The organism is Flavobacterium sp. P3_A6, assembly GCF_056403035.1.
This window is the reverse complement of the sequence record NZ_JBFUGG010000025.1, coordinates 1-57,671: the sequence shown is the minus strand read 5'-3', so window position 1 is coordinate 57,671 and position 57,671 is coordinate 1. Positions and strand designations below refer to the sequence as shown.

At 34.1% G+C, this 57,671-nt stretch carries 51 protein-coding genes (1 of these 51 running past the window's edge); 21 read left to right on the top strand and 30 right to left on the bottom strand.

Translation table 11 applies throughout. The features are described 5' to 3' along the window. The 3 genes from rny to AC1DVP_RS18600 form a co-directional block, all read right to left on the bottom strand. Nucleotides 1–1,188 carry the 5' portion of a ribonuclease Y gene (gene rny / locus AC1DVP_RS18610; RefSeq protein ID WP_477184979.1) on the bottom strand. The gene continues 375 nt to the left of window position 1, outside the view, so 1,188 of the gene's 1,563 nt are visible here — the first part of the coding sequence; its start codon is at nucleotides 1,186–1,188; the stop codon falls past the left edge of the window. Between the two features lie 207 nt (nucleotides 1,189–1,395). Continuing rightward, a complete protein-coding gene (locus AC1DVP_RS18605; RefSeq protein ID WP_477184978.1) occupies nucleotides 1,396–1,689 on the bottom strand; it encodes a cell division protein ZapA in 294 nt (97 codons plus the stop codon). Between the two features lie 10 nt (nucleotides 1,690–1,699). Then, a complete protein-coding gene (locus AC1DVP_RS18600) occupies nucleotides 1,700–1,990 on the bottom strand; it encodes a hypothetical protein (protein WP_477184977.1) in 291 nt (96 codons plus the stop codon). Between the two features lie 481 nt (nucleotides 1,991–2,471). On the opposite strand from AC1DVP_RS18600, the gene AC1DVP_RS18595 reads away from it, so the two are divergent. From AC1DVP_RS18595 to AC1DVP_RS18580, 4 genes are all read left to right on the top strand, one after another. Next, the gene (locus AC1DVP_RS18595; protein ID WP_477184976.1) at nucleotides 2,472–4,166 is read left to right on the top strand and encodes a M23 family metallopeptidase; all 1,695 of its coding nucleotides are present in this window, start codon (nucleotides 2,472–2,474) and stop codon (nucleotides 4,164–4,166) included. A gap of 54 nt (nucleotides 4,167–4,220) precedes the next feature. Next, nucleotides 4,221–6,641, top strand: a complete 2,421-nt coding sequence (locus tag AC1DVP_RS18590) for a TonB-dependent receptor (RefSeq protein ID WP_477184975.1) — start codon at nucleotides 4,221–4,223, stop codon at nucleotides 6,639–6,641. A 308-nt stretch (nucleotides 6,642–6,949) separates the two neighbouring features. Then, entirely contained in the window at nucleotides 6,950–7,672 is a 723-nt protein-coding gene (locus AC1DVP_RS18585; protein WP_477184974.1) for a hypothetical protein, read from the top strand. Nucleotides 7,673–7,776: 104 nt separating this feature from the next. Continuing rightward, nucleotides 7,777–8,313 carry a hypothetical protein gene (locus AC1DVP_RS18580; protein WP_477184973.1) on the top strand — a complete coding sequence of 179 codons (537 nt, stop codon included), beginning with the start codon at nucleotides 7,777–7,779 and terminating at the stop codon, nucleotides 8,311–8,313. A 195-nt stretch (nucleotides 8,314–8,508) separates the two neighbouring features. Here AC1DVP_RS18580 and AC1DVP_RS18575 read toward each other — a convergent pair whose 3' ends face one another. The 5 genes from AC1DVP_RS18575 to AC1DVP_RS18555 form a co-directional block, all read right to left on the bottom strand. After that, entirely contained in the window at nucleotides 8,509–9,210 is a 702-nt protein-coding gene (locus AC1DVP_RS18575) for a hypothetical protein (protein ID WP_477184972.1), read from the bottom strand. 67 nt (nucleotides 9,211–9,277) lie between these two features. Further along, on the bottom strand, nucleotides 9,278–11,104 hold the full coding sequence (locus AC1DVP_RS18570) for an ABC transporter ATP-binding protein (RefSeq protein WP_477184971.1): 1,827 nt from the start codon (nucleotides 11,102–11,104) through the stop codon (nucleotides 9,278–9,280). An 80-nt stretch (nucleotides 11,105–11,184) separates the two neighbouring features. Continuing rightward, nucleotides 11,185–12,912 carry a phospho-sugar mutase gene (locus AC1DVP_RS18565; RefSeq protein ID WP_477184970.1) on the bottom strand — a complete coding sequence of 576 codons (1,728 nt, stop codon included), beginning with the start codon at nucleotides 12,910–12,912 and terminating at the stop codon, nucleotides 11,185–11,187. Between the two features lie 261 nt (nucleotides 12,913–13,173). Further along, nucleotides 13,174–14,130: a glycosyltransferase family 2 protein gene (locus tag AC1DVP_RS18560; protein WP_477184969.1), complete on the bottom strand. Its 957-nt coding sequence runs from the start codon at nucleotides 14,128–14,130 to the stop codon at nucleotides 13,174–13,176. 3 nt (nucleotides 14,131–14,133) lie between these two features. Beyond that, nucleotides 14,134–14,676: a DUF4199 domain-containing protein gene (locus AC1DVP_RS18555; protein WP_477184968.1), complete on the bottom strand. Its 543-nt coding sequence runs from the start codon at nucleotides 14,674–14,676 to the stop codon at nucleotides 14,134–14,136. Between the two features lie 237 nt (nucleotides 14,677–14,913). On the opposite strand from AC1DVP_RS18555, the gene AC1DVP_RS18550 reads away from it, so the two are divergent. The 3 genes from AC1DVP_RS18550 (at nucleotide 14,914) to AC1DVP_RS18540 (ending at nucleotide 18,376) form a co-directional block, all read left to right on the top strand. After that, nucleotides 14,914–15,165, top strand: a complete 252-nt coding sequence (locus tag AC1DVP_RS18550) for a type B 50S ribosomal protein L31 (protein WP_116797397.1) — start codon at nucleotides 14,914–14,916, stop codon at nucleotides 15,163–15,165. 171 nt (nucleotides 15,166–15,336) lie between these two features. Next, nucleotides 15,337–16,509 (top strand): GlmU family protein, encoded by a 1,173-nt coding sequence (locus AC1DVP_RS18545; protein ID WP_477184967.1) that lies wholly within the window; start codon nucleotides 15,337–15,339, stop codon nucleotides 16,507–16,509. A gap of 232 nt (nucleotides 16,510–16,741) precedes the next feature. After that, nucleotides 16,742–18,376: an ABC-F family ATP-binding cassette domain-containing protein gene (locus AC1DVP_RS18540; RefSeq protein ID WP_477184966.1), complete on the top strand. Its 1,635-nt coding sequence runs from the start codon at nucleotides 16,742–16,744 to the stop codon at nucleotides 18,374–18,376. A 75-nt stretch (nucleotides 18,377–18,451) separates the two neighbouring features. Here the strand turns inward: AC1DVP_RS18540 and AC1DVP_RS18535 are convergent, their stop codons facing one another. After that, entirely contained in the window at nucleotides 18,452–18,754 is a 303-nt protein-coding gene (locus AC1DVP_RS18535; RefSeq protein WP_477184965.1) for a GNAT family N-acetyltransferase, read from the bottom strand. 301 nt (nucleotides 18,755–19,055) lie between these two features. Here AC1DVP_RS18535 and AC1DVP_RS18530 point away from each other — a divergent pair, with 301 nt between their 5' ends. Further along, the gene (locus AC1DVP_RS18530) at nucleotides 19,056–19,721 is read left to right on the top strand and encodes an alpha/beta hydrolase (RefSeq protein WP_477184964.1); all 666 of its coding nucleotides are present in this window, start codon (nucleotides 19,056–19,058) and stop codon (nucleotides 19,719–19,721) included. Nucleotides 19,722–19,748: 27 nt separating this feature from the next. Here the strand turns inward: AC1DVP_RS18530 and AC1DVP_RS18525 are convergent, their stop codons facing one another. Next, nucleotides 19,749–20,444 carry a TlpA family protein disulfide reductase gene (locus tag AC1DVP_RS18525; RefSeq protein WP_477184963.1) on the bottom strand — a complete coding sequence of 232 codons (696 nt, stop codon included), beginning with the start codon at nucleotides 20,442–20,444 and terminating at the stop codon, nucleotides 19,749–19,751. 161 nt (nucleotides 20,445–20,605) lie between these two features. Next, the gene (locus AC1DVP_RS18520) at nucleotides 20,606–21,121 is read right to left on the bottom strand and encodes a DUF2892 domain-containing protein (protein WP_315256553.1); all 516 of its coding nucleotides are present in this window, start codon (nucleotides 21,119–21,121) and stop codon (nucleotides 20,606–20,608) included. A 166-nt stretch (nucleotides 21,122–21,287) separates the two neighbouring features. Here AC1DVP_RS18520 and rpmH point away from each other — a divergent pair, with 166 nt between their 5' ends. Both rpmH and carB read left to right on the top strand, forming a co-directional pair. Then, a complete protein-coding gene (gene rpmH / locus AC1DVP_RS18515) occupies nucleotides 21,288–21,449 on the top strand; it encodes a 50S ribosomal protein L34 (RefSeq protein ID WP_008464848.1) in 162 nt (53 codons plus the stop codon). A 152-nt stretch (nucleotides 21,450–21,601) separates the two neighbouring features. Next, nucleotides 21,602–24,457, top strand: a complete 2,856-nt coding sequence (carB, locus tag AC1DVP_RS18510) for a carbamoyl-phosphate synthase large subunit (protein WP_477184962.1) — start codon at nucleotides 21,602–21,604, stop codon at nucleotides 24,455–24,457. 75 nt (nucleotides 24,458–24,532) lie between these two features. On the opposite strand, the gene yiaA is transcribed toward carB, so the two are convergent. Further along, entirely contained in the window at nucleotides 24,533–24,928 is a 396-nt protein-coding gene (yiaA, locus tag AC1DVP_RS18505) for an inner membrane protein YiaA (protein WP_477184961.1), read from the bottom strand. A gap of 13 nt (nucleotides 24,929–24,941) precedes the next feature. Further along, a complete protein-coding gene (locus AC1DVP_RS18500) occupies nucleotides 24,942–25,616 on the bottom strand; it encodes a TIGR02117 family protein (protein WP_477184960.1) in 675 nt (224 codons plus the stop codon). Nucleotides 25,617–26,212: 596 nt separating this feature from the next. Between AC1DVP_RS18500 and AC1DVP_RS18495 the strand changes: the two genes are divergently transcribed. The 5 genes from AC1DVP_RS18495 to guaB all read left to right on the top strand — a co-directional run bounded on the left by AC1DVP_RS18495 (nucleotide 26,213) and on the right by guaB (nucleotide 31,865). Then, entirely contained in the window at nucleotides 26,213–27,232 is a 1,020-nt protein-coding gene (locus AC1DVP_RS18495; RefSeq protein ID WP_477184959.1) for a quinone-dependent dihydroorotate dehydrogenase, read from the top strand. Between the two features lie 57 nt (nucleotides 27,233–27,289). After that, nucleotides 27,290–28,153, top strand: coding sequence for a hydroxymethylglutaryl-CoA lyase (locus tag AC1DVP_RS18490; RefSeq protein WP_477184958.1), 864 nt, complete (start codon nucleotides 27,290–27,292; stop codon nucleotides 28,151–28,153). Between the two features lie 117 nt (nucleotides 28,154–28,270). Continuing rightward, nucleotides 28,271–28,822 (top strand): hypothetical protein, encoded by a 552-nt coding sequence (locus AC1DVP_RS18485; protein ID WP_477184957.1) that lies wholly within the window; start codon nucleotides 28,271–28,273, stop codon nucleotides 28,820–28,822. Next, nucleotides 28,819–30,222 carry a DUF5723 family protein gene (locus AC1DVP_RS18480; RefSeq protein ID WP_477184956.1) on the top strand — a complete coding sequence of 468 codons (1,404 nt, stop codon included), beginning with the start codon at nucleotides 28,819–28,821 and terminating at the stop codon, nucleotides 30,220–30,222. Before AC1DVP_RS18485 ends, AC1DVP_RS18480 begins: the two co-directional genes overlap by 4 nt. A 170-nt stretch (nucleotides 30,223–30,392) precedes the next feature. Continuing rightward, nucleotides 30,393–31,865, top strand: a complete 1,473-nt coding sequence (gene guaB / locus AC1DVP_RS18475) for an IMP dehydrogenase (protein ID WP_477184955.1) — start codon at nucleotides 30,393–30,395, stop codon at nucleotides 31,863–31,865. 335 nt (nucleotides 31,866–32,200) lie between these two features. Here the strand turns inward: guaB and AC1DVP_RS18470 are convergent, their stop codons facing one another. The 12 genes from AC1DVP_RS18470 to purB all read right to left on the bottom strand — a co-directional run bounded on the left by AC1DVP_RS18470 (nucleotide 32,201) and on the right by purB (nucleotide 45,091). Beyond that, on the bottom strand, nucleotides 32,201–32,953 hold the full coding sequence (locus AC1DVP_RS18470) for an SDR family oxidoreductase (protein ID WP_477184954.1): 753 nt from the start codon (nucleotides 32,951–32,953) through the stop codon (nucleotides 32,201–32,203). Nucleotides 32,954–33,020: 67 nt separating this feature from the next. Further along, complete coding sequence (locus AC1DVP_RS18465; protein ID WP_477184953.1) at nucleotides 33,021–33,872, bottom strand: bifunctional helix-turn-helix domain-containing protein/methylated-DNA--[protein]-cysteine S-methyltransferase; 852 nt, start codon at nucleotides 33,870–33,872, stop codon at nucleotides 33,021–33,023. A gap of 74 nt (nucleotides 33,873–33,946) precedes the next feature. Further along, nucleotides 33,947–34,126: a hypothetical protein gene (locus tag AC1DVP_RS18460; protein WP_477184952.1), complete on the bottom strand. Its 180-nt coding sequence runs from the start codon at nucleotides 34,124–34,126 to the stop codon at nucleotides 33,947–33,949. A 70-nt stretch (nucleotides 34,127–34,196) separates the two neighbouring features. Continuing rightward, entirely contained in the window at nucleotides 34,197–34,787 is a 591-nt protein-coding gene (locus AC1DVP_RS18455) for an HD domain-containing protein (RefSeq protein ID WP_477184951.1), read from the bottom strand. Between the two features lie 63 nt (nucleotides 34,788–34,850). Beyond that, nucleotides 34,851–35,297, bottom strand: coding sequence for a VOC family protein (locus tag AC1DVP_RS18450; protein WP_477184950.1), 447 nt, complete (start codon nucleotides 35,295–35,297; stop codon nucleotides 34,851–34,853). Nucleotides 35,298–35,559: 262 nt separating this feature from the next. Beyond that, nucleotides 35,560–36,732 carry an FAD-dependent monooxygenase gene (locus tag AC1DVP_RS18445; protein ID WP_477184949.1) on the bottom strand — a complete coding sequence of 391 codons (1,173 nt, stop codon included), beginning with the start codon at nucleotides 36,730–36,732 and terminating at the stop codon, nucleotides 35,560–35,562. 255 nt (nucleotides 36,733–36,987) lie between these two features. Further along, a complete protein-coding gene (locus AC1DVP_RS18440) occupies nucleotides 36,988–37,473 on the bottom strand; it encodes a hypothetical protein (RefSeq protein WP_477184948.1) in 486 nt (161 codons plus the stop codon). Between the two features lie 326 nt (nucleotides 37,474–37,799). Then, complete coding sequence (locus tag AC1DVP_RS18435) at nucleotides 37,800–38,513, bottom strand: DUF4241 domain-containing protein (RefSeq protein WP_477184947.1); 714 nt, start codon at nucleotides 38,511–38,513, stop codon at nucleotides 37,800–37,802. Between the two features lie 347 nt (nucleotides 38,514–38,860). After that, the gene (locus AC1DVP_RS18430) at nucleotides 38,861–40,051 is read right to left on the bottom strand and encodes a serine hydrolase domain-containing protein (protein ID WP_477184946.1); all 1,191 of its coding nucleotides are present in this window, start codon (nucleotides 40,049–40,051) and stop codon (nucleotides 38,861–38,863) included. 391 nt (nucleotides 40,052–40,442) lie between these two features. Continuing rightward, nucleotides 40,443–42,674 carry a cation:proton antiporter domain-containing protein gene (locus tag AC1DVP_RS18425; protein ID WP_477184945.1) on the bottom strand — a complete coding sequence of 744 codons (2,232 nt, stop codon included), beginning with the start codon at nucleotides 42,672–42,674 and terminating at the stop codon, nucleotides 40,443–40,445. A 252-nt stretch (nucleotides 42,675–42,926) separates the two neighbouring features. Then, on the bottom strand, nucleotides 42,927–43,706 hold the full coding sequence (locus AC1DVP_RS18420) for a polysaccharide deacetylase family protein (RefSeq protein ID WP_477184944.1): 780 nt from the start codon (nucleotides 43,704–43,706) through the stop codon (nucleotides 42,927–42,929). Between the two features lie 38 nt (nucleotides 43,707–43,744). Beyond that, nucleotides 43,745–45,091, bottom strand: a complete 1,347-nt coding sequence (gene purB / locus AC1DVP_RS18415; protein WP_477184943.1) for an adenylosuccinate lyase — start codon at nucleotides 45,089–45,091, stop codon at nucleotides 43,745–43,747. 189 nt (nucleotides 45,092–45,280) lie between these two features. On the opposite strand from purB, the gene AC1DVP_RS18410 reads away from it, so the two are divergent. Together AC1DVP_RS18410 and AC1DVP_RS18405 are read left to right on the top strand one after the other, a co-directional pair. Continuing rightward, complete coding sequence (locus tag AC1DVP_RS18410) at nucleotides 45,281–46,576, top strand: cryptochrome/photolyase family protein (protein WP_477184942.1); 1,296 nt, start codon at nucleotides 45,281–45,283, stop codon at nucleotides 46,574–46,576. A gap of 252 nt (nucleotides 46,577–46,828) precedes the next feature. Continuing rightward, nucleotides 46,829–47,740 carry a TIGR01777 family oxidoreductase gene (locus AC1DVP_RS18405; protein WP_477184941.1) on the top strand — a complete coding sequence of 304 codons (912 nt, stop codon included), beginning with the start codon at nucleotides 46,829–46,831 and terminating at the stop codon, nucleotides 47,738–47,740. Nucleotides 47,741–47,751: 11 nt separating this feature from the next. Here the strand turns inward: AC1DVP_RS18405 and AC1DVP_RS18400 are convergent, their stop codons facing one another. The 3 genes from AC1DVP_RS18400 to AC1DVP_RS18390 all read right to left on the bottom strand — a co-directional run bounded on the left by AC1DVP_RS18400 (nucleotide 47,752) and on the right by AC1DVP_RS18390 (nucleotide 50,558). Further along, nucleotides 47,752–48,291, bottom strand: coding sequence for a YceI family protein (locus tag AC1DVP_RS18400; RefSeq protein ID WP_477184940.1), 540 nt, complete (start codon nucleotides 48,289–48,291; stop codon nucleotides 47,752–47,754). Between the two features lie 270 nt (nucleotides 48,292–48,561). After that, complete coding sequence (locus tag AC1DVP_RS18395; protein ID WP_477184939.1) at nucleotides 48,562–49,110, bottom strand: acyl-CoA thioesterase; 549 nt, start codon at nucleotides 49,108–49,110, stop codon at nucleotides 48,562–48,564. 77 nt (nucleotides 49,111–49,187) lie between these two features. Further along, the gene (locus AC1DVP_RS18390; protein WP_477184938.1) at nucleotides 49,188–50,558 is read right to left on the bottom strand and encodes a DNA recombination protein RmuC; all 1,371 of its coding nucleotides are present in this window, start codon (nucleotides 50,556–50,558) and stop codon (nucleotides 49,188–49,190) included. A 187-nt stretch (nucleotides 50,559–50,745) separates the two neighbouring features. Here AC1DVP_RS18390 and AC1DVP_RS18385 point away from each other — a divergent pair, with 187 nt between their 5' ends. From AC1DVP_RS18385 to AC1DVP_RS18370, 4 genes are all read left to right on the top strand, one after another. Beyond that, nucleotides 50,746–51,609 carry a protease complex subunit PrcB family protein gene (locus AC1DVP_RS18385; RefSeq protein WP_477184937.1) on the top strand — a complete coding sequence of 288 codons (864 nt, stop codon included), beginning with the start codon at nucleotides 50,746–50,748 and terminating at the stop codon, nucleotides 51,607–51,609. A gap of 116 nt (nucleotides 51,610–51,725) precedes the next feature. Further along, a complete protein-coding gene (locus AC1DVP_RS18380; RefSeq protein WP_477184936.1) occupies nucleotides 51,726–52,049 on the top strand; it encodes a hypothetical protein in 324 nt (107 codons plus the stop codon). A 21-nt stretch (nucleotides 52,050–52,070) separates the two neighbouring features. Then, nucleotides 52,071–52,616, top strand: a complete 546-nt coding sequence (locus AC1DVP_RS18375; protein ID WP_477184935.1) for an RNA polymerase sigma factor — start codon at nucleotides 52,071–52,073, stop codon at nucleotides 52,614–52,616. Nucleotides 52,617–52,678: 62 nt separating this feature from the next. After that, nucleotides 52,679–54,286, top strand: coding sequence for a hypothetical protein (locus AC1DVP_RS18370; protein ID WP_477184934.1), 1,608 nt, complete (start codon nucleotides 52,679–52,681; stop codon nucleotides 54,284–54,286). Nucleotides 54,287–54,696: 410 nt separating this feature from the next. Here AC1DVP_RS18370 and AC1DVP_RS18365 read toward each other — a convergent pair whose 3' ends face one another. Together AC1DVP_RS18365 and AC1DVP_RS18360 are read right to left on the bottom strand one after the other, a co-directional pair. Next, on the bottom strand, nucleotides 54,697–55,530 hold the full coding sequence (locus AC1DVP_RS18365; RefSeq protein ID WP_477184933.1) for an outer membrane beta-barrel protein: 834 nt from the start codon (nucleotides 55,528–55,530) through the stop codon (nucleotides 54,697–54,699). A gap of 166 nt (nucleotides 55,531–55,696) precedes the next feature. Beyond that, on the bottom strand, nucleotides 55,697–57,671 hold a 1,975-nt coding region (locus AC1DVP_RS18360), incomplete at its 5' end, for an MBG domain-containing protein (RefSeq protein WP_477184932.1).

Below are 57,671 nucleotides of genomic sequence, written 5' to 3'. Positions count from 1 at the left end.
TTTTTCACCATACTTCTCCGCCCACTGCATTCCTAATAAAGCGTGTGGCAAATCACTTTCTGCATCTGGCACTTTACCAATATCGTGAAGCAATCCAGCTCTTTTGGCAAGCTTAACATTCAATCCTAATTCGGCAGCCATAATACCGCAAAGTTTAGAAACTTCACGTGAGTGCTGTAATAAATTTTGTCCGTAAGAAGAACGGTATTTCATTCTGCCGACAACTTTTATCAATTCTGGATGTAATCCGTGGATTCCTAAATCAATAACGGTACGTTTTCCTACTTCAATGATTTCGTCATCGATTTGTTTAGTTGTTTTGGCAACTACTTCTTCGATTCGTGCTGGGTGAATACGTCCGTCTGTAACTAATTTGTGTAATGCCAAACGGGCAATTTCTCTACGTACAGGATCAAAACAGGAAAGAATAATCGCTTCCGGAGTATCGTCCACAATAATTTCAACTCCAGTAGCAGCTTCAAGCGCTCTGATGTTTCTACCTTCACGTCCAATGATTCTGCCTTTTACATCATCTGATTCGATGTTGAAAACAGAAACGCAGTTTTCTACAGCTTCTTCAGTTCCAACTCTTTGAATGGTATTAATAATGATTTTTTTAGCCTCTTGTTGTGCGGTTAATTTTGCTTCTTCAATAGTGTCTTGGATATGTGACATTGCCTTGCTTTTCGCTTCAGCTTTTAAGCCTTCAACCAGTTGTTCTTTAGCTTCATCAGCCGATAATCCGGAGATAACTTCCAGCTGCTGTAATTGGCTTTTGTGCAGTTTGTCAACCTCTTGCTGTTTTTTCTCTAAATTTTCAATTTTAGAAGTGTATTCTGCAGTTTTTGCTTCAAAATCATCGTTTACTTTTTTCGCTTTTGATAATTCATTTGAAATTTGTGATTCTTTGTCACGAACTCTTTTTTCTACTTCAGCTACTTTCTTGTCTCTGGCTAGAATTACTTGTTCGTGCTCCGCTTTTAATTCAATGAATTTTTCTTTTGCTTGAAGAATTTTATCTTTTTTAATGTTCTCTGCTTCAAGATTGGCATCTTTTAGTATAGATGTGGCTTCTTTTTTAGCACTTTTAATCAAATTAGAGATATTGCTTTTTTCGATGATTTTGGCAATGCCAAATCCTAGTGCAATACCTGTAATTCCTGAAATAATTATTGTTATGATGTCCATGTTTGTTAAAAATTTATATATAAAAAAAGCCTACATCAGAAGTTGTATAAACTCGAAAAGACAAGTTTTGAGCTAACTCACTGTTCAAGTTTCCTCGCCGAAGCGTGGCATGCTTTAGTAGTGATGATTTGCTCATTCTAAATTGTTAGTGTTGAGTTTACCAATATGAACTAATGTAGGCAGTATCTTAGTCTTTGTAAAGAACGTTTAATTTTCGAGATATTCGTCTAAAAGCAAATTGATTTTGTTTAATCTTTCAATGGTTTCGTCGCCATTTATAGCATTGTCAATCTGTTTTTGTTCTGCTTGAGAAGCAAATTGTAAAGCGCACATGGCTAATACATCCTGTTTGTCTCTTACAGCATAATTTTCTTCAAATTGCTTAATCATTGCATCAATTTTTTTAGAAGCACTTCTCAGTCCTTCTTCCTGAGAGAAATCTACCGTTAGCGGGTAAACTCTGTCAGCAATTGATATTTTAATTTTAAGCTTTTCGTCCATGTATCTTTTATTAATCTGATAGCTGGGCTATGCAGTAATCAATTTCACGAATTATTGAATTTATTTTAAGCTTTGTATCTCTTTTATTGTCGTCACTGCCTAATAATGCATTGGCTATTTTGAGTGTTTCTAATTGTGTTTTTAGCGCTTCAATCTCTTTGGATTGATTTTGTGTTAACACAGCAGTATTTTTTAACTCTAAACGTAAATCCTGATTGTTTTTCTCTAAACTTTGTATTTTTAGAAAAAGTTTTCCAATCTTATTTTCAAGAGTATCAATTATTTCTGCAATCACACTCATTATAATTCCTATTCATTACTTAATCTTACAAAGTTAGTATTCCTTTTTATTATTACAATATTTTATTGATTTTTTTACGTTAAAATAATCAATTATCTAAAAATCAGTTTATTATGTATTGATTTGATTTTGCGTATGAAATGAGTTCGATTGTAAATGTCGCAGTTTGCAAAAAAGCCTAAATGTTTATCTTTTTAGCCCTGATCAAAACGGCATCCTTTGCTTTTTTTCTTTAAAAAAGCAAAGATATAGTGTAGAGCAGGTACCATATTGCTGAAAACGCCTTATGTTGCTGCTCCCAAAAATTAATATGCGTATTCAGATTTGTGGGTTTTGCTTGCTTTTTTTATCTTAGCAAAAATGAATTACAGGAAATGTGCATAAATGCAAGTTGATTGTGAAAATCAAATATAGTTTTGTGTAAAATTATAAAATGGGAGTTAATTCCAGATAGCCGATAAAAAATGATATATAACTGCATATGAAACTTTCCTTTTTTTTGTTACTATTCTCTACTGCTCTTTTTGCTCAAGTTGAGTATCCTAAAGATTATTTTCGTTCGCCTCTTGATATTCCAGTGAAGTTGTCAGGAAATTTTGGAGAATTGAGACCTAACCATTTTCATGCCGGTTTTGATATGAAAACCCTTCAAAAAGAAGGATTGAACGTGTATGCAGTTGCAGATGGGTATGTGTCGAGGATTAAGATTTCTACTTTCGGTAACGGAAAAACGATTTATATCGATCATCCAAATGGTTTTACTTCGGTCTATGGGCATTTGCAAAGAGCCACCGATTCTATTGAAAGTTTTATAAAGCATACACATTATAGAGAGAAGTCTTTTGAAATTGAAATGTATTTTAAACCCAATCAGATGCCTGTTAAAAAAGGACAGCTGATTGCTCTTTCCGGAAATACAGGTGCATCTGAAGGACCACATTTACATTTCGAATTTAGAGATACCAAAACGGAGAAAATAATCAACCCAATGTTTTTTGGGTTTGATACTTTGATGCAGGATACCAAAAAACCAATGGTGTCTAATTTGTATGTGTACCCTTTAGATGCTAAAACTGCTGTAAATCATGCTCAACGGCGCATTCCTATTAATTTGTCTTTGCAAAAAGACGGAACTTATTTGGCAGATAAAGTGGCTGCAAATGGGAAGATTGGTTTTGGAATTACGGTTTTCGATTATGATGATGTGTCGTTTAATAAAAATGGTGTGTTCAATGTGGATTTGTCTAATAACGGAAAATCTGTTTTCGGATACCAATTCAATACTTATGCGTTTGATGAAATGCGTTATGTAAATGCGTTAATCGATTATTCATTTTATAAAAAAACAAGTCAAAGGATCCAAAAGCTATTCATGAATCCTCCTTATAATTTAAGCATTATAAAAACGGATGAATCTAACGGCATTATTACTGTGACTCCAAATTTGGCTAATGTTTGCCGTTTGGAAGTTTCAGACTTTTACGGAAACAAAACGGTAATTGCTATTCCGGTTGAATATGATTCACTTTCGGCCATAATCGAAAAAGAACCTGTTGTTTCCAATTATGTAGTGAAAGCATCTAAGGATTGTTTTTTTGAAAAAGAGAAATGTTCTGTTTTTTTTCCTGCAGGAACATTCTATAATGACTTTGATTTAAATTTTGATGTAAAAAATAATGTATTGACAGCACATGATGATACTGTTCCTGCCCATACTAATTTTACAATAACAATGGAGAATGACAGTTATGCTGATAAAAAGGATAAAGTTTTTATAGGCCGAATTTCGGGGGATGGGATAAGCTATAATTCTACTCGCGAAAAGAATAATGTTTATGAAACCAGAGTTAAAACTTTAGGGCAGTATAAACTGGTTTTGGATACGATTGCTCCGGTGATTGCCATCTCAAAATCTATTGAAGGGAAAAGATTGGATAATCAAAAGGTTCTTCAAGTTCGTATTTCGGATGGTTTGTCTGGAATACAATCCTATAATGGTTATCTGAACGGGAAATGGATTTTAATGGAATATGATAATAAAACGAATCTTTTGACTCATAATTTTAGTGACGGAATTGTTGCTGAGGGCGATAATGAATTAAAAGTTGTGGTTATTGATAATGTAGGTAATTCTGCTATCTTTGAAACTCATTTTCTAAGAAGTCAAAAACAATAAAAACAAAAAAAATTGAATATTTTTAAATCACTACGCTGTTTTATTTTTTTGCTGATGGGAATAACTTCATTTGCTCAAACAGCTTTTGTTAAAGGAGTTGTTTTGGACAAAAAAAATGTTCCTGTTGAAGGCGTAAATGTGATTTGTGCAAACAATGGCACTCAAACTAACGAAAAAGGGTTTTATCAGATTGCTATTCCATCCAATCAAAATGTTACTATCGAATTTACTCATGTTTCTTTAAAAAAAGCCAGCCTTAAAGTTTCTCTGCAAACTAATGAAGTATATGTATTTAATATGTATATGAATGATCAGGAGGAACAGATGGGGGAGGTCGTCATTAATAATAATAAAAAAACGGTTCAAGGGATTCTTACTTTTGAAGCCAAAGACATTCGGTTTATTCCTGGCGCCAATGCTGGTATCGAAAACGTTTTGAAAACATTGCCAGGCGTAAATTCCAATAATGAACTAAGCACTCAGTACAGTGTGCGAGGCGGGAATTATGACGAAAATTTGGTTTATGTCAATGATATTGAAGTGTATCGCCCTTTTTTGATACGCTCAGGACAACAGGAAGGTCTGAGTTTTGTTAATACTGATTTAGTTCAGAATATTGATTTTTCGGCTGGAGGTTTTCAGGCAAAATATGGTGATAAAATGTCTTCCGTTTTGGATATTATCTATAGAAATCCGACGAAGTTTGGAGCTGTTTTAGAAATGAGTTTTCTAGGCGGAAGTCTTGCAGTTGATTTGTCGTCTAAAGACAAGAAATGGTCTGCAATTACCGGAATCAGATATAGAAACAATAGTCTTCTTGTCAATAGCCAAGACACCCAAACGAATTATACTCCAACTTTTGCAGACATGCAAACCAATATTAATTACCAAGCCTCGGCCAAATGGCAATGGAGTTTTCTGGGGAATATTTCTCAAAATAAGTATTTATACCAACCACTTACACGTCAGACAAATTTTGGTACGGTTGATGAGCCTATGGCACTTGCTGTCTATTATCAAGGCAAAGAGAAAGATTTGTACAATACCTATTTTGGCGCAGTAAAAACTGCCTATCAGGTGAATGATTCTTTTTCTTTAAAATTTATTGGATCTGTTTTTCATACTATAGAACAGGAATATTTTGATATTTATGCGCAATATAGATTAGGTGAGGTGGATACCAATATTGGATCCGATACGTATGGCGGCATTCAGTTTTCAAGAGGAATTGGTTCTCAGCTCAATCACGCCCGTAACGATTTAGATGCTTTAATTGCTAATTTAGAAATAAAAGGCCTGAATAATTGGAAAGAAAATCAAATCGAATGGGGGGTAAAATACACTCGGGAATCAATTCGCGACCGAATTTCAGAATGGGAAGTAATAGACTCGGCGGGTTTTTCAATCCGGCCTCCAATAATATTGCCTAAAAACGATGAACCTTATCAGCCTTATGATGGATTATTAATTCCGTATCAATATGTAAAAGCCACTAATTTTGCTAATATTGACCGATTTTCGGCTTATACGCAATGGAACCGAAAAGATAATTTAGGAACAAATGAAATATGGTACAATCTAGGTGTCCGCATGCAAAGCTGGGAAGTTTCAGGAGATAATTTGAACGGAAAGCTTCAAACAGTTTTTAGTCCAAGAGCTCAATTTGCCATAAAGCCAGATTGGGAAAAAGAAATGCTTTTTAGGTTTACTGTTGGTGTTTATAATCAGCCTCCATTTTATAGAGAATTACGAGATTATGATGGAGTAGTCCAGCCCGATACCAAAGCTCAAAAATCAGTGAATGTAGTTTTAGCGAATGATTATAGTTTTAAAATGTGGCAACGCCCTTTTAAGTTAGTAACTGAAGGGTATTATAAAAAAATGACCGATGTAAATCCTTATACGGTTGATAATGTCAGAATACGTTATCTGGCCAAGAATAACGCTGTGGCCTATGCGCAGGGTTTGGATTTAAGGCTTAATGGAGAGTTTGTTCCCGGAACCGATTCATGGATTAGTTTTGGATATTTAAAAACCGAAGAGAATATTGATAACAAAGGATATATCGCCAGACCAACAGATCAACGGTTAAAGTTTGGTCTGTTGTTCCAAGATTATATGCCAAAGATTCCAAGTTTGAAATTGTATTTGAATTTGGTGTATAACACAGGGTTACCAGGAGGTTCGCCTTCTTATTCTGATCCGTATTTATATCAAAACCGACTGAATGATTACCGACGGGTTGATGTTGGTTTTTCCAAAGTTTTTATTGATCAAAGAACAGGATTAGCTGCTAAGAAGTTTTTAAAGAATTTAAAGGAATTATCATTAGGTTTTGAAATTTTTAATCTTTTTAATAATCAAAATGCCATTACCAATACTTGGGTTAGGGATGTGTATACCAAAACCGAATATGCGATTCCCAATTATATGACAACCAGAGTTTTTAATTTGAAATTGAATGCGAGGTTATAGAAAGAGTAATTTTGTCGCAGATTTCACGAATTATCACAAATTGAATCCTGTTTTTAGAATTTGATTTCACGGATTTTATCAGTTTTAAGAATTCTTGATTCAAGTCTGATGGGAAATTGACGAAGAAAATTTATGCAAATGTTTTTCGTGTAAATTGGTGTAATTAGGGTCTGATTTTTTTAAAGCAAATGGTATGAGGTTATAGTTTCTTTTTTTGGGATTATTGGAATTAATAAATCTGTTGCATATTTCCTTTCCATTTTTAAAAATGATTACATTTGAGTTTATTTTTTAATATCAGAATAATTATGAGAACATCACATTTTGTCTATATTGGAATTTCGCTTTTGCTTTTAGCGGGCTGTAAGGAAGAAACAGAAAAGCCGAAAGTGACTTACGATGCTTCAAAAACAGTGCGTGAACTTACTAAAGTCGATTCTACTCAAATAAAAATTGCCGATTTGCCTCTACAAATGCAGGGAACCAATTATTTGATTCATCCAGTAGGTGATTTGAGTGTTTATGAAAAAGGATCTAAAAATAAATATGGTTCGTCGAGTGTGAATGATTTGAGTTTTACAATATCAAATGCATCCGAGTATGAAATTACAGGTTATCTTCAGAATCTTAAATTTCAAAAAATAGGTTCTGATTCCATAAAAGCATTAACAGACAAACCTGTTTTGATTCAAACGGCGACTTACTTGAAAACGGTTTCTGATAGAATCAATAAACAGATTATGGTCTATACACTGATGGATATGGATACCAATAAAGATGGAAAACTCGATGTAAGTGATATTACAACATTGTATTTGAGTAAAATTGGCGGAGAGAAATTCACCAAAGTTTCAGTTGATTTACAAGAATTGATAGATTGGAATTTGATTGAATCTCAGAATCGCTTATACTTTAGAACTGTAGAAGATACCAATAAAAATGGAAAATTTGACAGTAAAGATGTAGTGCACTACAATTACATCAATTTGGTCGATAAAGACTGGAAAGTAGAGAGCTATAATCCTATTTAATTGGGTTTTATCTCTTTCAGTATAGTATTATAAAAGAAAAAGTTGGGCATGAGTTGTGCCAACATACAAATTGGTTGAAATAACACCGAAAAACGACAAATTTAATGACCGTAAAGTATAAGAACACACCCGAAAATAAAAAAGAAGTCTATTTTTTTTTAGGTCTTTTGTCAACTCTTTTTGCCAAAATGGAAGCAGATTTGCTCAAAATTCTTGGAAAATTAATTACATCTGATTTTGTATTAGCTAATACGCTATTTGAAAGAAATACACTTGCGCAAAATATCGAAATGCTAAAAAAATTAACTGATTTAAAGCAATACGAAGAGAAAACAATTAAAGGCTTAACAGACAAAATATCTAATATTAAAAAAACTAGAAATTTATTCATTCACGGTGTTTGGAGTGAACCAATTGAAAAAGATAATGATATAATAATAACTTGCCGGGAATCTAAATTAGATTATTGGGAAAATTTTGAAAATGGAATAAGAATGGGGCGTAATTGGCGTTCAAATAAAACAACTGAAATAAGACTTTCATATATAAGAAAACTTGTTGACAAAGTAGAGGAAATCATTTTGATTGAGGAACATTTATTAAAAAAGTTAGAAGATTATGATTATATAGCAAATCTATAAGTTACTGCAACCAACAGCTACTCCTATGTATTTGGGCAATAGGCTTAATCGAAAGTTAGTTTTATTTGGGATGTTTGGCAAATCTGAAAAGAGAGCTTAATTTAGTTCCAAACCCACTGTAGTGTAGTGCCAGAGATGTTAATTTTTTAAAACTCAAAAAAAATTCGTGATAATTCGTGTCACTTCCCCCAAATCCTAAATCAAAATATCGCTTTCTAAATCTGATTTTTCTATTTCAAAATCAAATCCAAGCTGCGTTACCAATTGAATTACCAAATTTTTATACCAGTTCTCGGATTTGGGATGAATGTAAATTTTCTCGATCAATTGATTAATGTCTACATTTATTTTTAAGCCATCGTTTAATTTGATATTGCTGTTGGTCACGTCTGTAATGATTCGTACCTCGCGTTCGTATTGGAAACTTTTTCGTTTGAACAAAAAAGGAAAAAACAAATCATCAAACGGAATGTACTCTTTTTTGTAATCGATATAATTGACTTCGCCAATATACTGCTTGTAATTTTTTTCGGGAACCAAAGCATTTTGAAGTCTTTTTATTGTAGACTGTATGGCCAATCCTTCACTGTTTTGGGTAAAAATCTGCCACATTGCAAACGATTCATATTCGTTGATGTGCCAACTGCTTATAGCTACTTTTTCCCGATGTGTTTTGTAGTAGTTTAAAAAATCAGGATTGTCGATGGAGAGTTTTTTGATTTCTTCAAATGTTGGTTCGCTGAAAGTACCTTCATATTGGTCTTCAAATTTATCCGAACGCGACATAAATAATTTTCGCGAAAGCAATAAATCCAAAAACTTCGACAAGTCCAGATATTTCCATACAATGGTATCTTGATCTTGCGGAAGTTTTATGTTAGGATTATTATGGTACATTGCTTTTTGGATTTAAAAATTTTAGTTTGTCAAAAATCTAAAATCAGCATTCTGAAATCTAAAATCATTATTCGAGTGATTGCATCGTTACTAATTTGTTGTATGCGCCATTCATTGCAATGAGTTCTTCGTGTTTGCCTTGCTCTACGATTTTTCCTTTTTTCATAACTACAATCAAATCTGCTTTTTGAATAGTCGAAAGACGGTGCGCAATTACAATCGATGTCCTGTTTTGCATCATATTTTCCAGAGCGACTTGTACAAATTTTTCGCTTTCGGTATCCAAAGCTGATGTTGCCTCGTCCAAAATCATAATTGGAGGGTTTTTCAAAACAGCACGAGCAATAGAAAGACGCTGTTTTTGGCCTCCGGAAAGTTTGTTACCGCTGTCTCCAATATTAGTATAAATTCCAAGAGGTAAATCTTGGACGAATTCATAAGCATTGGCAATTTTCAAAGCTTCTATAATTTCGTCATCGGTTGCATCCAATTTTCCTAATGAAATATTCGCTTTTATGGTATCGTTAAATAAAATGCTGTCTTGGGTTACCAATCCCATCAAACCTCGGAGAGACTGCAGATTCAAGTCTTTTATGGCAATTCCGTCAATTGAAATTGTTCCTTCATGAACATCATAAAAACGGGTCAATAAATTGGCAATGGTGCTTTTTCCGCTTCCTGACTGTCCTACAAGGGCAACAGTTTGACCTTTTTTTACAGTAAGAGAAAAGTCTTTTAGGACGTTTTCATCCTCATATTTAAAATTGATATTTTGAATCGCAATTTCCGAATTGAAAGAGGTTTTTTCAATTGCATCATCTTTGCTGGTTATCGGATTTTCCTGATCTAAAATCTCTAAAACACGTTCTGCAGCTGCGTTTCCTCTTTTTACTCCGTATGAAGCTTTAGAAATGGCTTTTGCAGGAGTTAGAATATTGTAAGCTAATCCCATATAGGCAATAAACGCAGCGCCTTCAAGCGTTTTGTCGATCAAAACCATTTGGCCTCCGTACCAAAGCAATATGGCAATTACAGTAATCCCCATAAATTCACTGGCAGGAGAGGCTAAGTTTTGGCGATTGCCAATACTGTTTGATAATGTAAAAAAACGTTCTGTAGAATTTTGAAAAACGGTATTGAAGTAGTTTTCAGAGTTATATCCTTTTACTACTTTCAATCCGCCAATTGTTTCTTCAATAGTTGATAAAAAAGTTCCTTGTTCCTGCTGTGCTTTTGTAGATTGTTTTTTCAGCTGTTTTCCAATCAATGAAATTATGTATCCTGAGACAGGAATGAAAATGAAAACAAATATGGTTAGCTGTGCACTAATAAGCAACATTGCGGCTATTGTAAAAATAATAGTAAGTGGTTCTTTTACAATAAGCTCAAGTATAGCCAAAAAGGAGTTTTGCACTTCGTTTACATCTGCAGATATTCTCGAAATAACATCTCCTTTTCTTTTTTCAGAATAAAAAGCTAATGGAAGTTCTAATGTTTTTTTATACAAAGCATTTCGCATGTCTCTTAAAACACCATTTCGTAAAAAAGTGATGAAAAACATGGCTAAATAATCGGCTAAGTTTTTTAATAAAAAAATCGAAATTATAATTGCAACCATTATAGATAAAACGTAACCAGATTCATGAGTCCCTTTGGTTGTAGTAATGTAATAGCTCAAATAATCTTCACCATATTCTTTAAGTTCTAAAATTCCTTTAAACACCGGTTTTACCTTATTTTCTTTCGTTTTGTCAAATAATACTTGAAGCATCGGTATTAAAGCAACAAATGAAAGAGTGCTAAAAAGAGCATATAAAACATTAAAAAAGATATTTAAGAAGGCATATTTTTTATACGGATATATAAAAGGAACTATTTTTTTGAAATTGCTCATTATTTAAGTTGTTGTTTAGGCATTAAAACCCGACAATTTTAGAAAATGTCGGGTTTATTTTTATTTAAGGCAATAGTATTTTAGCTCAATTGCATTGCAGTAATTATATTTTTGATTTTTTCATCTAACACCTTCTCAACTTTAGTGAAATTTTCAACCGAATCCAACTCGGTTTTTACACTGATGTAGAATTTAATTTTAGGCTCTGTTCCGCTTGGTCTTGCACAAATTTTAGATCCGTCTTCCGTATAGTAAATCAATACATCTGCTTTTGGCATATCTATAGTTTCTTCTTCGCCAGTAAACAAGTTTTTGGCAATTGATGATTTGTAATCTTCAACCATTACGACTCTTTGGCCATTGATTTCTTTTAATGGATTTTCACGCAAAGAAATCATCATCTGATTGATTTCTGCCAAGCCTTCCATTCCTTTTTTAGTAATCGAAATTAAATGCTCTTTGTAAAAGTCGTGCTCTACATATAGTTCTAATAATTTTTTGTAAACCGTGCTTCCGTTAGCTTTGGCTTGAGCTGCTAATTCACAAATCAATAAAGTAGCCGCAACGGCATCTTTATCACGTACTGCATCACCCACCATATATCCAAAACTTTCTTCTCCGCCACCGATGAATTCTAATTCTGGGAAATCCTTAATCATTTTGGCAATCCATTTGAAACCAGTCAAACCAACTTTGAATCCAACTTCATAAGCAGAAGCCAATTCCATAATCATTGGAGTAGAAACAATAGTAGAACCAACGAACTGTTTTCCGTTAATCTTACCTGCTTTTTTCCACTCTTCCAATAAAAAAGCGGTCATCAAAATCATGGTTTGGTTTCCGTTCAATAAGGTCATTTTGCCTTCATTATTTCGAACAGCAACACCCAAACGGTCACAATCAGGATCAGTGCCAATAACAATATCCGAGTTGGTTTTGTCTGCCAATGCCAATGCCAATGTTAGAGCTTCCGGTTCCTCAGGATTTGGAGATTTAACAGTTGGAAAATCACCATTTGGCACTCTTTGTTCTTCAACAATATTTACGTTTTTATATCCTGCTTGTGCAAAAGTCTCAGGAACAGCAGTAATTGAGGTTCCGTGCAGAGAAGTAAATACAATGTTTAGATTGTCTTTAGCTTCTTGCGAAGTTCCAAAACTAGCATTTTCAATAGTCGATTTGATGAAAGCCTGATCAACTTCGGCATCTATATATTGAATCAAATCTTCGTTTGCATCAAATTTGATTTGGTTGTAATTCAATTTTTCAATAGTATCGATAATATCTCCATCTTGCGGAGGAACGATTTGTCCGCCATCTTCCCAATATACTTTGTAACCGTTATATTCTGGAGGATTGTGAGAAGCCGTTAATACAATACCGCATTGACAGCCTAAATATTTAAGAGCAAAAGATAATTCAGGTGTTGGTCTTAAATCCGAAAATAAATAAACCTGAATGCCATTTGCCGAGAAAACATCGGCAACTACTTTAGCCAAAGATTTACTGTTATGACGGCAATCAAAAGCAATAACTGCTTTTATTGGCTGATTTGGGAAAACTTTATGCAGATAATCTGAAAGTCCCTGTGTGCTTTTTCCAAGCGTGTATTTGTTGATGCGGTTGTTTCCAACTCCCATTACACCGCGCATTCCGCCTGTTCCAAATTCTAAATTTTTATAAAAACTCTCTTCTAAGTCTTTTGGAGAAGTCGTCATCAATTCTTTTATGGCAACTTGAGTTTCATTATCAAACGTAGKAGTTAACCATTCGTTTACTGCGTCTAAAATGTTTTGTGCTATGTGCATTATATATTTAGTTTAAGTTGTTAATCTATTTTATATAAGTAAAAATGTCAGTTTTATTAGGAGCTATTACTTCGTCAGTTCGCTTCGCTCGTGCCCTGCTATCCGTTACAAACGAAGTTCACTGGACTCCTATGAAATAAATATTAAGTGAAGTAATCTTTTTATTTTTGGTGGCAAAAATAAAAAGGATTTTCACTTCTATCAGGGCTAGTCAAGCCAATCAGGTTCTAACATTCAAATTTGTACTAAGATTTTAATCTGTTAAAAATTTACCTCAGTCGAAACTTTGTATCGTTCTTCATTGTTTTTGGTTCTCAAAATAATTTCGCCAAGAAATCCTGCCAAAAATAATTGCGTTCCCAAAATCATCGTTGTCAAGGCTATAAAAAACCACGGATTATTAGTAACCAAAGTATATTTCATGCCATTATACATATGGTATAATTTTGAAAATCCAATATATCCTGCGGAGAAAAAACCAATGATAAACATTAAGGAACCAACCGCGCCAAATAAATGCATAGGTCTTTTTCCAAATCGGGAAAGAAACCAAATCGTTATTAAATCCAAGAAACCATTGATGAAACGCTCCATCCCAAATTTAGTTTCTCCATATTTTCTAGCCTGATGCTGCACAATTTTTTCGCCGATTTTGCCAAAACCGGCATTCTTGGCCAAAACCGGAATGTATCGGTGCATTTCGCCAGATACTTCAATGTTTTTTACTACCACATTTTTGTAGGCTTTCAGTCCGCAGTTAAAATCATTCAATTCAACTCCCGATGTTTTTCTGGCTGCCCAATTAAATAGCTTCGACGGAAGATTTTTGGCTACAACAGAGTCGTAGCGTTTCTTTTTCCAGCCCGAAACTAAGTCGTATTTTTCTTTGGTAATCATTTCGTACAAACCAGGAATCTCGTCCGGACTGTCCTGCAGATCGGCATCCATAGTGATAATTACATCCCCTTTTGCCTTAGCAAAACCAGCATGTAAAGCTTGGGACTTTCCAAAATTTTTCATGAACTGAATCCCTTTTACATTTGGATTCTCATTGGCAAATCCTGATATAATGTTCCAGGATTCATCTGTACTTCCGTCATCCAGAAAAATGATTTCGTAACTATAATTGTTAGATTTCATTATCGAAATGATCCAAGTGTACAATTCTTGTAAAGATTCCTCTTCATTAAGAAGCGGGATGAGTATAGATAAATTCATTAATTAGAGACTTTGAGGTTTTTCATTTTTTAAAATTACACCTACTATGAGAGAATAAAATAAACCAATGAAAGAATACATTGCAAGAGTCACTGGGAAAACAATAAGAGGATTCATGAATTTTTTCATCATAACCAAACCTGACTGCATTTGTGTGCTGGTAAGATTTGGATTGCTTTTTAGCATTCCGTCTTTAGCAATTGATACCATTTCATCAACGAATTCGGGGAAAATAAAATTAAAAATAACACTAAAAGTAGCATAAATAGCGGCAGCAATAAATGTTATGGAAACCCCAATTTTAAGACATTCGCTCAAAGTTACAAATCCATTATTTATGTTTTTCTTATAACCGTTGCAACCTATATATATGAATAATATAGGTAAAATAAGGTAATTGGCGATGTTTACAATTGTTCCAAAAGGAGTATTTACCAATGATCTCATTCCAATTACATACATAACTGTAAATTCTAAAACCATAATGACACCGAACAAAACACCATAAATAATTCCAGATTTAGCTGGGGATGTACTTTTTTCCATAAAAGCTCTTTTTTATTAGTTTACAAATATAGCAATTCCCAATATATTGGAGTGTATAAAATGATTTTTACGTCTATATAAAAAAAGTAATGCAAAGGTTTGTATATTAAAAAATAAGTGTAAATTTGCAAACTCAAAATAATATTGTAAAACAAAAAGTTATAACGAGTTTATACCTTTTCTGTTAGAAGAAAAGCTTCAAGACAAGTTATAATTAACAAATAAAAAAGATTCAAGATGAAAAAAGGTGTACACCCGGAAAATTACAGATTAGTTGCTTTTAAAGACATGTCAAATGAAGATGTTTTTATCACTAAATCTACTGCTGATACTAGAGAAACTATTATTCACGAAGGTGTTGAATATCCAGTTGTAAAAATGGAGATTTCTAGAACTTCTCACCCTTTTTACACAGGTAAATCTAAACTTATCGATACTGCAGGTCGTATTGATAAATTCAAAACTAAATACGCTAAACACGTTAAATAATTTTAACTGTTTTTTATATGCATATAGAGCCTCGCAATCTGCGGGGCTTTTTTTATGAAATTTTGCGGTAAATTCCTTTTCAGTGCGGTTCGATCTTCCGAAAACATTTAAAAATAGTTGTAACTTTGCTTTGATAACCAAATCACATTTTAACAATTTACAATTTAATTTATGAACTATATACTTTTTGACGGCCCCGCTCGAAATGCATTGTTACCCTTTACTTTTACCCGTCCTGTTGCCGATATTCTTGTAGGTATTATGACCATTCGCCAAAAATGGGAAGCGTATTTGAGATCTACAACGACAACGGTAACCGAGGAATATTTGTCTGAGAAATTTCCAATGGTTGAGTTGGAAGAAAATGTAATGATTAATGCTTCTTTTTTGCCAAATAATGTTTTGGCCGAAATGGTTAGCAATCTTGGGCCTAATCAGGCAATTTTCAAAGGGGAAAATGTTATTGCTTTTTATGCGGATGACCAGCAGGAAGTAGATTTTGATACTTACGAAATCCTCGAATACAGCGAAGATTGTATAACTATAGAACATACTTGGGATATTTTCTCTAAAAATGATTTGGCAATTCGTGAAGATTTTGAGTTTTTGACAGAAGATAGAAAATCACAGCCAATCCCGAAAAGTGTAAACGTCATCGCTCCCGAAAATATTTTTATTGAAGAAGGAGCTAAATTAGAGTTTGTAACCTTGAATGCTTCCTCTGGGCCAATATATATAGGCAGGGATTCTGAAATCATGGAAGGATCAATCATTCGCGGACCATTTGCGTTATGCGAAAATGCGCAAGTGAAAATGGGTGCAAAAGTATATGGAGCAACAACCGTAGGACCTTATTCCAGAATAGGAGGCGAGGTAAAAAATGCAGTTCTTTTTGCTTATTCCAATAAAGGGCATGACGGATTTCTTGGAGATTCTGTATTGGGAGAATGGTGTAATATTGGAGCAGACAGTAACAACTCTAATTTGAAAAATAATTACGAAGAAGTAAAATTATGGAGCTATGAAACCGAAAGTTTTGCTAAAACAGGTCTTCAATTTTGCGGATTAATGATGGGGGATCACAGCAAATGTGGAATTAATACGATGTTTAATACTGGGACAGTGGTAGGAGTAAGCGTGAATATTTTCGGAAGCGGTTTTCCTCGCAATTTTGTACCGAGTTTTTCTTGGGGCGGAGCTACAGGATTTACGACTTATGTGACCAAAAAAGCTTTTGAGACAGCAAGATTAGTAATGAGCCGCAGAAATGTGGATTTCGACGAGAAGGAAGCTGCTATTTTGGAACATATTTTTGAGGAATCAAAAAAGTGGAGGAAAGAGTGAAAAAGAATTAGATAATGTGTCAATTAGAAAATTAAAATAGTATCTCCGTAAAGTTTGTGCTTTGCGGAGTTTTTTTATAAAACAAGTTCATTTTCTAACTAACATATTTTCTATTTATCACATTTTCTAATTGCCTAATTATCTAATTAACCTATCTTTGCGCCTTCAAAAAAATGTTCAGTTTAATAATCACAACTTTAAACTTTTGAACATTAAACCTTAAACAAAAATAATGATTACAATTAATGATATTTCGGTTCAATTTGGAGGGACTACTCTTTTTAGCGATGTTTCTTTTGCAATAAACGAAAATGATAAAATTGCCCTTATGGGTAAAAATGGTGCTGGTAAATCAACACTTTTAAAAATTATTGCAGGGCATGGCAAACCTTCTACCGGAAATGTTTCTGTGCCAAAAGAAGCTGTTGTTGCTTATTTGCCACAGCATTTATTGACAACTGATGGTGCTACGGTGATGGAAGAAGCTTCAAAAGCTTTTGGCGAAATTTTCAACATGAAAGCCGAAATCGATGAAATCAATGAGCAATTGACCATCCGTACCGATTATGAAAGTGATGGGTACATGAAATTAATCGAAAGAGTTTCTGATTTAAGCGAAAAATATTATGCTATTGAGGAAGTGAATTACGAAGCTGAAGTGGAGAAAATTTTAATGGGTCTTGGTTTTGTCCGAGAAGATTTTACACGCCAGACTTCTGAGTTTTCCGGAGGCTGGAGAATGAGAATCGAATTGGCGAAAATCCTTTTGCAAAAACCAGATTTAATTTTACTGGATGAGCCTACCAATCACATGGATATCGAAAGTATTCAATGGCTGGAAGATTTCTTGATCAATTCGGCCAAAGCGGTTGTGGTTATTTCACACGACAGGGCTTTTGTAGATAATATTACCAATCGTACTATTGAAGTAACAATGGGACGTATTTATGATTACAAAGCTAAGTATACTCATTATTTAGAATTAAGAAAAGACCGCCGTATTCATCAGCAGAAAGCCTATGATGAGCAACAAAAAATGATTGCTGACAACAGAGCTTTTATAGATCGTTTTAAAGGGACATTTTCTAAAACGGATGCGGTTCAGTCGCGAGTTAAAATGTTGGAGAAGTTAGTGATTGTTCAGGTTGATGAAGTGGATACCTCGGCATTGCGCTTGAAATTCCCGCCTGCTGCACGTTCAGGACAATATCCTGTGATTGTAAAAGAGATGTCAAAATCCTATGGAGATCATGTAGTTTTCAAAGATGCTAATATTGTAATTGAAAGAGGTCAAAAGGTTGCATTTGTTGGGAAGAACGGTGAGGGTAAATCAACAATGATCAAAGCCATAATGAAGGAATTTGCTCCTGACGGCGGTTCTGTAGAAATTGGACATAATTCTCAAATTGGCTATTTTGCACAAAATCAAGCGGCCTTATTGGATGAAAACGCTACTATTTTTGAAACTATAGATGACATTGCTGTTGGTGATGTAAGAACGCAGATAAAAAATATTCTTGGAGCTTTCATGTTTCATGGAGATGATATTACCAAAAAAGTTAAGGTGCTTTCCGGAGGAGAAAAAACGCGTTTGGCAATGATTAAATTGTTGTTGGAGCCAGTGAATTTGTTAATTCTGGATGAACCTTCAAATCACCTGGATATGAAAACTAAAGATATTATAAAGGATGCGCTGCGTGATTTTGACGGAACTTTAATTCTAGTTTCTCACGATAGAGATTTTCTTGATGGTTTGGCTACTAAAGTTTTTGAATTTGGAAACAAGCGTGTTGTTGAACATTTTGAGGACATAACCGGTTTCTTGGCTCACAAGAAAATGGATAGCATGAAAGAAATCGAAAAATAAATTTTAAATTTTGAAAATGAAAAAGGCAAGAGAAATTAATCTCTTGCCTTTTTTTATTGTTTTAAAGCGAATTGTTTATAAACGTATTCCCGGAGGAAGCAATTCTTTATAAATTGGATTTTTTTTAAAGAAAGCGACAATTTTAGGAAGAATGGGAACTACTTTTAATTTTTTTTCAATAGCAGTTTCCATGATGTTCTTTAAGAAATTAGAAATTAACTCTTCGTCATTGTAGCCTTCAGGAACGTTGATCTTGGTTAGAAATATTTTTTTCTCCTGAAAGGAATATTCAACAGAAACTATTCCGGTTTCTGTTTTTGTTTCAAATTGTCTTGCAAAAGCATTGTCTTTAATTTCTAATTTTGTTATCGTTTCCATTTTGATGCTGTTGATGAAATGATGTGTAAATGTTTGTGGAGTTTAATAATGCAGTATAAATAAAACGCAAAGGTAATGATTTGATATTCAGGGATAAGTATTTTTGTGATTAACTTAATAAACTAAATTTTAAAGAGCATGTGCTGGCAAGGGTAAAACTGTTTTAAAACTTTCTAAAAAAGGCAATTTATTTTTATTAAAAGTGTGATAAGTAACTGATAGATCAGGATAAAAAAATTAACTTTAAGAATTATAAAAGAAGAAATGGTTGTGTTGATTTCTCTAAATAAAATAAGTTAATATGAATAAGATTCCAGTTTATTTCATGCCAGGTTTGGCTGCTAGTGTTGCAATTTTTGAAAGAATAAAACTCCCTGAATCTGAATTTGAAATGGTGTTCCTGGAATGGGAAATTCCAAATGAGAAAGAGACACTGCAGGAATATGCTAAACGAATGACTCAAAAGATTGTACATGAAAATCCAGTTTTGATTGGAGTTTCTTTTGGAGGTATTTTGGTTCAGGAAATGGCAAATTTTGTTTCAGTACGCAAAGTCATAATTATTTCAAGTGTAAAAAGCAATCTGGAGTTTCCTAAAAGAATGGTTTTGGCCAAAAGCACAAAGGCCTATAAATTGATTCCTATAAGTTTGGTTCAAAATATTGAAAGTCTTGCCAAGTTTTCATTTGGGAAAAAAGTAAATGAAAGGCTTAAATTATATGAAAAGTTTCTTTCTGTAAGGGATAAACGCTATTTGGATTGGGCAATTGAGCAGGTGATTTTATGGGAAAGAGCTGTTGTTGACTCAGGTGTAATACACATTCATGGAGATGCAGACGATGTTTTTCCTATTAAATATATTAAAGACTGCATTGTTGTGGCAGGAGGAACTCATGTTATGATTCTCAATAAATACAGATGGCTAAATGCTAATTTGCCTCAGATCATTTTAGGAAGTGAAGGGTAAAGGCTATTCTTTTTTAAATGTAAATTATTAATTTGTGGTAAAACCTTCGTTTTTAGGCACAGCATTAACAAGGTTTTCGTTAATGTCTTTACTGAAGTAATTGTAACTAGATGTAATTGCTTCTTTTATTGGTGTTTTTAGTTTTATTTTATTCTCAAAATGTTTAACGTTAACCACATTTTTATTTTCGTCAATAAATATCGAAGTAGGAAAGCCTAAAGTGTGTTTTATTGTAGCAACTATGTGTGAATCTTTGCTGTAATATTCATTTGCATAGCATACCTTGATATTGCTGTTGAATTTGCTGGCAATGTTTTTTAAGTCATTTTTTTTGTCCCAAAAAACTACAATGAACTGAAGATCATTACGATGTTCTTTTGCAAGTATGTTAAGTGCAGGAATTTCGCCTTTTGGAATTACACACCATGAAGCGTATGTGATTATAAATATTGGTTTGCTGATTCGATTTATTTTTACGTTTTTTTCTTTGTAAACTTTAATGCTGAAATCGTCAAACTTTGTTCCAATCAGTTTTGTTTTTACTAAAGAATCGAAAAGTTTTTTCCCTTCCTTAATATCATTGCTTTCATAAGCCTTGTTAGATGATTTTTTATAGGGCGTAATATTTTCTTTTATTGCATCGCTGAAATATACAATTGTATCTTGGCTGTATGAGGAATACAGGTTGAGCAGAAACAGCAAAGTGAGTAACGTCTTACGCATAAAATCTTAATATTTAGGGCTTTAGCAAAAATAGAAATGTTTATAACATTTTGATAACTTAACCGATTAAAGACAAATAAATCCGTTTAAATGAGTTAAAGTTATAAAAAAAAGCGTTCTAAATTTAATTAGAACGCTTTTTTGTAAATAAAATTGTAAAATTATATTTTTTTCATCTGCTCTTTCATCATAGTGATTTGCTCCTTGAGCATATTCTGTTTGTCTAATTTCTTGGCTTCGTTTAATAAAGTGGTAGCTTCCAGTTTTCTTCTGCGTGACATTGCAACTCCCGCCAGATTTAATTTGGCAACTGCCAAATCCATATCCATAGACAGGCCAAGCTCGATTGCTTTTTTGAAATATTTCTCAGCTTGATTAATATTGGTTTGCGAAAGCATAATTCCATGTAAATAATTGAAATATCCTTGTTGTTTTCTAACTAATGCTGTTTCTGGATTCTTGATATAGGCTAACCATTTTTTTGCACCCTCAAAGTCTTGTTTTCTGAGTTTTAAGAAGGCCAGTAAAATAAACTCGTTTTTGAAATATAAAAAAATAGGGATTCCGGATAATAAAATGAGGAAAATACCGTTCCCTATATTGCTCTCAGTAAATTGCCAGATACCAGTAATTATAATAAGTCCAGCGATAATAAATTTAATATTCTTGTGAAACATAATGTATAGTGATTTAAGGTTGCAAAGATAGTAAAAGGAATTAAAAATATTTTTTAAAAACTACTTGCCAGAAAAAAAAGTCTTTGTATATTTGCACTCGGTTTTAGAATAACGGTTATTCGAAAATAATATAGACACTTAATTAAGATTTTAAATATACAAAGCAATGAGCAAAAGAACGTTTCAACCATCGAAAAGAAAAAGAAGAAATAAACACGGATTTATGGATAGAATGGCTTCTGCTAATGGAAGAAAAGTTCTAGCGCGTAGAAGAGCTAAAGGAAGACATAAATTGACTGTTTCTAGTGAGCCTAGACACAAAAAATAATGTTTGAATAAACATCTATAAGGCGTTACTTTTTTTAGTATCGCCTTTTTTTATACCCAAGCGGTACTGCAGTTTAAAAGTTTGAAATTTGATTTTTTCCTAACAAATTTCAAATTCTAAGTGATAAAAATATAACTACAATAATAAGAAAAATGCCAAAAGACACATCCATTAAGTCCGTTTTAATAATAGGTTCAGGTCCGATTGTAATTGGTCAAGCATGCGAATTTGATTATGCTGGATCCCAATCTGCCCGTTCGATCCGTGAAGAAGGAATTGAAGTAATTTTAATTAACTCCAATCCAGCTACAATTATGACAGATCCTTCAATGGCGGATCATGTTTATTTGAAACCCTTAACGACAAAATCAATTATTGAAATTCTAAAAGCACATCCTCAAATTGATGCAGTTTTGCCAACAATGGGAGGACAAACTGCTTTGAATTTATGTTTGGAAGCCGATGAAAAAGGGATTTGGCAGGATTTTGGGGTAAAATTAATAGGTGTTGATGTAAATGCGATTAATATTACTGAAGACAGAGAGCAGTTTAAGCAGCTTTTAGAAAAAATTAATGTGCCAACCGCACCTGCAAAAACGGCAACATCTTATTTAGAAGGTAAAGAGATTGCACAGGAATTTGGTTTTCCATTAGTAATCCGCCCTTCATTTACGCTTGGAGGAACTGGGGCTGCAGTTGTCTATAAAAAAGAAGATTTTGATGAGCTTTTAACAAGAGGACTTGAAGCTTCACCAATACATGAGGTTTTGATTGATAAAGCTTTAATGGGTTGGAAAGAATATGAGTTAGAGCTTTTAAGAGATAAGAATGATAATGTAGTAATTATTTGTTCAATCGAAAATATGGATCCAATGGGAATTCATACTGGGGATTCCATTACGGTAGCACCAGCGATGACCTTATCGGATACAACATTCCAAAAATTACGTGACTATGCCATCCTGATGATGCGCAGCATAGGGAATTTTGCCGGAGGCTGTAACGTACAGTTTGCAGTATCGCCAGATGAAAAAGAAGATATCGTTGCGATTGAAATCAATCCGCGTGTATCCCGTTCATCTGCTTTGGCTTCAAAAGCAACGGGTTATCCAATTGCAAAAATTGCTTCTAAACTGGCTTTAGGATATAATCTTGACGAATTGCAAAACCAAATTACTAAATCAACTTCGGCTCTTTTTGAACCAACTTTAGATTATGTAATCGTAAAAATTCCGCGTTGGAACTTCGATAAATTTGAAGGTGCAGACAGAACTTTGGGACTTCAAATGAAATCTGTAGGTGAGGTAATGGGAATTGGGCGTTCTTTCCAAGAAGCGCTTCACAAAGCAACCCAATCTTTAGAAATTAAAAGAAACGGTATCGGTGCTGACGGAAAAGGATATAAAAACTACGAACAAATTATCGAGAAACTGACTTTTGCGAGCTGGGATCGTGTTTTTGTAATTTATGATGCGATTGCAATGGGAATTCCGTTGAGCCGTATCCATGAAATCACAAAAATTGATATGTGGTTCTTGAAGCAATACGAAGAGCTTTATACTTTAGAAAAAGAAATTTCAAATTATAAGGTTTCTAATTTACCAAAAGAGCTTTTACTTGAAGCAAAACAAAAAGGATTTGCCGACAGGCAGATTGCTCACATGATGAATTGTCTGGAAAGCGAAGTTCACACTTTGCGTATGACAATGAATATCAACCGTGTTTTTAAATTAGTTGATACTTGTGCAGCGGAATTTAAAGCAAAAACACCTTATTATTACTCTACTTTTGAGGCTGAAATTGAAAAAGCTAACGGAGAGCGCTATGTTGATAATGAAAGTATTGTTACTGAGAAAAAGAAAATTATCGTTTTAGGTTCTGGACCAAACAGAATTGGTCAGGGAATTGAGTTTGACTATTCTTGTGTACATGGAGTTCTTGCGGCTAAAGAATGCGGTTACGAAACTATCATGATTAACTGTAATCCTGAAACGGTTTCTACAGATTTTGATACAGCTGATAAATTATACTTTGAGCCAGTATTCTGGGAACATATTTACGATATTATTCAGCACGAAAAACCAGAAGGTGTTATTGTGCAGTTAGGAGGTCAAACTGCTTTGAAATTGGCTGAAAAATTATCTAAATACGGAGTAAAAATCATCGGGACCAGTTTTGATGCTCTTGATTTAGCTGAAGACAGAGGACGTTTCTCTGACTTGCTGAGAGAATTAAAAATTCCTTTCCCGCAATTTGGAATTGCTGAAACAGCTGATGAAGCTTCGGCATTAGCAGATACACTTGACTTTCCATTATTGATCCGTCCTTCTTACGTATTAGGAGGTCAGGGAATGAAAATTGTAATCAATAAAAAAGAATTGGAAGAACATGTTATCAATTTATTGAAAACGATTCCAGGAAATAAATTGCTTTTAGATCATTATTTAGCTGGAGCAATCGAAGCCGAAGCCGATGCGATTTGTGATGCTGATGGTAATGTTTACATCATCGGAATTATGGAGCATATCGAGCCTTGCGGAGTTCACTCTGGGGATAGTAATGCTACTTTGCCGCCTTTTAACTTAGGAGAATTCGTGATGCAGCAGATAAAAGATCACACTTATAAAATTGCTAGAGCTTTAAAAACAGTTGGTTTAATCAATATTCAGTTTGCGATAAAAGACGATACAGTTTATATTATTGAAGCAAATCCTAGAGCTTCGAGAACAGTTCCGTTTATTGCAAAAGCTTACGGAGAACCTTATGTAAACTACGCTACGAAAGTAATGTTAGGCCACAATAAAGTAACAGACTTCGACTTTAATCCGCAACTGAAAGGATACGCAATTAAGCAGCCGGTTTTCTCTTTCAGCAAATTCCATAATGTAAATAAAGCATTAGGTCCAGAGATGAAATCAACAGGAGAAAGTATCTTGTTTATCGATGATTTAAAAGACGACCAATTCTACGAATTGTACTCTAGAAGAAAAATGTATTTGAGTAAATAATTCTCAAATCTTGATATAAAAAAGCTCCAAATTTTGGAGCTTTTTTGTTGATTTTTGTTTTTTTTACACAGCATATTATTCATTAGCGAATGACATATTATCTCTAGTGTTTTTCTGAACAGAAATAGCACCAAACAGCGCTAATAAAAATGCAAAAGCATAAAAACCTTTTTCGCTTGGTAAAATTGTAGCGTTCCAAAGGCCAACTGATAATAATACAATTGATAGAATAGTTCCAAACCAGCAAATACCATAATAAATATCCGTTACTGGAAGGTTTTCAAGTCTGTCTCTAACGCTTTTTTGCAATGAAACTACGGCAAAAAGACCAAACATTAAGACTGTAAAATAGTATCCTTTTTCATTTAAAAGCATTTCTGCTCGTGCAAGCCCAGCTATATATCCAACAGTTCCAGCCCCAAGAGCTACCCAAGATGCCGCTATAAAGGCATTCGATGTTTTTTGTACCATTTTTAATTTGTTTTTAGTTGTATTTTGAAAAAATTCCTGAATCTAAAGCCGTCCAAAAGCAACATTTTTGACCGCTGGCTTTAAGAGCGCTGTTTGCCCACGTATTGCAAGTATGAAATAAGCTATAGCTTCCATTAGCTTCATAGAAGGCATCGGTTTTTCCATAATTTGCATTTGTTTTTATGTTTAAAAAATTACCAGAGGCATCTTTTTGGAAACTTTCGTCGATGTATTTTATTAAGCGGTCGTATTGTTCTTTGCTGATCATTATTTTTTTGCAATCATCGGCTTCAGTCATTTTCTTATAATAGGTTGCATGGATTGCAGTAGTGCTTAAACCCGTGGCGGCTTTCAATGCAACCGAAGCTTTCAAGTCTGACCATTCGGGAGTTTCCAGATAAAAACCTTTGTCTCCCCAGCCCATAGCCAAATATTTATAAGTGGAATCAGCTATTTTTGTGTTTTCAAATTTTATTTGTTTGCTCCAGTCAATTTGTTCATTTTTTATAGGGACTACAATATCGGTATGAACGCCATTGGTCAAAATGTAAACTTCGACTTCAGGTTTTGTGTCTGGCTCTTGATTTACTGTGATTTTAGAAAGGGAAAATACAGCTATTATGTATAGAAATATAAATCCAAAGAATGCTAAAAATATTTTGAGAGTAATTTTTAATGCTTTTTTCAATGATGTCGTTTTATGATTTTTTTTGATATAATCTTATTGTTAAAACACAAAAATAAATAAATTAACATCTTATCAAAATAAAATGCAATAAATTATTAAGTATAATCTTTTGTGTGTTGTTGAGAAAGATGTTTCAGATGGGAGTTGACTTTTTAGACGAGTTCAATAGGGATTTTTTTGGTATGATAAGGATTTGCAATTCCTTCAATCGGTTTTTATATTGTTGCTTAGCTATTAAACTGAAATCGATTACCATTAATTCCAACGGTTGAAACTGTTGGTTATAGTTAAACCTTTGATTATTTTTTTGAATGATGGCAAAAAAGCAAAATATCTCCTTTGAGCCCCGATTACTTCACTATTTTTATTTTCATAGGAATTCAGTGAACTTCGTTTGCAGTGAAAATCCTTGTGAACCGTCTCATCCCAAAAGACGAGAGGTTCGCAAGATTGTAACGGAAAGCAGGAGTATGCTTGCTGAAAATGCCTAATCTTTCTGCTCCAAAAAATACTGATTGAGTTCAGGTTTTAAGCAGTTTTCTATGCTTTATAACTCAAAACATTTCTTTACTTTTGTRCCAACCAAAATTTGAACTATGTACAAGATTTTTATACGCCCTCTTCTTTTTTGTTTTGATCCCGAAGAAGTGCATTATTTTACTTTTTCATTGATTAGAATAGTTTCCAAAATCCCGGGATTTCCAGCTTTATTTCGATTTTTATATCAAGTAAATGACAAAAGATTAGAAACCGAAGTTTTTGGATTAAAGTTTAAAAATCCTGTAGGTTTGGCCGCTGGTTTTGATAAAGATGCCAGTTTGTATAATGAGCTTTCTAATTTTGGTTTTGGTTCTATTGAAATTGGAACTTTAACTCCAAAAGCACAGCCAGGGAACGATAAAAAGCGTTTGTTCCGTTTAAAAGAAGATTCGGCAATTATTAACAGAATGGGGTTTAATAATGGCGGTGTTCTTGATGCAGTCGAGCGTTTAAAGAAAAACAAAGGCATTTTAATAGGAGGAAATATTGGAAAAAATAAAGCAACCCCAAACGAAGAAGCAACCTCTGATTATGAAATTTGCTTTGATGCATTATATGATTATGTAGACTATTTTGTTGTCAATGTGAGTTCACCTAATACTCCTAATCTTAGAGCACTGCAGGAGAAAGAACCTCTTACTCAATTGCTGCAGACTTTGCAAAATAAGAATTTGGCTAAGCCAAAGCAAAAGCCAATATTGCTTAAAATTGCTCCAGATCTTACCGATGAGCAATTGCTGGATATTATTGATATTGTAAAAGAAACTAAGATTGCGGGTGTCATTGCTACAAATACAACTATTTCTCGTAAAGGATTGTATTCTAGCAATCAAACTGAAATTGGAGGCTTGTCTGGTAAACCCTTGACATCAAGATCTACCGAAGTGATTCGTTTTCTTTCTGAAAAAAGCAATAAAGCATTTCCAATTGTTGGAGTGGGAGGAATACATTCTGCAGAAGATGCTTTAGAAAAATTAGAAGCAGGTGCTTGCCTTCTTCAATTATATACTGGTTTTATCTATGAAGGGCCAGCATTGGTTAAGGGAATAAATAAAGCGATTTTGTCAAAAAAATAGTCTGGATAACGATTTTCTTTCTTTGTAACTCAAAACCTTTTTATATATTTGAAAGTTATGGAGGCAATAAAAATTATCGAATGTCCGAGAGATGCTATGCAAGGCATAAGGGACTTTATTCCTACGGAAAGAAAGGCTGCTTATATACAAGCTTTGTTAAGAGTCGGTTTTGACACCATTGATTTTGGCAGCTTTGTTTCTGCAAAAGCCATACCTCAAATGCAGGATACTGCCGAAGTTTTGGAACAGCTTGATTTATCTAAAACAAAAAGCAAATTATTAGCGATTATTGCCAATGTTCAAGGTGCCGCTTTAGCATCACAATATGATGCAATTCAATACTTGGGATTCCCTTTTTCGATTTCAGAAAATTTTCAGATGCGGAATACGCATAAAACAATAGCCGAATCTTTGGTAGCGCTGGATGAGATTTTAAATATAGCCGACAAAGCCAATAAAGAAGCGGTTGCTTATCTTTCCATGGGATTTGGAAATCCGTATGGAGATCCGTGGAATATTGAAATTGTTGCCCAATGGACCGAAAAATTAGCAGGGATGGGAGTGAAAATTTTATCTCTTTCTGATACTGTTGGAAGTTCTACTCCAGAAGTGATTGAGTATTTGTTTTCTCATTTAATTCCGCAATATCCGAAAATTGAGTTTGGAGCGCATCTTCATACAACACCCGATAAATGGCTAGAGAAAATTGATGCTGCTTATAAAGGTGGATGTCGCCGTTATGATGGAGCGATTCAAGGATTTGGAGGCTGTCCTATGGCTACTGATAAATTGACCGGAAATATGCCGACAGAGAAATTACTTTCCTATTTTACAGTTCAAAAAGAAAACACCAACTGCAGTCCAATGAGTTTTGAAAGCGCTTATAATGAAGCTTCAAAATTATTTGGTAAATTTCATTGATACAAGCTTATTTTTGTAATTAAGTGTTTGATTATTATAGGTTTTAAGTTTTTTTTGGATTACTTTAGTAGTGCTTTATTTATATGAGACAGCTGTACTACTATTAAAATCCGTAATATGAGATTTACTTTTTTTAAAACAGTTATTTTAGTAACCTTTTTTGGGAGTTGTTTTTTTTCGTGCAGCAGTGATTTGGATTTTGATCAAGTCAATGATTTTAATATACAGCCTGTTTTTATTGGGAACCTTGCATACATTAATAGAGACGCTTCCGATTTTATTTCAAACGGAACTGAAACCCCTGTTTTTTCTTATACTTCTGATGTCGATTTTTTGAGCAAATCTTTTGTCAAAGAGAATTTGGTTAAAACCGAACTGTATTTCAGAATTAAAAATACAATTAATAGATCTTATGCTTTTAATGTCACTTTTCTAAATAAAAACGGGGCGCCAATTTATAATATTAAAATGGATGCTGCAGCATATAATGGAACTGAAACTATTGTCGAAAAAACGGAAACATTTACCGCCGCTAATGTGAGCATATTGGAAAATACAGCCAAAATGGTTTTTTCAGTCCGGATGTTTGCTGGCCCGCCAATAACAGCTGCTACGCCTGGGAGTGTAGAACTTAGTTCAGGTGTAACTGCTTATTTTGATATAAGATGAGAAAAATAATTGTACTTTTAATCTTCTTTTTTTCTTGTTATAGTTTTTCTCAGAACAAAGAGATTTTATATAACTTCACTCCTCAGCCACAAAGTTTATTAACTAATCCTGGTGCAGATGTAAAATATAAATGGTTTTTTGGGGTGCCTTTATTATCCGGCATTTCGGCTAATGTGGGTTCGACAGGATTTGATGCTTATAGCTTATTTGCAAATAATGGGGTGGATTTTTCAACCAAAGTCAAGAATGCTGTTGCTTCAACCAATAGTAATGATTATGTAACAGCCAATCAGCAGCTTGAAATATTTACTGCTGGATTTCGGGTAGGAGGAGCGGAAAGCAAATCCTATGTATCTTTTGGAATGTATCAGGAACTGGATTCTTTTATGTATGTTCCCACAGACCCAGCAATATTATCATTGTATGGGAACAAAGATTATATGGGGAAGCCCTTTGATTTGGGTGATTTGAGTGTAAAGGCAGAGCTTTTATCTGTCTTTCATATTGGATTTAATAAACAAATCACGGAGAAGCTTATCCTAGGGGCTCGAGGAAAAATTTATTCCAGTATTTTTAACGGAACATCAACCCATAACTCAGGTTATTTTGTCACTACTCAAGATGATAATTTGATTTATAATCAGTCAATATGGTCTAATTTAGAGCTTAATACATCAGGATTGTCTAAGTATTTGGATGAAAATTATGATGGAGATATTGCAAGTGATATGAAGGATGATATTTCTCAAAGAGCTTTTTTGGGAGGAAATCTAGGATTAGGATTGGATTTAGGACTTACGTATTATCCCAAACGGAATATACAGCTAACAGCCAGTTTAATCGATATAGGCTATATCAGCCATTCTAAAGATGTAGAAAGCTACACTTTAAAAGGAGAATATAATTATAAAGGAGTAATCACTGATTTTAATTCGGCTGGTACAGTGGGTGATGCATACGAAGATTTTAAAGAAGCTGTTCCTCTGGACACTTTATATCATAAATATAAAACACAGCGTCCTTTAAAGTTTTATTCCTCATTTCAATATTCATTTGAAGAAGACAGACAAACGGAATGCAATTGTGCAGCCAATGAAGATTCTTGGTATCGAAGCGCGCTAGGAGCACAGCTATTTGCTATGAGTACTCCAAGGGAACCTATGCTGGCTCTGACAGGATATTACAGAAGAAGAATTCTTGAAGGATTACAAATGAAAGCGACCTACACTGTCGATTCGTACTCTGCTTCCAATATTGGGCTAGGATTGACTACCAAAATTGGTGTTGTTAATTTTTATGCATTAGCAGATAATCTTTTGTCGTATAAAGATATTTCTAAGGCAAATGCCCTCACATTTCAGATAGGATTTAATATTATTTCGGGAGGAAGTAATAAATAAAAAAGCAAAATTTCAATCCAAAAGATAATAGTAAATCTCATTATTTTAAACATAAAACTTTCCATTTTCATAGCTATTTATAATTCGATTTAAAAATAAAATAGCCTACCAGAGTATTTTTTAGCTCAAGATTATGTATATTTGCACGCAATTCAACTAGAAATTGCAACATGATAGCACACAACTCCAAGATTGTCGGCGAAGGTTTAACTTACGATGATGTATTATTAGTTCCTAATTACTCAAATGTTCTTCCTCGCGAAGTGAGTATCCAATCTAAATTTTCCAGAAATATTACACTTAATGTTCCTATTGTATCTGCTGCTATGGATACAGTAACCGAAAGTTCTATGGCAATCGCTATGGCACAAGAAGGAGGAATAGGTGTTTTGCATAAAAACATGACAATCGAACAGCAAGCGGCCAAAGTGCGTAAAGTAAAACGTGCCGAATCTGGTATGATTATCGACCCAGTTACTTTACCAATGACTTCTACTGTTGCCGATGCTAAAAGTGCCATGAGAGAATATGGTATTGGAGGTATTCCAATTGTTGATGAAAATAAAATCTTAAAAGGAATTGTTACTAACAGGGATTTACGTTTTGAAAAAAACGGATCAAGACCTATTATTGAGGTAATGACCAGCCAAAATTTGGTAACTGTTGCCGAAGGAACTTCATTAATAGAAGCTGAGGTAGTATTGCAAGGTCATAAAATTGAAAAATTGCCTGTAGTAAATGATAAAAATGAGCTGGTTGGCTTAATCACTTTTAGAGATATTACCAAATTGACTCAAAAACCAAATGCTAATAAAGATAAATTTGGCCGATTGAGAGTAGCCGCCGCTTTGGGCGTTACGGCCGATGCTGTTGAAAGAGCAACTGCTTTGGTTAATGCAGGTGTTGATGCTGTAATTATTGATACGGCTCACGGGCATACTCAAGGTGTGGTTGATGTATTAAAAGCTGTGAAAGCTAAATTTCCTAAACTTGACGTAATTGTTGGAAATATTGCCACTCCAGAAGCAGCTTTGTTTTTAGTAGAAAATGGTGCCGATGGTGTAAAAGTAGGAATAGGGCCTGGCTCTATTTGTACAACAAGAGTTGTTGCAGGGGTTGGATTTCCTCAGTTTTCTGCAGTTCTTGAAGTTGCTGCCGCTATAAAAGGTACAGGAGTTCCTGTAATTGCCGATGGCGGAATTCGTTATACAGGAGATATTCCTAAAGCGATTGCTGCAGGTGCCGATAGCGTAATGCTAGGGTCATTATTAGCAGGAACAATGGAATCTCCAGGAGAAACTATTATTTTTGAAGGAAGAAAATTCAAATCCTACAGAGGAATGGGTTCTGTTGAAGCCATGCAGGAAGGATCGAAAGACCGTTATTTCCAAGATGTGGAAGATGATGTCAAAAAACTGGTTCCAGAAGGAATTGTGGGTCGCGTGCCATATAAAGGAGAGCTGAACGAAAGCATGCAGCAATTCATAGGCGGACTTCGTGCAGGTATGGGATACTGTGGTTCTAAAGATATTGCAACTTTACAGAATACAGGACGATTTGTACGTATCACCGCTAGCGGAATCAACGAAAGCCATCCTCATGATGTAACAATCACAAAAGAAGCTCCGAATTATTCGAGATAAAATATGACGTAAGTCTAAAAGTAAAAAGGTGTAAGATTCAGTTCTTGCACCTTTTTTTATTTTTATAATATTGATTTTTTTGGGTGTGACCCTTCGTGACCCGAGCCAGAAAAGGCGAATTGGCGAAGCAAAAACTTCGGGTCGGGCTTTCCGTTCCCGCTTTTTTTTATCCCATAAAAAAACGGGATAAAAAAAGAGTTCCACTGCAAACGAAGTTCACTGAACTCCGATGTAAATAAAAATTAAGTGAAGTAATCCCTCACGCTGAGCAACTTTGAACAAATACTAAGTAAGTCAATTATTTTTTAGGACAAGACAGGCAATTATTTCTCCCATTATTTTGTGTTTGATAATCCGCCATCAACTACAATTTCTGCTCCGTGAATGTATGAAGCATCTTCGGAAGCAAGAAAAAGAACTGTCTTTGCAATTTCCGATGGTTCACCAAAGCGTTTAAAAGGCAGTGTTGGTATAATACCTGCAACTGCTCCTTCAATTTGGACAGGTGTTAGTCCTGTATTGTTAAAAATATTTGTTTTAATATGTCCTGGGCTAATTCCGTTTACTCGTATTTTTTTTGCTGTGCATTCAGAAGAAAATGTTTTTATGAATGATTGCACAGCTGATTTTGCTGCCGAATAAATTGAAAAATTCTCTATCCCAAATTCTGTTACAAAAGAGGTGTTTAAAATTATAGAACTTCCCGCATTCATTATTGGTAAAAGTTGTTGAACAGTAAAGAATGTTCCTTTTGCCAACATATTAAATAGTTCATCAAAGTGAGCTTCGTCGACCATTTCAATTGGCGCAAATCTGCCGTAACCTGCATTTACAAATAAAACATCCAATTTATTTGTATGCGTTTTAATCTGCTTTTGTAACTCAAAAACATCTTTCATATTTCCTGCATTTGACACAAGTCCAATAGCATTTGAACCTAAACTGCTTACTGCTTTATCTACTGTTTCCTGACTGCGGCCTGTAATTATTACAGTTGCACCTTCATTAATAAATTCTTGAGCTGTGGCAAAACCCATTCCGTTTGTTCCGCCTGTAATTAAGGCTATTTTGTTTTTGAATTTATGCATTTCCTAATTGTTTTATAGTTAGATGCAAAGATTCAAATTGTTGATTAGTTGTAAAACCCGAAACTTGCTAAATAAATTCTGAATGTGTTTTTGTTCCTTCCCAGCCAATGATGGCTGTTTTTCTTGTATTTCCCCACATATATCCGCCAAATATTCCTGTAGATTGAATCACTCGATGACAAGGAATTAAGAAAGCAACAGGATTGTTTCCAATTGCTGTGCCTACGGCTCTTGAAGCATTTGGGTTTTCAATTTCATTAGCAATAGCTCCGTAAGTTGTTAATTGTCCTAATGGAATTTTCAAAAGTGTTTGCCAAACTTTTAGTTGAAAATCAGTTCCCTTTAAATGTAATTTTATTTGGTTCAATTTTGTCCAGTCGTGTGTAAAAATATAGAGTGCATTTTGCTGAATTAAATCAGCTATTTGTCTAAAAACAGCATTTGGAAAATGGTTTTTCATTGCTGAAAATGCAACATCTTCTTCATCCGAAAATGCCATATAACAAATTCCTTTTTCTGTGGAAGCAACTAAAATGTTTCCAAATGGGCTTTCTGCAAAACTGTAATTTATAGCTAAATCTTTCCCGCCATTTTTATATTCAGCAGGTGTCATGCCTTCTATATTGATAAACAGGTCGTGTAAACGGCCTGTGCCTGAAAGCCCTGTTTCGTGTGCCGTTTCAAAAAGTGTTGCTTGATTTTCTTTCAAAAGTGCTTTGGCGTATTCTACTGTGGTGAATTGTAGAAATTTCTTCGGACTTGTGCCTGCCCATTCGCTAAAAAGGCGTTGAAAATGGAATGGACTTAAATGAACTTTCTTTGCAACTTCGTCAAGATTGGGTTGTTCCTTGAAATTTGTTTTTATGTACTCTATTGCTTCTGCAATTCGGTTGTAATTGATATTTTGCTGTTCGGTCATTGTCGTCAAATTTTATAATGCAAAGGTCGAAAGAAGTTTATCATTATAAAATCCGAAACTTGCTAATGTTTAGTCTATCTGCTGAATGATGCGGTGTCGTCATAGACTTGCCAATAATGTTTTGGTACTAAAGCAGGAGAAGATTCAGTTCTTGCACCTTTTTTTGTTTTTACGGATATTGATATTTTTTGGGCGTGACCCCTCGTAAAAAAACTTCGGGTCGGGCTTTCCGTTCTCGCTTTTTTTAATCCCATAAAAAAATGGGATTAAAAAAGAGCTCCACTTCAATCCCTCACGCGGAGCAACTTTGGACAAATAAATCAATTATTTTTTCAAGATTCCTTTGACTACACTTTCGTTAATCAAATTTTCGGCGTAGTCCCAAATGGTTGCGGAACCTTCTTTAATTGCTTTTTTCTTATCGTAAACTGTTTGATATGGGACATTATATTCTGCCCATGTTCCGCCATTGTTTGATGTGTTCTGCAGTAATGGTTCAAACCTGTCCATCGATTTTGCAAACTTTGCTTCATCAGTAATTCCTTCTTCGAATTCTTGCCAAACTGCAATAAATTCTTCAGCTTGCTCTGTTGGCAGAAGCCCAAAAATTCGTTTTGCTGCAATAAGCTCTTCATTTGTATTTGTGTGGCTTTTTTGAGTGTCATACAGGAAAGTATCGCCTGCATCAATTTCTACAATATCATGGATTAAAACCATTTTCAAAATTTTAAGAACATCAATTGGTCTGTCCGAATGTTCTGCTAATACAATTGTCATCATTGCCAGATGCCAGCTGTGCTCTGCGTCATTTTCGTGTCTGTCACTGCCGAATAATTTAGTTTTACGCTGAATGTATTTTAACTTGTCAATTTCTTTTATGAAACTTACTTGTTTTAATAAATTGTCTGTCTGCATTGATTTATGAATTTTGAAATATTTTTTATTTTTTTTTTTTAGGACAAGATATTCTGCTTATTTTTATTTAAGTGGTTCAGCAATTCCGATTAAAATCCCTTCAGGTCCACGAATGTAGCAAAGTCTATAAGCATCTTGGTATCGAACCACTTCTTCGACAAGTTGTGCGCCATGTTTGTAAAGCCTTTCCAGCGTATCGTCTATGTCGGCAACTGCAAACATAACGCGTAAATAGCCTAAGGCATTTACTGGAGCGTTGCGGTGATCTTCTATTATTTCAGGATTAATGAATCTCGATAGCTCGAGTCGGCTGTTTCCGTCTGGGGTAACCATCATTGCAATTTCTACGGATTGATTACCAAGTCCCGTTACGCGACCAGCCCATTCGCCCTCAATCATTGCTCTTCCTTCTAATTCCAGACCGAGTTCAAGAAAAAAAGAAATAGTTTCGTCAAGAGATTCTACCACAATTCCGACATTGTCCATTCTAAGCAAATTATGTTTTGTCATGGTCTAAAATTTATGTTTAAACGATTTTCTTTAAGCTGCATATAATTCCTCTGCGCACGCGCATTCCACATGTGCCTATTGCAATATAATTAGTTGCTTATGTTAGTGTTCATGAGCGGGACACTAGCATTAGTGGGGGTGTTTAACGTCAGTTCAACATTAGTACAAATACCAGATAGAATCACAAATCCTGAATTTTGATCGTCAGTCCCGCTATTATCAATATGGATGTCAGCGGTTCGTTATTTTTCTTTGTTAGTTATTAATTTAATCCTCGTGACCATAGTTCAGCCATTCCGTTAGCGGCATTTTTATAATCTGTTAGTTTTGCTTTTCGATTCCTTTCTAAACAATAGTCATTATCTGTATTAAATAGTGATTTTGCAAAATCTCGTCCTGATAAGGTTATGGCAGTTGTTTTTTCAAATCGAATATTTTTATATGTTTCAAATGACTCTCTCAAAGTTTCAAATGTTGATAATTGTTTAGCCAAATGCCAAGCGTCTTCTATTGCCTGACAAGCACCTTGTCCAGAGGTTGGTAAAGAAGCGTGGGCGGAATCCCCCAATAAGCAAACATTATTTTTAAACCATACAGGATTTGGGTTATGGTCAAAAATGGGAATGCGTTTTATGTTCGTTTCTTGTGTTTGTTCTAATACTGTTTTTATTAATGGCGGCCAATGTTGAAACATTTTCAATAGTTCACGTTGGTTTGTAGGCTCTGTATTATTACTGTTTAATGGCAATGCTTTGCAACCTGCCCAATAGACTTTGTTTTCGCTAATTGGCACTATTCCAAATCGTTCGCCACGACCCCAATAATCCAGTACATTATTTCCCGTTGGCAAAGGGTTGCCGGTCTCAAGAATGCCGACCCAATTTATATAATCTTGATAAATGGGTACATTACTGCTTTGAACATATTTTTTTGCGATAGAATTCATTCTTCCATCTGCCCCAATTATAATATCAGCTTGGATAGTTGAATTGTCGTCCAGCCGCAAAAATGAATTTCCGTTGCCGTTATCTTCAATACTTGTAACAGTACTATTATTTTGCAATTCTATCCTTAATTCAGCTGCTTTCTTTTGCAATAAACTTTGTAATTCCGATTTGCTTACCGCATAGCTTGGAAAGCCTATTTTTTCGTCAATTTTTGCAATGTCAATTCCTCCCAAATAATCACCGTCCTCTGCCCAGCGCTGCATTTGGTCTAGTCTTCCTCCAAATAACTTTACATTATCTAAAAGACCAAGCTTGTTTAAAACCCAGCTTGCATTTGCCCAAATAACAAAACCTGCACCAACCGATTGCATTTCTGCTCTTCGTTCATAAATAACAATATTCGTAAATCCTTTTTGTTGTAATGCGATGGCAGTAGTCAGGCCTCCAATTCCTCCGCCAATGATTGCAATTTTTGATTTTCTATCCATTTTTTAATGCGTAATCTGTTTAATGTTTGTTGTCGTTTTACATTTTGGCACCACAGGGAGTTTGGTACTAAACTAATCTCATTATTTGGATTTGCCAAATCATCTCAAATCCGTTGTAGCTGTTATGGGCTGGTTGTTTTTGTCGAAATTATGATTTTAATCACAAACTTTTCAAGTTTCTGTTGGCAGATTCCAATCTTTACGTTTTTACATTGTAAAATTTATTCGGAAACAAATGTCGGTTTGGAAAAGTTATTAATTGGTGATAGGAGGAGGAACAGGAAACATTTTATCAAACTCATCAAATTTTATTTTCCTATCTATCAGTTTTAATTGTTTGTACTTTTGTAAATTATCCATCCATTCTTCAAATTTCCAAAACTCTTTCGGACCTTTACCACCATGAAGCATTAATCTCTTTTTGTCAATTGAAAAAGCTATTGTTGTTCCATCTTCTATTTGGTTATTTGAAATGACAGAATCCTTGATAGGGAATTTAAATTCGCAGATTAAACTATCTAATATTTTTTTCTCATTCTGTTCGAGTATAAAATAGTTTAATACCTTTTGTCGAAACGGATTATCGTTTAAATAGTAAACTGTATCTGAAGAATTAAATTTTAATCTATAGATCATTTTAATATTTCCTTTTGAATAAGTAAAGTTTGTATAACAGCTTTTCTTTTCCTTTTTACAACTGCAGAATAAAACTAATATTATTATTGAAACAAGTTTTTTCATTTTTGAAATATTATTTTTTGCCAACTGTTTATTTTCTGATTGTTTTCATCTGCGTAATTTCGGGACAGTTAGCCCATAACGTCAGTCTGTGAAAAAACTAAAATCAGCCTCTTGAGAATCTTATATTTGAGTTTTTTCTTTGATAGCCCTCCGAATACTTTCTGAATTTTAAGTAGTTTTTTCAAAGCCTGACGTTCTGTTACTACAGCGGGTTTGGTACTAAATTAATCCCTATTTTCGGATTTGCCAAATCATACCAAATACAAAACCAACTTTCCATTAAGCCAATTGCCCAAATCCGTTGTAGCTGTTGCCAGTAGTTTATATTATTCATATTCTGGTACTAATAACACTAAAAAATCGATAACTAGTGATACAATTTCTCCATCTTTGTCAATTCCCCAATATGAAGGATACATTCCGTCTCCGTAACCTGAATGAAACATAGTTATATTTAATTCCGAGTTGGGAAGTTGAAAGTTTATCCAATCTCCATAATCCGTTGAGTCATTTTGATCTTTTGCATTTTTCTTAAATTCTGCTGCAAAAAAGTCGTCATAAATATTCCCTTCGGGATTTGCTTTCATAAAGTCCGATTCAAACTTTTGATATTCTTTACCAGATTGAAAGTCATAAAAGCCTCCTAATCCAGCGTCAACGGGGAATCCGAAATAATCGGCTTCATCTGTCAATTCGTTAATATCATCTTCTGCTCTCAAAGCCATAACCCATTTTACGGCTTTTTTGTTGCTAAATTCAAGTTTTGCGACAGCATACCTATCTCCAGATTCTTTTGTTTTTGCTACATAAATTTTGACTGGATATTTACCTGGTTTAACTGTTCTTGTCAGAGGTGTTGTTTCGGAATAAACCAATGGGTCACAAACCACAATTTGTCCGCTCGGAACATTTAGCATTCCAATTTCAAGTACCTCAATTGGTGTTTCTTCAACTTCTTTATTGTCAAAAATCAAATTATAATCAGCGTGAGAAAGCACTTCGGTTTTCTTTTCATTTTTTTTCTTAAACAGTCCAAACATTTCTTTTTGTGATTCAGTTTTTTTGTCAGATAAATTACAGGACAAAAAGTTTAGAATTATTCCGAATATTAATAGTTTTCTCAATGTCTCTTTAAATTACTGGCAATCGTTTATAGGCCTGACAAAATCCGACTTATCTACCCAAAATAGGAGTGCTATGTCTGATAAACATCAGCGCTTATTTATTTTCAAATGTATAAAAAAAGCATTACAAAATTTTAATGGTTTTCACTTTGTTATGCTTCAAAAAGTATTGCAAACGAGTTTTTTGAAATAGTTCTTAGAATGATAAATCTTTTCTTAGTGTATTGTCCACTCAACAAAATTCCTGCTGTTACATTGTTAATTTATTCTTTTTGGTTGTAAGGAGTATAGTTTTCCCACCGCCACGGAGTGTAAATATCGCCAATAGCACTTTCTAATAATTCTTTAAAAATACTCTCAGCGTTGTCACTATTGCTCATGATTATAATTCCTTTTCCTGTTTTTGGAAAAATAATGGAATAATGCTGAAAGCCATCACCATGTCCTTCCTTGAAAGCACCTGTTCCGTAGGGAGATTTGAGCAATACCCAGCCAAGTCCATAACCCAAATCAATTCCGTCATTTGCGTCAGAATCTTTTAAGCGCATTGACCCAAACTGAGCTATTGATCTTATTTTAATTTGCTGCGTGAACATTTTTTTAGTTGCAGAGGCTGATAATAATTGGTTTTTAAGTACAGCTGTGGTAAAAAGTATATAATCTCCAAAGGTCGTTTCTAAAGTACTGGCAGATCTCGCCTCGTTATCTTTATCTTTTTCATACAATTTTCCGTCTGTGTTGTGACCAATGCAATAATCTTTTTCAAATTCTGGCTGCCATGTGTAAGAAGAATTATTCATTTTCAAAGGGTTAAAAATGTTTTCCYTCATCATTTGTTCTAGAGGCTTATTTAAAAGATGTTCTAATACGACTTGTAAATAAACCAATCCTTCGCCAGAATAACTATATCGTGAGCCAGGAGTTGTTTTAACTCTCAATTTTTGGTCAGGTTCATCCCATCGCCAGTTTGGAAAACCAGACGTATGGTCTAGGCACATTCTTGCGGTTATTTTCAGGTAAGTCGGGTCGCCTTTTAAATCTTCGTAGTTATCATGCCATTTATTTTTTCGTTTATACTCAAAAATAGGCTTAGGTAAATATTCCTGCAGCGGTTTATCTAAATCAAGAATGCCTTTTTCAACAAGCCGCATGACCATTACGGCAAATACCGGTTTACTTAAGGAAGCGCCATAAAAATTGGTCTCATTTGTAATCGGCTCTTTTGTGACTGCATTTTTATATCCAAAAGTCTTTTTGTATACGGGTTCATTATGGTTAAAAACTGCTACAGCCAAACCATGTACATTTGCAGCTTTCATCAGCGTTTCGATTTTAATATCCAAATCGTTTTCCGAAATTTTAGTTTTGTCAAGCCTTACGATTTTCTGCCCTACACAAACAAACGTAAGGGGAAATAGCAAAAAAAGAATAAACCAGTGTTTTTTTGTTAACATAATGCGGATGTTTAATAGTGCATAATCTGTGATTTGATAAAATCTCTCTTATCTGCCTAAAAGTTGGATGCTATGGCTTATAACTGTCAGCGTTTATTTATTCTCAAATGTATAAAAAAAGCATTACAATTTTTAATGCTTTTTACTTCGAAATAAAGTGAAAAGTATTGGTAATGAGTTTTTTGAGTTAGTTCTTAAAAAGATAAATATGTCGCCTAGCCCCGATGGAAGCAAATATCCTTTTGTCTCGTCCTCAAACGAGACAAAAGATATGGCGTACAGCGGGAGTGAAGCTGTTATGAAAAACTATAGCTATGCTCCTAAAAAAAAAAACACCAGCCTTTCGACCAGTGTTTGTGTATGCCTTTTTTGTTATTATAATTTGAAAGTTTTAATCATGAGCCAAATCTGCCAGCAGTTTTTTATCTCCCACAATCCATAGGATATCATCTTTTTCCAGAATGACATTCGATTCTGGGTTTAAGAAACGTTTTCCTTTTTTTTCGATGCCTACAATTACTCCTTTTGTTTTTTCACGAAGCTTAGATTCTTTGATGCTTTTGCCATGAAAAACATGGTTTTTTAATTCAATTTGGCGCAAAACAATATCTGGCTCGACTATTTCGGGAGATATGTCCATTTCATGCTTTTCTAGATATTTTTTGAATTCCTGCACTTGAGCATCGGTTCCAATAACGCAGACTTCATCGCCAGGGAAAATGCGCTCGTTTGCCTCGGGAATGTGTATCATCACTTCGCCTCTTTTTATGGAAACTATGTTAATGCCTAAATTCTCCCGGATTCGTAAAGCTTTCAGCGATTCACCGGCAATATTTGATTCGGCAGCAATATCAAAAAATGCCATGTGTCCATCCCAAGGCAATAAATCGCTTCGGCTTCTTTTGGCTTTAGCAATCTCCCGGTCGTTTAAATTGGCTAGAAAATGATTTTMGATTTTATGATATTGTATGTGTAACTTTCTTTGAAAAATTAAATAGATTATCACTGCAATTATTAATGCAATTAAGGCAACTTTTGGGGATAAAAATATATTTAGCAGTAAGCCAATAAAGAATACCGACAGTAAAATACGAACGAAAAACAGCATGGTCAATGGTCCGCGTGATTTACGGTCGTGCATTAACTGTTCCACCTCGGCGATAGCCACACGCCGAAAAGCAAGCGCCCATAAAAATGGTGATAATATTACAAGAATTATCAAAGCCCCCAGAGAATTTCCTAAATGGTAATCATTTACTAATGGGAGAATAAATCGGGAAGAAAGCAGAATAATAGCAAGAATAATGACCACAAGTACAATGACCTGAATCAAAAAGGCATTGATGACCGTTTGCCATAAACTTACTGTTTTTATCGCTTGAGTGCTGGCAGAGTAGCGTTCAATCCGTTTCGTCCATTTACGGGGCAGTTTATGGGACAAATATTCTGAAAAAGGAAGTGAATATTTAATCATAAAGGGAGTAGTAAAAACGGTTACAGCCGATACTGCCACTACAATTGGATACAAAAAAGTATTCGTGGCTTTTAGCGTCACTCCCAAAGTAGCTATGATAAAAGAGAATTCCCCAATTTGGGATAAACTCATTCCCGTTCTGATGGAATCTTTCAGTGGCTGTCCTGATAATAAAGCGCCAAGAGTAGAACTAATGGATTGTCCAAAAATAGTGACTAGGGAGAGAACAATCACAGGTATGTAGTGCTCGTATAAGGCATCGGGATTAATTAACATACCTACAGAAACAAAAAATACAGCACCAAAAAAATCTTTCACTGGTTTTATCAGATGCTCAATATGTTCGGCTTGGGTTGTCTCGGCAATTATAGACCCCATAATAAAAGCACCAAGTGCTGGTGAGAAGCCTGCATTTGCTGCTAAAATAACCATCATCAGGCAAAGTGCCAATGAAATGATCAGCAGCATTTCGTCTGTGAGCAGATGCTTGGTTTTTTTGAGTAAGGTAGGTATAATGAAAATACCGCCCAAAAACCAAAGCACAAGGAAAAATAACAGTTTTAACACAGACATTAAAAGTGCGCTTCCAGAAAACTGATTGCTCACTGCTATTGTCGATAATAAAACCATCATTAAAATGGCAAGAATGTCTTGAACAATAAGCGAACCAATAACGATTCCGGCAAATTTCTGAGTTTTAACGCCCAATTCGTCAAATGATTTTAAAATAATGGTCGTCGAGGATATCGAAAGAATCACACCAAGAAATATACTGTCCATCGTAGGCCAGCCCAGCCATTGCCCTACACTGTACCCGATGAGACACATGCTTACAATTTGAATTCCGGCTGTGATGGAGGCAGTGCCGCCGACTTTCATTAGTTTTTTAAAGCTAAATTCCAATCCCAGACTGAATAATAAAAAGATGATCCCAATTTCTGCCCAAACTTCAACACTTTTAATGTCCTTTATCGTTGGGAAAAAATCAAAATGATTCCCTGCCAAAAAACCGGCAATCAGATATCCGAGAACCAAAGGCTGTTTTAATTTTCTAAAGATTAAAACGGCAATTCCTGCCGTCATTAGTATTAATCCTAAATCGGTTATTAAAGGTTCAAGGTGTTGTGATGTTTCTGCTGCTGTACTCATTTTTTTTTGTTTTAGAAGCTATGTACTTTGTCCGTTCGCTGCGCTCTTGCCGTTCATTAGTTCCAAACACTTGGGTATAATCTTTTATAATATAAGCACTAACAGTAGTTCTTCCGTTCTCTTTGCCAGAGGAAAAAATAATTTTATTCTCCAAAGGCTTTTGGCAGCTGTCTGGGCTAACTGTTATTGAATTTTTTTGGCTTGGATATAAAAATAATACATTTTCGGCATCAAAAGGAATGAAATGTCACTTTAATTTAAGTTATCCAAATCTGAAACGGTATAAAACTTCATATTATTACGTTGAATGTATTTACAAATAAATTCCAGCGTTGCATTTTTTGTCTGATAATCTCCTGTTACATTTTTTACTGTCTTATGACTGTTTAATATCAAAATTTTATCATTTTTCTTGGCATATTCCAATAAGTTCAAAAGGTGAGTTAGATTAAAATGTTCGTGGGTATCATCAACGCTGAAACTTAACACCAATTTAGAGTGGTCGTAATAGCTGTTTTGTGTGGAAGCACTTTCTTCACAAAATGCTCTTCCCCTTATAATTTTAAATTTTTTTAATAAAACGGTGTCCAGTTGTTTAGTTCTTGCACCATAAGGATAGGCAAAAGAAGTAATGTTAAAGCCATAAAAGTTCATTAAATCTATCATGGGGTTTATTTCCTCATGTAAATAGTCATCAATGGTATGTCCTTTTAAAAATTTAACTGCGTTATAGTGGTGGAGTCCATGACCAGCAATTTCATGTCCTTCCCTTTGTAATTCTTGAAGCTTCTTGATTTTTGAATGCCTTAATGTATTTATTTTGCAGACAAAAAAAGTGCCTTTCCAGTTGTATTTTTTTAATTCCTGATCGGTATCATACCATTCGTCTATATATGCATCGTCAAATGACAGAATCACACCAGCTTTAGGAGGCTCAATTTCCTCTATTATTTTTTCAGGTATGTCTTCGCAGTAAAATAAAATGAGTAAAGCACAAAGAAATATAATTTTTAGAATAAAATTCTTACTCATTTCTTTGTGCTTTTTTAATTGATTTTTTAAATTTTTATTTATATCCCTAAGAAATTGCTAGGAGTAATCTGCAGTAATTCTGCTTTGATTTCATCAGAAACATTTAGCGTAGCGATAAAACTGTGAATCGCATTTTTATCAATCACTTCGTTGGTTCTTGTTAATCCTTTCAAGGCTTCATATGGATTCGGGTAAGCTTCACGTCTTAAGATTGTCTGAATCGCTTCGGCAACAACAGCCCAGTTTTTCTCTAAATCTTCGTAAAATTTGGATTCGTTCAATAATAATTTGTTCAAACCTTTCAAAGTAGCTTCAAAAGAAATGATAGTATGTCCCATTGGCACGCCAATGTTTCTCAAAACCGTACTGTCTGTCAAATCGCGCTGTAATCTTGAAATCGGTAATTTAGCGGATAAATGTTCGAAAATAGCGTTTGCTATTCCTAAGTTTCCTTCAGAGTTTTCAAAATCAATTGGATTCACTTTGTGTGGCATAGCCGATGATCCAATTTCTCCTGCTTTGATTTTTTGCTTGAAATATTCCATTGAAACATACGTCCAAATGTCTCTGTCCAAATCAATAATTATAGTGTTGATTCTTTTTAAAGCATCAAAAAATGCTGCAAAATGATCATAATGCTCGATTTGTGTTGTTGGGAATGAATGGTGCAATCCTAAGTTTTCCTCAACGAATTTGCTTCCAAACTGTTTCCAGTCAATTTGCGGGTAGGCTACGTGGTGTGCATTGTAGTTTCCAGTAGCTCCGCCGAATTTAGCAGCAAACGGAATGTTGAACAATAAACGCATTTGCTCTTCCAGGCGCTCTACAAAAACTGCAATTTCTTTGCCTAAACGGGTTGGCGATGCCGGTTGTCCGTGTGTACGGGCAAGCAGAGGAACATTTGCCCATTCTTGGGCCAATTCCTTTAATTTGGAAATTAGGGTAATTAACGATGGCATGTAAACTTGTTCAAACGCATCTTTTGTCGAAAGCGGAATCGCAGTGTTATTAATGTCTTGAGAAGTTAATCCAAAGTGGATAAACTCTTTATATTCGGATAATCCCAGTTTTTCAAAAGCATCTTTAATGAAATACTCAACCGCTTTTACATCGTGGTTGGTTACTTTTTCGGTTTCTTTTATCCAAAGGGCATCATCGGTAGAGAATTTTTTATAAATGTTGCGTAAACTTTCAAATAAAGAAGAGTCAACGTTTTTTAATTGTGGTAAAGGAATTTCGCATAAAGCAATGAAATATTCGATTTCAATTAATACGCGGTATTTGATTAAAGCTTCTTCAGAAAAAAAAGGAGCCAGGGATAATGTCTTATTTCTATAACGGCCGTCGATTGGTGATATAGCATTCAATTCGTTTAGAGTAGTCATTTTTTTTGTTGTTTTTTCGAAAGGCACAAATATAATGAGAATTTAGGGATTAGGGGGTATGAAATTTAAGGTTTGATAAAGAAATTAGTGATATAAAAGGATTCAATTTGTTAATTTTAAAGAATTATTAGGCAAGGGGAAATATTTTTGTGTTTTTTGCCAATAATCACGCTAATTAGTTTTTAAATAATGCAAAAACAAGAAGTATCAATATTTTGGTTTCGACGCGATTTACGCCTCGATGATAATGTAGCGTTGTATCATGCTTTGCAATCTGAACATCCTGTAATTCCAGTGTTTATTTTCGACACTGATATTCTGGATAGCTTACCAAAAAATGATGCTCGTGTTGGTTTTATACACGAAACACTTCAAAAAATAAACTCACAGCTCAATGTCATCGGAAGTTCTCTTTTAATCAAAAAAGGGACAACAAGCGAGGTTTGGAAATCTCTTTTCGATGAGTTTACTATTTCGGCAGTTTTCTTCAATAAAGATTACGAACCCTATGCTATCAAAAGAGATTTGATCATTGCAGTATTAGCAAAAGCAAATAATGCGCTCTGTTTTTCTTTCAAAGACCAAGTCATTTTTGAAGAAAAAGAAATCATCAAAGCCGATGGATTGCCCTATACTATTTATACGCCGTATAAAAATAAGTGGTTGGAAAAATACAAATCAGATGTACCACTTCAAGAGTATGATACTCAAAATTATTTTTCCAATTTCCATAAAAGTGTTTTTGATTTCCCAAGCTTAAAGCAAATAGGTTTTGAGGAAAGTAAGATAAAAGTAAAGCCATACAATTTAACACAGATTGCAAATTACCACGAAACTCGCGATTTTCCTGCTATGGACAGCACTTCGTATCTTTCGCCACATTTGCGTTTTGGAACCGTTAGCATCCGAAAATTAGTCAATTGGGCAGTTCGAAAAAACAATGTTTTCTTGAGCGAATTAATATGGCGGGAATTCTTTATGCAAATTCTATTTAGTTTCCCAAAAGTAGTCACCCATAATTTCAAATCGGCTTATGATGGAATTCAATGGCGCAATAATGAGGAAGATTTCAAGCGCTGGTGTACAGGAACTACTGGTTATCCTATGGTCGATGCAGGAATGCGTCAGCTCAATGAAACGGGCTATATGCATAACAGAGTGCGTATGGTAGTGGCGAGTTTTCTATGCAAGCATTTGCTGATAAATTGGCAATGGGGCGAAGCTTATTTTGCCGAAAAATTATTGGATTATGATTTATCGGCCAATGTAGGGAACTGGCAGTGGGCAGCTGGAACAGGTTGTGATGCATCCCCTTATTTCAGGGTTTTTAATCCTGATATCCAGCTGAAAAAGTTTGATGAAAAAGGCGTTTATATCCGTAAATGGATACCCGAATTTGATTTGGGTTACATTGAACCTATGGTTGATCATGCTTTTGCCAGAGATAGAGCTATCGCTGTTTATAAAGCGGGAATTTTGAAATGATTTTCGAATATGATTTCGAAGCGTAATGCCTAGCCCAAATGGCCAAATTGTTCTCGCAATTACCTTTTCTTTTCCTTTAAAAAAGAAAAAAAGGAACGAATAGATAGAAATAGTTTATAATCACTCAAAAAAATGATATTTTAAGTGTAATTTGTGTATAAAGACCTCATGTTTAACTTCTTATTAATACTGTTAAAAAAAGCATTGGCATATATTTGTATTGTAATTGATTTCCTCAAATTTTTTAAAATTATGCAAAAAAATGTTTTAATAACAGGCGGTACTGGTTTTATCGGTAGGTATCTAACTGAAAAGTTATTGGAAAGAGGTTATAAAGTTTCAATATTGACCAGAAGCATCAAACCAAGCACAGAAAACATTTCCTATTATATTTGGGATGTTGCGGCACAAAGTATTGAGGAATCTGCTGTACGCAATGCCGATTATATAATCCATTTGGCTGGCGAAAATATTGCCGAAGAAAGATGGACTTCCAAAAGAAAAGCTGAAATTCGAGATAGCAGAATACAGTCTGCGAAATTGATTTATGATACTTTAAAAAAACTGAATAAAAAAATCGATGCTTTTGTTTCGGCTTCGGGTGTTGGGTTTTATGGGGCGGTTAATGGCGAAGGCATTTGTACTGAAAACACATTGCCTGCCAATGATTTTGTTGGAACTGTTTGTCAGGAATGGGAAAAATCGGCCGATTTGATGGCTGGTTTAGGTATTCGTACCGTAAAGATACGTACTGGTTTAGTATTGGGAAAAAACGAAGGAATATTAAAAAAACTAAGCCCAATTTTTAAAAGAGGTTTTGGCAGTGTTTTGGGCTCAGGAAGGCAGTATATGCCTTGGATTCATGTGCATGATTTGTGCATGATGTATATTGAAGCCATCGAAAACAAAAAAATGACCGGTCCCTATAACGCTACGATTAATGACAGTACGACGAATTTAATTTTCTCTAAAGAGTTAGCGAATTCTTATGGTTTTTCGATTTGGCTGCCCAATGTCCCAGCTTTTTTAATCCGATTAATGCTAGGAGAAAGGGCATCACTGCTTTTGACAGGAAGAAGGGTTTCTTCGGATAAAGTTAAAAAACTAGGGTTTAGATTTCAATTTAAAAATCTAACAAAGGCATTGAAAAACAGCGTAAAATAAAGGTTAAACCATTAGTTTAAAATACAGAGGATTTGCGTATTCACGGTTTTTGAAATTTTTGCAATTACAATATTTGGGATTTCAATTTTAAAATCATCCGTGTTCAATGTGAAATTGGAGTTTATTTGGATTCCGTTGCCTGCCTTTTTAATTTTCGCAAGAACTGTAATCATTCGTGATTGTCCGTGAATTGTTATTTTTCCTATTATAAAAAAATCTTTCTCTTCTTCGGTAATTTCCTTCAGGTCAAATTTTTCGATAACTCCTTTAAAAGTAGCTTTGGAATAGCGGTCGCTTTCCATGTAATTGCTATTAAAATGTTCCTGCATCAAATCTCTTTTGAATTTGAATTTCTTGATAACTACCGTAAAATTTATTTCCTTTTTATTTGGGATAAGTGTACAGTTCACGTCATCATTTTTAGCCTCCACGGCTTCAAATAATGGCACTGATGCTTCAAAGTAAATAGCACATTTGGATGAGCTGAATTTGTTTTGTGCATCAATGGGGCAAAGTATTAATAATAAGGCTAATAGAGTAAAGTTTTTCATAATCTTTTCTATTAAAGGTTTGTACTTAAAGTTACGATATTTTAATGACAACAGTCTTAAAATTGCGCCAAAAAAAGACCAATATTGAAAGATAAAATCTTTCAATATTGGTCTTTTTCAATTAGATTTTAATGCCTTAAACTGAAGTTGGATCAGTACTTTTTTTCTTCTTCAATGATGCCAAAAAACAAATCTTTCTTCTCCGAAATAATTTATATTTTTCAGCTGTATTCAACTAGAATCTTAGCCGCTTAGCGGCTTTAGAAAAAACTAATCTAATTCAAGCTTTATATTGTATTTTTTTAAGCCTTCAAGGGTTTCTTTTGCAGTATAATTGAAAACTTCCTGGTGTAAGTCGCGTTCTTTTTTTAGCGATATTTGTTTTAATGAATTGCAGAAACGTTTTACATCTTCAAAATTAGACAGAATTAAGCCGGGAACTGGTACGCTGTTACCTTCGTTATCTTTGGCCACCATGGTGAAATAGGAAGAATTACAATGTTTTTTATGGCCAGTCTGAATGTTTTCGGCTTCTACGCGAATGCCTACAACCATAGAGCTTTTTCCAACATAATTTACTGAGGCTTTCATCGTCACGAGTTCGCCTACTTCAATTGGTTTTAAAAAATTCACAGTATCTACAGAAGCCGTTACACAATAATTCCCGGAAAATTTGGAACCGCAGGCAAATGCTATTTGGTCTAAGAGTGATAAAATATAGCCACCATGAATTTTTCCGCTAAAATTGGTATGTGAGGGCAGCATCAATACTGAAATGCTGACATGAGATGAAGCAACTGTTTTGTAAATTTTGTCCATAGATTTATTTTTGGTAAAAGACAAGCTGTCTTTAATTGTATTGGTTAAATTGAGTAGTTGTGTTTATAAATCATAATCTAATTTAAAAGAGAACTTTCATCAGTTTCAGCTCTTTTTAAAATACTTTCAGGAAGTGCTTTCTTAGCTTTGGCTCCCATTTTTTTAAGTTTTTCGACGCTTGTGATGAGGTTTCCTTTTCCTTCCACTAGTTTATTCATGGCTCCTTGATATTCAATTTTACTCTCTTCGATTTTTTTGCCAATTTTTATTAAATCGGCAACAAAACCTTCAAATTTATCATATAATGCACCAGCTTGTCTAGCTATTTCAAAGGCATTTTCCTGCTGTTTTTGGTTTGTCCACATACTGTCAATCGTACGTAAAGTTGCCAGTAGGGTAGAAGGAGTTACAATCACGATGTTTTTTTCGAAAGCTTTGTTGTATAAGGTAGTGTCTTCGTTAAGAGCCAATGCAAAAGCGGGTTCCATAGGTATAAACAGCAAAACAAAATCAGGGCTTTCTATCTGGTATAAATCATGGTAATTTTTGCCTCCCAATTGATCTACGTGGCTTTTTATCGAATTGACATGTTCTCTTAAAAAAGGTTTCTTTAAATTTTCATCTTCTTCATTAATGAATTTTTCATAAGCTGTTAGGGAAACTTTAGAATCGACAATCATCTTTTTTCCATCAGGAAGATTGATGACAACGTCGGGGAAAACACGATTACCTTCCTCTGTAGTATGACTTTGCTGTACATGATATTCTCTGTCTTTTTCCAATCCTGATTTTTCTAAGACACGTTCCAGAACCAGTTCGCCCCAGTTTCCCTGCATTTTGCTGTCGCCTTTTAGTGCCTTGGTCAAATTCAGGGTTTCTTTGCTCATTTGAGCATTCATTTCGCTCAAGCCAAGTATCTGTTGGCGCAAAGCGGCATGGTAGTCAATACTTTCTTTGTGTGTGTCTTCAACTTTCTTTTCGAATAACTGAATTTTATCTTGTAATGGAGTCAAGATATTTTTCATGTTTTCTTTGTTTTGCTCAGTAAATTTATTCGATTTTTCGTCTAATATTTTATTGGCAAGATTCTCAAATTCTTTAGTGAATTTTTCCTGCAGTTTTTCAACTTCTTCTTTTTGTTCCTTGTTGCGTTCCCAAAGATTTTCAAAATCTACTTCTTTTTTAGAAAGCTGAATGGCTAAACTGTCCTTCTCATTACGGATATTCTCTTTTTCAGAATGGGTTAATTCCAGCTGTTTTTCGAATGTCTTTTTATCCAATAAAAACTGTTCTTTCTGTTGGTTCAATTGAGAATTCAGGGCGATTAATTTTTCTTCCAGACTTACTTTTTCCGATTGAAATCGGGCAGAAAACAGAAGTTTGCCAATGAAAATGCCTATTGTAAGCGCAATAATAAAAACCACTAGTAGAGGAAGAATTGTTAACATAGATGTTTCTTTTTTAAAAATGTAAAAGTACGCATTAATACGTAGTGCTTAATTTTAAAAAATGAAATTTCACGAATTATTAGAAATCCAGTGCTAAATCAACAATTTCAACTTTTTTTTATATCATCACGCAACCATTTTAAAAATGAGTCATCTTACTAGTATACTAATTAATTAAAAAGTAAATATGAAACGTTTTATTATAGTAGCCCTGATAGCTTTTAGTTTTTCTTCCTGTACAGATTCATTAGGCGATAATGCTCAAAATTGTGGTGATGTCAGAAATGTTGCTTATGAGAATTTTAAATATTGCGGACAGCCAAAAGAGAATCCAACGAAGCCTATTTATGTACTTATAAATTCAAATGAAGAACTGCAAAAGCATTTTGCCCCTTGTGACCCCTTTGGTCCTCTGCCTGATTTTACCCAAAAAAGAATATTAGGACTTTTAGCAGGACCAAAACCTACGTCAGGCTATGATATAAAAATCCAATCTGTAATTGAAGACGATTGCCAAATTTTGGTTCAGTACTCTGAAAAAGTGCCTAGTGTTGATGAAGTGGTGCTTCAGACAATCACGTATCCTGCAGATTATATAGTGCTTCCAAAATCAACTAAGCCAATTTTGTTCTCCAAAGTCAATACAGATATTGATTATGCTATTGTTGGCACTTATTTCGGAGAATGTACTGGGGCGGAATGCTATCAGTTTTATAAAATCGAAAATCACAAAGTGCTTAAGTATTCAAGTGTGCATAATTTTCCTGTTGAGTTTAATAGAACTGATTATAAAACATTAGTTTTTAGAGATGATTATGCTGGTTTTATTTCAAAAATCCCAACCGAAATAAAAAACTTAAAAGGACAGACCAAAACATTCGGTTCACCAGATGCTCATGATCAAGGCGGTGTTTACTTAGAGTGGAGCCAAGCAGGAGTTGTCACCAAAATATATTTGGATAATGATAATACTGCAGATCAAACTGCTGAAGTTATTGCATTCAAGAAAGTGATTCAGGACAAAGTGGCTTTGTTAAAAACGAAATCATAATATATTTTGATTCCGCTGAATTTAGGTTTAGCGGAATCATCGTTTTTTTTAAATGAGGTTGTGCAAATGCCTTATAACTATTAAATAACCAAGTGTAACCAAATAAAAACCAATATATGAGAAAAATATTTTTTATTTTTTTTATAATTTTTACTGTTTCTTCCTGCACTTATGAGGATTCCCGTTTTAGACGAATTTCCAAAGAGGAAGCTATGGAAAGCTGGGCTTGGAAAATTTTTATTTTTACAGATGAAGGTGAATTTCAATCTGTTGATCCAGAAGTAAATAAAATTCATAATAGTATCGAAGAGAAACCTATTTTTGCAGAGGATATTTGGAAAATGAATCTAAAAGACGATTTGTTTTTTAAAAATTATGAAGTGGCGTTAGAAGATAAAGCTGACTATGCCAATTTCGAAATAACCAAGAAAAAAAAATAATAAACCAACACCAGAGAATTCTTGAAAGAGAACTTAGACCAGTATATTAGGAAATGTGCCGATAATGACCGGGAAGCGCAACTGAAAGTGTATCAGTTGTTTTCTCCAGTTCTTTATGGGCTTTGCCTGAAATATATGCGGAATGAAGATGACGCCAAAGATGTTTTTCAGGAAGCCTTTGTAATTGCCTTTCAAAAAATAGGACAATACAAATTTGAAGGAAGTTTTGAAGGTTGGATTAAGCGTATTTTTATCAATAAATTATTAGAGACGTTAAAGAAAAAGAAAAAAGGAGTTTTGTTTTTGGATGTTTTTGAAACTGATATCGCAGCCGAAGAAGAATTAGAATTAGCACCCATTGAGCAGGAAAAATTATTAGAATATATTCAAGAATTGCCAGATCAATACCGAATGGTTTTTAATTTGTATGTTTTCGAAAAAATGAAACACAAAGAGATTGCAAAGATGCTTGATATAAGTGAAGGGACTTCTAAATCAAATTTAAACAGAGCCAAGAGCATTTTGAAGAAAAAAATATTGATGGTATTAAATTGTAAAACAGCATAAAATTGAAATTCTGTTAAGGTAAATTAATAAAGCCAGAAGGTTTCAAAAAAATATAAGTGCGCATGAAAAATAAAGAAGCAAAATCTGTTTTTTCTTCATTGGAGAACTTTTCAAGTACTCCGCCACCCGAGTTATGGGATAAAATAGAAGCTCAATTAGATAAACCTAAAAAGAAGAAGCGTGTAGTTATTTGGTGGTGGACTGCTGCATGTTTAGTCGCGGGACTTTCTCTTCCAACTATTTGGTATGTTAATTCCAATCAAGGGAATGATCAGGAATTAATTATAGGAAATGATGCGAACGGAGTTGTTTTGCAAAATGACTCAAAAAATAATAGAAATACCAATGAGAATATAAATAAAAATGAAAGCACCATTGAAAAAGTATCTTTAGGAGAAAAAGGAAATCATGTAAATGAGGCTAAGAATGAAAATGTGAATAGTAAAGAAACCCGCATTTCATTAACTAATGCTAATTCGGCAACTGCCAAAACGATTCCTATTCCTGTAGTTTCTTCTAAAATAAATGATTCTAAAGGCTTTAAGAATTCAAATAGTAAAAAAAATAATCAGTTAATTGCTGAGGGCAATAATAAGCCGCAATCGGATGCAATTGCAGCTAATAAAAACACAAAGGCTGGCAGTTATAACATAGCTTCATTTGTTGGGGCAAACAATTTTTCTCAAAGCAGTTCAAATGGAAATGCTAAAACGATAGCCAGTTCTGATAATAGCGTTATTTCTGAATCGAAATTAAACAAGGAAAGTGTAAAAAGCGCAAACTCTAAATCAGCACTGATTAATCAAAATCCTGAGGCTTCCGGATTTAGTACTAATAAAACAATTGCCGAAAATACTAGTGCGAAAGATTCCCTTAGCAAAATAAAGAAGGAAGTAGCTCAATTAGAGAATGCTTTGGCTGAATTGGATAAGGATAAAACTAAGAAAAAAACAAATTCGGAAGTTATTGATAAATGGTCGCTTCAAGTTTTTGCAGGGGTTATGGGATCTGAAAATTACGGCAAAGAAAAAGCATTAGGAAATACAGTGGCCTCAAAACAGTCAAACGGTTATGGGGTAAAAACCAATTATAAACTGAACAAAAAATGGGCAGTAAGTTCAGGATTCAAAATTAATGAGCTTGGACAAAAAATAAATGAAGTTGCTTATTATGAACGAAGCGCAGAGGCAAGTTTTATATCAGGTATTTTGCCTAATAATAATGTAGTGCAGGATAGTCCTTCCAAAAATAATGCGATAGTTTTTGTTTCCAATAATGAAAATTATTTGTTTGCAGCAAATTCTAAGACCAGTACAGGTTTTGAAACAGGAAATGTAACTCAGAATTTAAAATATTTTGAAATGCCATTGGAGGTTTCATATGCTCTTTTAAGCAAAAAGAAAACCAGTATCAGTATGAATACAGGAGGTTTTGTCGGCAAGCTAATTTCTAATGAAGTATTATTGAACGGAAGTTCTATAGGGGAAAATAAAAATGTAAATGAATTTGTTTACGGGACATTATTGAGCAGCACTTTACAATATGAATTCTATAAAAGAACCAAATTTTTCATAGAGCCAGGAATGAATTATTATATCAACCCATTGGAGAATCAGTCTTTCAATCAGTTTCAGTGGATGTTTAATGTTGGTTTAAATGTATCTTTTTAACTTTTTGCAATAATTATTTAATGTGGTATTTAGAATTTTAATTGCGGTAGTGCCGGGTTTTTAATCCGGCATTTTACATTATAAAAAGGTGATATGACTGATTTTTATTTATTGAATTTATCAATATTATATTCAAAATGGATGAATATATAACCAAAATAACAAGATTTTTAGGGTAATTATTCAGAAAAATTAAATTTAGCTTATAAACAAAATCCGAAAGACTTAATTAGTTAAGGATTGCGGATTTGAGGTATACTATATTAGTTCTCTTTTTCGTTAAGAAAATAAATACCGCCTGCAGTTGCAAATACAGATCAAAAGGATGCTTTGTTTTGAAAACAGAATGTGTTGCAAAAAAAGGTCTTGATTTGAGTCAAGACCTTTTTGTATTATTTTAAAAAATGAATTTATTTAAAATTCCATCCTAATGTTAACCCAAAAGCCACAGGTTTAATTTTAGCATCTTTATCAGTACTGTACAATCCATTAGTTTTCCTATCAGATACAGATGTTTGGTTATAACCAATATAGGATTCATTTTTGTTTTGGTCTAAAATTGTACCATATCCACTTTCCAGGAACAGGGCTACATACAACGAATTTTTCGTTGCCATATCAAATGTAAATCCTAACTCAAAAGAACTCATTATAATTCCTTTAGTTTCATAGTTTCCTGATGATGAATAATTATTCTGACGGCCAAAACCATATTCTGGTAAATCGTCAATAGTTAGGTTTACATCTGGATAATAAGCACTACCATTTGCGTAATCCGCTGTTGCTTTAATTTTATAATTTACAGGTAAAAAATATTTAGCTCCAGCTCTAAAATTAAAATCAATACCCTTATTAATATTTGTTTTATATTGGACAAAAAGAGGGATTTGCAGAGCATGTAAAGTTTGTTTTTCTTTATAATTGTTGGTAGTAACGTTATAAACAAATGCCGAAGTGGAAGCATCAACTTCAAAACTAGAAAGTATTACAGAAGACTGAGACAAAGAAACTTCTTGTTTGTATTGTGAAAACTCTAGCCCTGAACCAATACCAAAATGTGTATTTAAAGAATAGATATAACCTGCTTTTACAGCTCCGCCAAGGCGATTACCTGCTTGTATACCAGTAATATCACTCTTAATATTTCCTATTCCCGACTGTATTCCTACATAAAACTGTGCAACTACTCCTTGTGAAATTAAGAAAGCTATAGTTCCAATTATATTTTTAATATTGAATTTCATAGATATAAAATTTATTTTTTAGCAGTCCTATATGTTATTGCCTTTTTACTTATTGATTTTTGCTCACGCAAACTTGTTGTTAATGGCGATTTCATACTTGTTTTTTTAATTAGAATAATCCATCCCCATTCATTAAAAATGAGGATGTCATATTCTATAAATTATTTTAATTTCTCACTAAAAGGTTTTTAGTAAAATATTTACCATTTGCTAAGGTCATTTTTACAATATAAATCCCCTCAACACTTGGAGCTATCATGTCAATAGTATTTTGACTTGTGTTTGTAATAGTAGTCAGTAAGTTGCCTGTTAAATTATAAACCTCAATACGCGCATTTTGTAATCTGTTTGTACTAACATTCGTCATCAATTGGAAACTCGCATTACTTCTAACAGGGTTTGGAACAATTCTTATATACTCTTCTTCCATTGTTGTAGATAAAGTCAACGCACATGTTGTAATTAATGTTCCGTCTAGTTTTGTTGCTACTGCATAATAAGTTCCATTCAAAGCACCACTTTCTTTGAAATATTGTGAAGTTTGTCCAGGAACTAAAACCCCATTTTTATACCAGCTATACGATTTAAAACTCTTAGAACTATTGTCAAAGAATATAATATTTTCAAATTGTTTTCTAATCAGGTTAGGCTGACTAGATACTACTGGTAAAACAACAGCCGGAGCAGCATTGTAATTCATGTTGCCAGGTTGCGAAGCTGTTATAGCTGCAGACCCATAATTCTGGAAAATTAATGAATTATTTGAAACAGTAGTAATGTTAGTATTAGAAGAAGCATAATTTACTGCTAAACCACTATTAGCAACAGCAGTCAAAACAATACTAGTTTCTCCATTACAACCTAATCCCAAAGTCTGATTCCAGGTAATTACCTGATCTGCTTTCGTAATAGTAAAATTTGAGCCATTATACATAATGGAATAATTTCCACCAGCACTTAAGGTACCTTGTGTGATAGCGTAAACACCCACATTCACTCCAGCAGCTCTTGTTAAAGCACCAGTAAAGGCATCACTACCTACCAAACTTGGCGAAACAGTATAAGTAAAAACAGGATCTGTTGTTCCATATACTTTGGTTTGTGAAGTATTTGCTGTTACTGTGATAGGTTTTGCCGTAATAGTAAAATCTTTGCTTACATAAGTAATGTTATAGTTAGTACCTGCACTTAAGTTTCCTAGTGTAATGGCATAGTTTCCAATGTTTTCCCCAGAAACTCTTGTTAAAGCACCAGTAAAGGCATCACTACCTACCAAACTTGGCGAAACTGTATAAGCAAAAACAGGATTCGTTGTTCCATAAACTTTCGTCTGTGATGCAGTTGCCGTTACTGTAATTGGTTTGGCAGTAATAGTAAAGTTAGCACTTACGAAACTAATCGTATAATTAGATCCAGCAGTCAAACTTCCTTGGTTAATAGCATAGTTTCCAATATTTTCCCCGGCAACTCTTGTTAAAGTTCCAGTAAAGGCATCACTACCTATCAAACTTGGTGAAACTGTATACGCAAAAACAGGATCTGTTGTTCCATAAACTTTAGTTTGTGATGGAGTTGCCGTTACTGTAATTGGTTTGGCAGTAATAGTAAAGTTAGCACCTACGTAACTAATCGTATAATTAGATCCGGTACTCAAACTTCCTTGGTTAATAGCATAAGTTCCTATATTTTCCCCAGCAACTCTAGTTAAAGCTCCTGTAAAGGAATCACTACCTACCAATCCTGGTGAAACTGTATAAGCAAAAACAGGATCTGTTGTTCCGTAAATTTTCGTTTGTGATGGAGTTGCCGTTACTGTAATTGGTTTGGCAGTAATAGTAAAGTTAGCACTTACGAAACTAATTGTATAATTAGTTCCGGCAGTCAAACTTCCTTGGTTAACAGCATAGTTTCCAATATTTTCCCCGGCAACTCTTGTTAAAGTTCCAGTAAAAGCATCACTACTTATCAAACTTGGTGAAACTGTATACGCAAAAACAGGATCTGTTGTTCCATAAACTTTAGTTTGTGATGGAGTTGCCGTTACTGTAATTGGTTTGGCAGTAATAGTAAAGTTAGCACCTACGTAACTAATCGTATAATTAGATCCGGTACTCAAACTTCCTTGGTTAATAGCATAAGTT

Coding starts and splice junctions, on each gene's coding strand:
- AC1DVP_RS18605 (WP_477184978.1), bottom strand. CDS start 1,689: ATGGACGAAAAGCTTAAAATTAAAATATCAATTGCTGACAGAGTTTAC.
- AC1DVP_RS18600 (WP_477184977.1), bottom strand. CDS start 1,990: ATGAGTGTGATTGCAGAAATAATTGATACTCTTGAAAATAAGATTGGA.
- AC1DVP_RS18595 (WP_477184976.1), top strand. CDS start 2,472: ATGAAACTTTCCTTTTTTTTGTTACTATTCTCTACTGCTCTTTTTGCT.
- AC1DVP_RS18590 (WP_477184975.1), top strand. CDS start 4,221: ATGGGAATAACTTCATTTGCTCAAACAGCTTTTGTTAAAGGAGTTGTT.
- AC1DVP_RS18585 (WP_477184974.1), top strand. CDS start 6,950: ATGAGAACATCACATTTTGTCTATATTGGAATTTCGCTTTTGCTTTTA.
- AC1DVP_RS18580 (WP_477184973.1), top strand. CDS start 7,777: ATGACCGTAAAGTATAAGAACACACCCGAAAATAAAAAAGAAGTCTAT.
- AC1DVP_RS18575 (WP_477184972.1), bottom strand. CDS start 9,210: ATGTACCATAATAATCCTAACATAAAACTTCCGCAAGATCAAGATACC.
- AC1DVP_RS18570 (WP_477184971.1), bottom strand. CDS start 11,104: ATGAGCAATTTCAAAAAAATAGTTCCTTTTATATATCCGTATAAAAAA.
- AC1DVP_RS18560 (WP_477184969.1), bottom strand. CDS start 14,130: ATGAATTTATCTATACTCATCCCGCTTCTTAATGAAGAGGAATCTTTA.
- AC1DVP_RS18555 (WP_477184968.1), bottom strand. CDS start 14,676: ATGGAAAAAAGTACATCCCCAGCTAAATCTGGAATTATTTATGGTGTT.
- AC1DVP_RS18550 (WP_116797397.1), top strand. CDS start 14,914: ATGAAAAAAGGTGTACACCCGGAAAATTACAGATTAGTTGCTTTTAAA.
- AC1DVP_RS18545 (WP_477184967.1), top strand. CDS start 15,337: ATGAACTATATACTTTTTGACGGCCCCGCTCGAAATGCATTGTTACCC.
- AC1DVP_RS18540 (WP_477184966.1), top strand. CDS start 16,742: ATGATTACAATTAATGATATTTCGGTTCAATTTGGAGGGACTACTCTT.
- AC1DVP_RS18535 (WP_477184965.1), bottom strand. CDS start 18,754: ATGGAAACGATAACAAAATTAGAAATTAAAGACAATGCTTTTGCAAGA.
- AC1DVP_RS18530 (WP_477184964.1), top strand. CDS start 19,056: ATGAATAAGATTCCAGTTTATTTCATGCCAGGTTTGGCTGCTAGTGTT.
- AC1DVP_RS18525 (WP_477184963.1), bottom strand. CDS start 20,444: ATGCGTAAGACGTTACTCACTTTGCTGTTTCTGCTCAACCTGTATTCC.
- AC1DVP_RS18520 (WP_315256553.1), bottom strand. CDS start 21,121: ATGTTTCACAAGAATATTAAATTTATTATCGCTGGACTTATTATAATT.
- rpmH (WP_008464848.1), top strand. CDS start 21,288: ATGAGCAAAAGAACGTTTCAACCATCGAAAAGAAAAAGAAGAAATAAA.
- carB (WP_477184962.1), top strand. CDS start 21,602: ATGCCAAAAGACACATCCATTAAGTCCGTTTTAATAATAGGTTCAGGT.
- yiaA (WP_477184961.1), bottom strand. CDS start 24,928: ATGGTACAAAAAACATCGAATGCCTTTATAGCGGCATCTTGGGTAGCT.
- AC1DVP_RS18495 (WP_477184959.1), top strand. CDS start 26,213: ATGTACAAGATTTTTATACGCCCTCTTCTTTTTTGTTTTGATCCCGAA.
- AC1DVP_RS18490 (WP_477184958.1), top strand. CDS start 27,290: ATGGAGGCAATAAAAATTATCGAATGTCCGAGAGATGCTATGCAAGGC.
- AC1DVP_RS18485 (WP_477184957.1), top strand. CDS start 28,271: ATGAGATTTACTTTTTTTAAAACAGTTATTTTAGTAACCTTTTTTGGG.
- AC1DVP_RS18480 (WP_477184956.1), top strand. CDS start 28,819: ATGAGAAAAATAATTGTACTTTTAATCTTCTTTTTTTCTTGTTATAGT.
- guaB (WP_477184955.1), top strand. CDS start 30,393: ATGATAGCACACAACTCCAAGATTGTCGGCGAAGGTTTAACTTACGAT.
- AC1DVP_RS18470 (WP_477184954.1), bottom strand. CDS start 32,953: ATGCATAAATTCAAAAACAAAATAGCCTTAATTACAGGCGGAACAAAC.
- AC1DVP_RS18465 (WP_477184953.1), bottom strand. CDS start 33,872: ATGACCGAACAGCAAAATATCAATTACAACCGAATTGCAGAAGCAATA.
- AC1DVP_RS18460 (WP_477184952.1), bottom strand. CDS start 34,126: ATGGGATTAAAAAAAGCGAGAACGGAAAGCCCGACCCGAAGTTTTTTT.
- AC1DVP_RS18455 (WP_477184951.1), bottom strand. CDS start 34,787: ATGCAGACAGACAATTTATTAAAACAAGTAAGTTTCATAAAAGAAATT.
- AC1DVP_RS18450 (WP_477184950.1), bottom strand. CDS start 35,297: ATGACAAAACATAATTTGCTTAGAATGGACAATGTCGGAATTGTGGTA.
- AC1DVP_RS18445 (WP_477184949.1), bottom strand. CDS start 36,732: ATGGATAGAAAATCAAAAATTGCAATCATTGGCGGAGGAATTGGAGGC.
- AC1DVP_RS18440 (WP_477184948.1), bottom strand. CDS start 37,473: ATGAAAAAACTTGTTTCAATAATAATATTAGTTTTATTCTGCAGTTGT.
- AC1DVP_RS18435 (WP_477184947.1), bottom strand. CDS start 38,513: ATGTTTGGACTGTTTAAGAAAAAAAATGAAAAGAAAACCGAAGTGCTT.
- AC1DVP_RS18420 (WP_477184944.1), bottom strand. CDS start 43,706: ATGAGTAAGAATTTTATTCTAAAAATTATATTTCTTTGTGCTTTACTC.
- purB (WP_477184943.1), bottom strand. CDS start 45,091: ATGACTACTCTAAACGAATTGAATGCTATATCACCAATCGACGGCCGT.
- AC1DVP_RS18410 (WP_477184942.1), top strand. CDS start 45,281: ATGCAAAAACAAGAAGTATCAATATTTTGGTTTCGACGCGATTTACGC.
- AC1DVP_RS18405 (WP_477184941.1), top strand. CDS start 46,829: ATGCAAAAAAATGTTTTAATAACAGGCGGTACTGGTTTTATCGGTAGG.
- AC1DVP_RS18400 (WP_477184940.1), bottom strand. CDS start 48,291: ATGAAAAACTTTACTCTATTAGCCTTATTATTAATACTTTGCCCCATT.
- AC1DVP_RS18395 (WP_477184939.1), bottom strand. CDS start 49,110: ATGGACAAAATTTACAAAACAGTTGCTTCATCTCATGTCAGCATTTCA.
- AC1DVP_RS18390 (WP_477184938.1), bottom strand. CDS start 50,558: ATGTTAACAATTCTTCCTCTACTAGTGGTTTTTATTATTGCGCTTACA.
- AC1DVP_RS18385 (WP_477184937.1), top strand. CDS start 50,746: ATGAAACGTTTTATTATAGTAGCCCTGATAGCTTTTAGTTTTTCTTCC.
- AC1DVP_RS18380 (WP_477184936.1), top strand. CDS start 51,726: ATGAGAAAAATATTTTTTATTTTTTTTATAATTTTTACTGTTTCTTCC.
- AC1DVP_RS18370 (WP_477184934.1), top strand. CDS start 52,679: ATGAAAAATAAAGAAGCAAAATCTGTTTTTTCTTCATTGGAGAACTTT.
- AC1DVP_RS18365 (WP_477184933.1), bottom strand. CDS start 55,530: ATGAAATTCAATATTAAAAATATAATTGGAACTATAGCTTTCTTAATT.